General features: G+C 45.9%; 58 protein-coding genes (1 of these 58 running past the window's edge). 22 read left to right on the plus strand and 36 right to left on the minus strand.

The annotated features are described in order from the left end of the window. Positions 1 to 325 precede the first annotated feature (325 nt). From KI655_RS14685 to KI655_RS14695, 3 genes are all read right to left on the minus strand, one after another. Entirely contained in the window at positions 326 to 1459 is a 1134-nt protein-coding gene (locus KI655_RS14685) for a flagellin (protein WP_285406394.1), read from the minus strand. Between the two features lie 137 nt (positions 1460 to 1596). Beyond that, positions 1597 to 2520, minus strand: a complete 924-nt coding sequence (locus KI655_RS14690; RefSeq protein WP_285406396.1) for a Dyp-type peroxidase — start codon at positions 2518 to 2520, stop codon at positions 1597 to 1599. Between the two features lie 66 nt (positions 2521 to 2586). Then, complete coding sequence (locus tag KI655_RS14695) at positions 2587 to 3048, minus strand: DUF2919 domain-containing protein (protein WP_285406397.1); 462 nt, start codon at positions 3046 to 3048, stop codon at positions 2587 to 2589. Positions 3049 to 3156: 108 nt separating this feature from the next. Between KI655_RS14695 and KI655_RS14700 the strand changes: the two genes are divergently transcribed. Both KI655_RS14700 and KI655_RS14705 read left to right on the plus strand, forming a co-directional pair. Beyond that, positions 3157 to 3498 carry a DUF2956 domain-containing protein gene (locus tag KI655_RS14700; protein WP_285406398.1) on the plus strand — a complete coding sequence of 114 codons (342 nt, stop codon included), beginning with the start codon at positions 3157 to 3159 and terminating at the stop codon, positions 3496 to 3498. 9 nt (positions 3499 to 3507) lie between these two features. Further along, positions 3508 to 3846: a DUF4156 domain-containing protein gene (locus tag KI655_RS14705; RefSeq protein WP_285406400.1), complete on the plus strand. Its 339-nt coding sequence runs from the start codon at positions 3508 to 3510 to the stop codon at positions 3844 to 3846. Positions 3847 to 3897: 51 nt separating this feature from the next. Here KI655_RS14705 and KI655_RS14710 read toward each other — a convergent pair whose 3' ends face one another. After that, positions 3898 to 4185, minus strand: a complete 288-nt coding sequence (locus KI655_RS14710; RefSeq protein WP_285406402.1) for a helix-turn-helix domain-containing protein — start codon at positions 4183 to 4185, stop codon at positions 3898 to 3900. 205 nt (positions 4186 to 4390) lie between these two features. Between KI655_RS14710 and KI655_RS14715 the strand changes: the two genes are divergently transcribed. From KI655_RS14715 to KI655_RS14730, 4 genes are all read left to right on the plus strand, one after another. Then, positions 4391 to 4738, plus strand: a complete 348-nt coding sequence (locus KI655_RS14715; RefSeq protein WP_285406404.1) for an ArsC family reductase — start codon at positions 4391 to 4393, stop codon at positions 4736 to 4738. 110 nt (positions 4739 to 4848) lie between these two features. Further along, positions 4849 to 5988 (plus strand): succinyl-diaminopimelate desuccinylase, encoded by a 1140-nt coding sequence (dapE, locus tag KI655_RS14720; protein WP_285406406.1) that lies wholly within the window; start codon positions 4849 to 4851, stop codon positions 5986 to 5988. Between the two features lie 48 nt (positions 5989 to 6036). After that, a complete protein-coding gene (locus tag KI655_RS14725) occupies positions 6037 to 6711 on the plus strand; it encodes a M15 family metallopeptidase (protein ID WP_285406408.1) in 675 nt (224 codons plus the stop codon). Positions 6712 to 6719: 8 nt separating this feature from the next. After that, the gene (locus tag KI655_RS14730) at positions 6720 to 6911 is read left to right on the plus strand and encodes a DUF2897 family protein (RefSeq protein ID WP_150869099.1); all 192 of its coding nucleotides are present in this window, start codon (positions 6720 to 6722) and stop codon (positions 6909 to 6911) included. A gap of 99 nt (positions 6912 to 7010) precedes the next feature. On the opposite strand, the gene bamC is transcribed toward KI655_RS14730, so the two are convergent. Beyond that, positions 7011 to 8048, minus strand: coding sequence for an outer membrane protein assembly factor BamC (bamC, locus tag KI655_RS14735; RefSeq protein WP_285406412.1), 1038 nt, complete (start codon positions 8046 to 8048; stop codon positions 7011 to 7013). A gap of 47 nt (positions 8049 to 8095) precedes the next feature. Continuing rightward, positions 8096 to 8974, minus strand: a complete 879-nt coding sequence (dapA, locus tag KI655_RS14740; RefSeq protein WP_285406415.1) for a 4-hydroxy-tetrahydrodipicolinate synthase — start codon at positions 8972 to 8974, stop codon at positions 8096 to 8098. 371 nt (positions 8975 to 9345) lie between these two features. On the opposite strand from dapA, the gene KI655_RS14745 reads away from it, so the two are divergent. Next, positions 9346 to 9888 carry a glycine cleavage system protein R gene (locus KI655_RS14745; RefSeq protein WP_285406417.1) on the plus strand — a complete coding sequence of 181 codons (543 nt, stop codon included), beginning with the start codon at positions 9346 to 9348 and terminating at the stop codon, positions 9886 to 9888. 12 nt (positions 9889 to 9900) lie between these two features. Next, entirely contained in the window at positions 9901 to 10371 is a 471-nt protein-coding gene (gene bcp / locus KI655_RS14750) for a thioredoxin-dependent thiol peroxidase (protein ID WP_285406420.1), read from the plus strand. Positions 10372 to 10466: 95 nt separating this feature from the next. Here bcp and KI655_RS14755 read toward each other — a convergent pair whose 3' ends face one another. Further along, positions 10467 to 11540, minus strand: a complete 1074-nt coding sequence (locus KI655_RS14755) for an AI-2E family transporter (RefSeq protein WP_285406422.1) — start codon at positions 11538 to 11540, stop codon at positions 10467 to 10469. After that, a complete protein-coding gene (locus KI655_RS14760) occupies positions 11533 to 11772 on the minus strand; it encodes a sulfurtransferase TusA family protein (protein WP_285406426.1) in 240 nt (79 codons plus the stop codon). The genes KI655_RS14755 and KI655_RS14760 overlap by 8 nt, the downstream gene beginning before the upstream one ends. 179 nt (positions 11773 to 11951) lie before the next feature. Between KI655_RS14760 and KI655_RS14765 the strand changes: the two genes are divergently transcribed. The 4 genes from KI655_RS14765 (at position 11952) to KI655_RS14780 (ending at position 14882) form a co-directional block, all read left to right on the plus strand. Continuing rightward, entirely contained in the window at positions 11952 to 13406 is a 1455-nt protein-coding gene (locus KI655_RS14765) for a M48 family metallopeptidase (protein WP_285406429.1), read from the plus strand. Positions 13407 to 13497: 91 nt separating this feature from the next. After that, on the plus strand, positions 13498 to 13848 hold the full coding sequence (gene arsC, locus KI655_RS14770) for an arsenate reductase (glutaredoxin) (protein ID WP_285406431.1): 351 nt from the start codon (positions 13498 to 13500) through the stop codon (positions 13846 to 13848). A 6-nt stretch (positions 13849 to 13854) separates the two neighbouring features. Beyond that, positions 13855 to 14448, plus strand: coding sequence for an NAD(P)H:quinone oxidoreductase (wrbA, locus tag KI655_RS14775; RefSeq protein WP_285406434.1), 594 nt, complete (start codon positions 13855 to 13857; stop codon positions 14446 to 14448). Beyond that, positions 14445 to 14882 carry a DUF2069 domain-containing protein gene (locus tag KI655_RS14780; protein ID WP_285406437.1) on the plus strand — a complete coding sequence of 146 codons (438 nt, stop codon included), beginning with the start codon at positions 14445 to 14447 and terminating at the stop codon, positions 14880 to 14882. The genes wrbA and KI655_RS14780 overlap by 4 nt, the downstream gene beginning before the upstream one ends. 110 nt (positions 14883 to 14992) lie before the next feature. On the opposite strand, the gene KI655_RS14785 is transcribed toward KI655_RS14780, so the two are convergent. Next, positions 14993 to 16252, minus strand: coding sequence for a DUF2066 domain-containing protein (locus tag KI655_RS14785; RefSeq protein ID WP_285406440.1), 1260 nt, complete (start codon positions 16250 to 16252; stop codon positions 14993 to 14995). Between the two features lie 268 nt (positions 16253 to 16520). Here KI655_RS14785 and KI655_RS14790 point away from each other — a divergent pair, with 268 nt between their 5' ends. After that, positions 16521 to 17759, plus strand: coding sequence for a uracil-xanthine permease family protein (locus KI655_RS14790; RefSeq protein WP_285406442.1), 1239 nt, complete (start codon positions 16521 to 16523; stop codon positions 17757 to 17759). 91 nt (positions 17760 to 17850) lie between these two features. On the opposite strand, the gene upp is transcribed toward KI655_RS14790, so the two are convergent. Further along, entirely contained in the window at positions 17851 to 18477 is a 627-nt protein-coding gene (upp, locus tag KI655_RS14795) for a uracil phosphoribosyltransferase (RefSeq protein ID WP_255230131.1), read from the minus strand. A gap of 167 nt (positions 18478 to 18644) precedes the next feature. On the opposite strand from upp, the gene purM reads away from it, so the two are divergent. Both purM and purN read left to right on the plus strand, forming a co-directional pair. Next, positions 18645 to 19685, plus strand: coding sequence for a phosphoribosylformylglycinamidine cyclo-ligase (purM, locus tag KI655_RS14800; RefSeq protein ID WP_285406445.1), 1041 nt, complete (start codon positions 18645 to 18647; stop codon positions 19683 to 19685). Between the two features lie 130 nt (positions 19686 to 19815). Beyond that, positions 19816 to 20472 (plus strand): phosphoribosylglycinamide formyltransferase, encoded by a 657-nt coding sequence (gene purN, locus KI655_RS14805; RefSeq protein WP_285406447.1) that lies wholly within the window; start codon positions 19816 to 19818, stop codon positions 20470 to 20472. Between the two features lie 125 nt (positions 20473 to 20597). Here the strand turns inward: purN and KI655_RS14810 are convergent, their stop codons facing one another. Both KI655_RS14810 and lpcA read right to left on the minus strand, forming a co-directional pair. After that, positions 20598 to 21443 carry a class II glutamine amidotransferase gene (locus tag KI655_RS14810; RefSeq protein ID WP_285406448.1) on the minus strand — a complete coding sequence of 282 codons (846 nt, stop codon included), beginning with the start codon at positions 21441 to 21443 and terminating at the stop codon, positions 20598 to 20600. 70 nt (positions 21444 to 21513) lie between these two features. Next, the gene (lpcA, locus tag KI655_RS14815; RefSeq protein WP_285406450.1) at positions 21514 to 22089 is read right to left on the minus strand and encodes a D-sedoheptulose 7-phosphate isomerase; all 576 of its coding nucleotides are present in this window, start codon (positions 22087 to 22089) and stop codon (positions 21514 to 21516) included. Positions 22090 to 22415: 326 nt separating this feature from the next. Here lpcA and fadE point away from each other — a divergent pair, with 326 nt between their 5' ends. Beyond that, positions 22416 to 24866, plus strand: coding sequence for an acyl-CoA dehydrogenase FadE (gene fadE, locus KI655_RS14820; protein ID WP_285406451.1), 2451 nt, complete (start codon positions 22416 to 22418; stop codon positions 24864 to 24866). A 246-nt stretch (positions 24867 to 25112) separates the two neighbouring features. Here fadE and KI655_RS14825 read toward each other — a convergent pair whose 3' ends face one another. Together KI655_RS14825 and dnaQ are read right to left on the minus strand one after the other, a co-directional pair. Further along, on the minus strand, positions 25113 to 26363 hold the full coding sequence (locus KI655_RS14825) for a TIGR03503 family protein (RefSeq protein ID WP_285406452.1): 1251 nt from the start codon (positions 26361 to 26363) through the stop codon (positions 25113 to 25115). Between the two features lie 9 nt (positions 26364 to 26372). Next, positions 26373 to 27125 carry a DNA polymerase III subunit epsilon gene (gene dnaQ, locus KI655_RS14830; RefSeq protein WP_285406454.1) on the minus strand — a complete coding sequence of 251 codons (753 nt, stop codon included), beginning with the start codon at positions 27123 to 27125 and terminating at the stop codon, positions 26373 to 26375. Between the two features lie 56 nt (positions 27126 to 27181). Between dnaQ and rnhA the strand changes: the two genes are divergently transcribed. Beyond that, positions 27182 to 27646: a ribonuclease HI gene (rnhA, locus tag KI655_RS14835; RefSeq protein ID WP_285406455.1), complete on the plus strand. Its 465-nt coding sequence runs from the start codon at positions 27182 to 27184 to the stop codon at positions 27644 to 27646. A gap of 48 nt (positions 27647 to 27694) precedes the next feature. On the opposite strand, the gene KI655_RS14840 is transcribed toward rnhA, so the two are convergent. Further along, complete coding sequence (locus KI655_RS14840; RefSeq protein WP_285406456.1) at positions 27695 to 28474, minus strand: methyltransferase domain-containing protein; 780 nt, start codon at positions 28472 to 28474, stop codon at positions 27695 to 27697. A gap of 39 nt (positions 28475 to 28513) precedes the next feature. Between KI655_RS14840 and gloB the strand changes: the two genes are divergently transcribed. The 3 genes from gloB (at position 28514) to KI655_RS14855 (ending at position 31600) form a co-directional block, all read left to right on the plus strand. Further along, positions 28514 to 29272 carry a hydroxyacylglutathione hydrolase gene (gloB, locus tag KI655_RS14845; RefSeq protein ID WP_285406458.1) on the plus strand — a complete coding sequence of 253 codons (759 nt, stop codon included), beginning with the start codon at positions 28514 to 28516 and terminating at the stop codon, positions 29270 to 29272. Between the two features lie 70 nt (positions 29273 to 29342). Continuing rightward, on the plus strand, positions 29343 to 30917 hold the full coding sequence (locus KI655_RS14850) for a LysM peptidoglycan-binding domain-containing protein (protein ID WP_285406460.1): 1575 nt from the start codon (positions 29343 to 29345) through the stop codon (positions 30915 to 30917). Beyond that, positions 30914 to 31600 carry a YIP1 family protein gene (locus tag KI655_RS14855; RefSeq protein WP_285406462.1) on the plus strand — a complete coding sequence of 229 codons (687 nt, stop codon included), beginning with the start codon at positions 30914 to 30916 and terminating at the stop codon, positions 31598 to 31600. The genes KI655_RS14850 and KI655_RS14855 overlap by 4 nt, the downstream gene beginning before the upstream one ends. Here the strand turns inward: KI655_RS14855 and KI655_RS14860 are convergent. From KI655_RS14860 to rpsB, 21 genes are all read right to left on the minus strand, one after another. After that, positions 31597 to 32475: an endonuclease/exonuclease/phosphatase family protein gene (locus KI655_RS14860; RefSeq protein WP_285406464.1), complete on the minus strand. Its 879-nt coding sequence runs from the start codon at positions 32473 to 32475 to the stop codon at positions 31597 to 31599. The genes KI655_RS14855 and KI655_RS14860 overlap by 4 nt on opposite strands. A gap of 61 nt (positions 32476 to 32536) precedes the next feature. Further along, positions 32537 to 32875, minus strand: coding sequence for a nitrogen regulatory protein P-II (glnB, locus tag KI655_RS14865; protein ID WP_004738609.1), 339 nt, complete (start codon positions 32873 to 32875; stop codon positions 32537 to 32539). A gap of 112 nt (positions 32876 to 32987) precedes the next feature. Further along, positions 32988 to 33299, minus strand: coding sequence for a cytochrome c (locus tag KI655_RS14870; protein ID WP_285406533.1), 312 nt, complete (start codon positions 33297 to 33299; stop codon positions 32988 to 32990). A 59-nt stretch (positions 33300 to 33358) separates the two neighbouring features. Next, positions 33359 to 34693 (minus strand): tRNA lysidine(34) synthetase TilS, encoded by a 1335-nt coding sequence (tilS, locus tag KI655_RS14875; RefSeq protein ID WP_285406536.1) that lies wholly within the window; start codon positions 34691 to 34693, stop codon positions 33359 to 33361. Positions 34694 to 34809: 116 nt separating this feature from the next. Next, complete coding sequence (gene accA / locus KI655_RS14880; RefSeq protein WP_150869120.1) at positions 34810 to 35769, minus strand: acetyl-CoA carboxylase carboxyl transferase subunit alpha; 960 nt, start codon at positions 35767 to 35769, stop codon at positions 34810 to 34812. Between the two features lie 45 nt (positions 35770 to 35814). Further along, positions 35815 to 39294 carry a DNA polymerase III subunit alpha gene (gene dnaE, locus KI655_RS14885; protein ID WP_285406543.1) on the minus strand — a complete coding sequence of 1160 codons (3480 nt, stop codon included), beginning with the start codon at positions 39292 to 39294 and terminating at the stop codon, positions 35815 to 35817. An 82-nt stretch (positions 39295 to 39376) separates the two neighbouring features. Then, entirely contained in the window at positions 39377 to 40051 is a 675-nt protein-coding gene (gene rnhB / locus KI655_RS14890) for a ribonuclease HII (protein ID WP_285406546.1), read from the minus strand. Next, entirely contained in the window at positions 40026 to 41222 is a 1197-nt protein-coding gene (gene lpxB, locus KI655_RS14895) for a lipid-A-disaccharide synthase (protein ID WP_285406549.1), read from the minus strand. The genes rnhB and lpxB overlap by 26 nt, the downstream gene beginning before the upstream one ends. Before the next feature lie 123 nt (positions 41223 to 41345). Then, a complete protein-coding gene (lpxA, locus tag KI655_RS14900; protein ID WP_032551710.1) occupies positions 41346 to 42134 on the minus strand; it encodes an acyl-ACP--UDP-N-acetylglucosamine O-acyltransferase in 789 nt (262 codons plus the stop codon). Between the two features lies 1 nt (position 42135). After that, on the minus strand, positions 42136 to 42588 hold the full coding sequence (gene fabZ / locus KI655_RS14905; protein ID WP_032551709.1) for a 3-hydroxyacyl-ACP dehydratase FabZ: 453 nt from the start codon (positions 42586 to 42588) through the stop codon (positions 42136 to 42138). Between the two features lie 94 nt (positions 42589 to 42682). Beyond that, on the minus strand, positions 42683 to 43714 hold the full coding sequence (lpxD, locus tag KI655_RS14910) for a UDP-3-O-(3-hydroxymyristoyl)glucosamine N-acyltransferase (RefSeq protein ID WP_285406555.1): 1032 nt from the start codon (positions 43712 to 43714) through the stop codon (positions 42683 to 42685). Positions 43715 to 43719: 5 nt separating this feature from the next. Next, positions 43720 to 44220: an OmpH family outer membrane protein gene (locus KI655_RS14915; RefSeq protein WP_032551707.1), complete on the minus strand. Its 501-nt coding sequence runs from the start codon at positions 44218 to 44220 to the stop codon at positions 43720 to 43722. Between the two features lie 27 nt (positions 44221 to 44247). After that, a complete protein-coding gene (bamA, locus tag KI655_RS14920) occupies positions 44248 to 46653 on the minus strand; it encodes an outer membrane protein assembly factor BamA (protein WP_285406558.1) in 2406 nt (801 codons plus the stop codon). A gap of 48 nt (positions 46654 to 46701) precedes the next feature. Further along, the gene (gene rseP / locus KI655_RS14925) at positions 46702 to 48060 is read right to left on the minus strand and encodes a sigma E protease regulator RseP (protein ID WP_285406560.1); all 1359 of its coding nucleotides are present in this window, start codon (positions 48058 to 48060) and stop codon (positions 46702 to 46704) included. Further along, positions 48057 to 49265 carry a 1-deoxy-D-xylulose-5-phosphate reductoisomerase gene (gene ispC / locus KI655_RS14930; protein ID WP_285406563.1) on the minus strand — a complete coding sequence of 403 codons (1209 nt, stop codon included), beginning with the start codon at positions 49263 to 49265 and terminating at the stop codon, positions 48057 to 48059. Before ispC ends, rseP begins: the two co-directional genes overlap by 4 nt. A gap of 53 nt (positions 49266 to 49318) precedes the next feature. Continuing rightward, positions 49319 to 50161 (minus strand): phosphatidate cytidylyltransferase, encoded by an 843-nt coding sequence (locus KI655_RS14935; RefSeq protein ID WP_285406566.1) that lies wholly within the window; start codon positions 50159 to 50161, stop codon positions 49319 to 49321. 15 nt (positions 50162 to 50176) lie between these two features. Beyond that, entirely contained in the window at positions 50177 to 50929 is a 753-nt protein-coding gene (locus KI655_RS14940; protein ID WP_285406569.1) for an isoprenyl transferase, read from the minus strand. A 97-nt stretch (positions 50930 to 51026) separates the two neighbouring features. After that, on the minus strand, positions 51027 to 51584 hold the full coding sequence (gene frr, locus KI655_RS14945) for a ribosome recycling factor (RefSeq protein ID WP_032551765.1): 558 nt from the start codon (positions 51582 to 51584) through the stop codon (positions 51027 to 51029). A 90-nt stretch (positions 51585 to 51674) separates the two neighbouring features. Further along, positions 51675 to 52406, minus strand: a complete 732-nt coding sequence (gene pyrH, locus KI655_RS14950; RefSeq protein WP_032551701.1) for a UMP kinase — start codon at positions 52404 to 52406, stop codon at positions 51675 to 51677. Positions 52407 to 52561: 155 nt separating this feature from the next. Then, a complete protein-coding gene (gene tsf, locus KI655_RS14955; protein ID WP_004738584.1) occupies positions 52562 to 53407 on the minus strand; it encodes a translation elongation factor Ts in 846 nt (281 codons plus the stop codon). A 140-nt stretch (positions 53408 to 53547) separates the two neighbouring features. Then, complete coding sequence (gene rpsB, locus KI655_RS14960) at positions 53548 to 54279, minus strand: 30S ribosomal protein S2 (protein ID WP_032551700.1); 732 nt, start codon at positions 54277 to 54279, stop codon at positions 53548 to 53550. A 435-nt stretch (positions 54280 to 54714) separates the two neighbouring features. On the opposite strand from rpsB, the gene map reads away from it, so the two are divergent. Then, positions 54715 to 55593 (plus strand): type I methionyl aminopeptidase, encoded by an 879-nt coding sequence (map, locus tag KI655_RS14965; protein WP_285406581.1) that lies wholly within the window; start codon positions 54715 to 54717, stop codon positions 55591 to 55593. 172 nt (positions 55594 to 55765) lie between these two features. Continuing rightward, positions 55766 to 57671: the 5' portion of a bifunctional uridylyltransferase/uridylyl-removing protein GlnD gene (gene glnD, locus KI655_RS14970; RefSeq protein ID WP_285406583.1), read on the plus strand. Its footprint extends 716 nt past the window's final position; the window shows 1906 of its 2622 coding nt (coding positions 1–1906); the start codon lies at positions 55766 to 55768; its stop codon lies beyond the right edge, outside the window.

The raw sequence follows: 57671 nt of genomic DNA on the forward strand, positions 1-57671 counted from the left end.
TCCATAGAAGTCTGTTGAGCGCTGTTTGCGTTGTTTAGGTAACGTTGCGCAGTCATCGCTGAAACGTTGGTATTTACATTCACTGCCATGGTGATTTCTCCAATTGATTTTCCGGTGTTGCGGTTTCCGACGTCTCGGAAAACCAAGTAGTTCTCTCAAAGTTACTTTTAATAACGGCGCTAAATCTGAAACCTTTAGAGAAAAAATGAGAAAATTCAGAAATAAATTCGGTTGAATGAAAAAACGTGATTAGAGGGGTAAATATAAGAAAAAAGAAGAAAAAAACACTAAAGTTGTCAGAAGTGTTGCCGAGAGACGTGGCAATTTACCCCAGCAGAGTTAACGCCAAATTAGGCGCCTGTTTGGCTTGAGCAAGAATAGTTGTGCTCACCTGCTGCAGGATTTGCTGCTTGATCATCTGCGTGGTCTCTTTGGCATAGTCGGTATCTTTAATACGACTGTTTGAGGTCGCCAAGTTCTCATGTACGTTTTGTAGGTTATTAATCGCGTGATCAAATCGGTTCTGCATCGCACCCAGTTCTGAGCGATGGCTGTCCACGTACTTCATCGCAGTATCTAAGATTGAAACAGCGCGCTGCGCCCCACCCGCTGACGTCACATCGATATCATTGACCGATTCATAGCGACCAGACGACATCGATAACTCATCAGCCAGAGAGCCTGAAAATGATATCGTTCCTGACGTTTGTTCGCCCGCCATGTAGATTTGTAGCTGCCCATCTTCATTGACCGATGCAGATACTTGGTCTGTTTGGCCGTTAATATAGGTCGCAAGCTGCTCAATATCATCACCCGCCTTGGCATTGATAGAGATAGATTGAGATTGCCCAAAACGATCGGTAAACGACATATTGAACTCAGTATTACCCGAACTCACCGCCCAACTCTTATCAGCCATACCATTAGCAACATAGCTAAAGCCGCCCATGTCGATACCATCTGTTCGCATACTTTTTAGGCCGACTTGTACCGCCTCACCAGAGCTACTTCCTATTTGGAAAGCGGTATTCCCAAAACTGCCATTCAATAGCTTCTTACCACCAAATGAGGTGGTTTCGGCAATTCGGTTCAGCTCGTCATTAAGAGCAGTAATCTCTTCCTGAATAGCAATTCGCTCTGATTTACTGTTCGAACCATTCGCTGACTGCAAAGAAAGGTCACGCATGCGTTGCATGATATTGGTGGTCTCATTCATCGCACCCTCTGCGGTCTGCATAATAGAGATACCGTCGTTAGCGTTTCTAACCGCAACGTCAATACCGCTCATTTGCGCTTCAAGTCGATTTGATATTTGTAGACCGGCAGCATCATCCTTAGCACTATTAATACGGTTACCGGAAGCGAGTCGCTCCAAAGATTGGTTCAGCATATTGCTGGCATTAGAGAGATTTCTCTGTGCCACCAGCGCTGAAACATTCGTATTTACCGTAATAGCCATAGATGTTCGCTTATCCGTTGGGAGGTAATAAAGTCAATCGTTGCTTCTATATCGACCACCTTTGCTAGTTCTTTAATCAAAAAAGGAGCACAAGGCCCCTTTTTAAATTCAATGTATCTGTATCTAAATAGTTAGAGCTATTTAATCGACAGTTCAGCCAGCATTTGCTGAGATGGTGCAAAGTAGTATGCACCGGTCACGGCATGTGTAAAGCGCAGTAATTGGTCCGTTTTACCATCGGTAACGCCGTACATGCTCTCAAGCATGGCATCAAAGTTATGGCGTGCATTACAGTAAGCAATAAATAACAGGCCGTGGTCACCCGTCGCGCTACCATAAGGCAGGCTGTGACGAACAATCTTTAGACCCTTGCCTTCTTCTTTGATATCAACACGGCCAACGTGAGATGCCGCTGGCACATCGTCTAACTCAATAGAGTCTGGCTTAGTGCGACCCACCACCTTCTCTTGTGCTTTCACATTCAAGCGATTCCAAGCCGGTAGGTTATGGATAAAGCGCTGAACCATTACGTAGCTGCCGCCCGCAAATTCACCTTCAGGAATCAACGCAACTTCTGCACGCTGAGCATCTTTAGGGTTCTCTGTGCCATCAACGAAGTCTGTCATGTCACGCGAGTCTAGGTAACGATAGCCGTATGTCTCATCAACCACTTCAACGTCTTCAGCAACCTGCTCTAGCAACTTACGAATCACGTAGAAATGTAAATCATGGCGGTTCGAGTGGCAGTGAAGCAGCACATCTGAATCTGTGCTTGGCGCAGTGATATCACCCTCACCAAGCTCTGGGAATGCGATCAAATCAGCCGGTGCGGCTTGTTCAAATTTATCCCAGAATGTCTTAGAGAAAGCCAGTGAAAGAGTCAGGTTAGACTCTGGTTGTGTTTGATTCAATTCAGCGACCAAAGAAGGCAGCTGTTTCAATTGTTCTAACACTTTTGGTGCATTGTTTACGACTTTTAGCTGCACATACAGAGCGAAAGGCCCAGCTTCAGGTAAAATAGCACCTTGTGCTTGAGGCTGCTCATTTGAAGAGTTAAGCATAGTTCGATCCTTTCATTTTTAGCTTCTAAGTATAAATATGAATGTATTAATTATTTTTGATTATTGTCAGTCTTCCGCTTCAACGACGGCAAAACAGTCACGCACGGTGTCACTCTTTACGATATAGATAAACAGCCATAGTAGAAGCATCAGAGTCACACCATTTGACCAATGAAACCAGCCATTATCCAAGTAAACCAGATACACAGTGTGGGCGAACTGACTGAATACGGCAACGAGGGTGACCCATCGTCCCCAAGAAACGATAAAATTAATCCGTGGTCGCTCTGGTGATCTCAGACCAAACAACCACATCAGTAAAACGCTCGGTAAGCTGAGGGCGATCCCCACATAAAACATCTGATGATCGGGATAGACTATCTCTAGTATTTTAGTACCTGATTCTCTGCTCGCCCCTGCGACAACAAACACAACCAACGCCTTAGCTAAAAATAACCAACCCAACCACAACAAAATCGGCGCTTTGAGAAAGCCATGTTTATCATATTGTTCTAAAGAATACCGCACAGATCCCACTTCAGCTTATTAGAAAACACACACTTTAACGCAAATCATTCATACTTCTCTAGGTTTACGTTATCTTATCCACTCATTGGTATTTACGATTAGCTCAGTATGAAGAAAAAGACTCCAACACCCTCTGTTGAATCTCAGCAAGAGGCACTAAAAATTGCGAAAGCGACACAGAAGCCAGGTCAAACCAAGGAGCAAACTAAATTAATTGCTCAGGGGATTGAGAAAGGCATCGCACAATATAAGAAACAGCAAAAAGAGCGTAATCGTCAGGCAGACAAAGCCAAGAAAAAACAACAAAAAGAGAAGCAACAACAGGCTGCTCAGGTTCAAGAAACAACAACCGAGACAGATATCGCACCATCACAGAAACCAAACATGCTTCCGTGGGTACTATTATTAGTTAGCTGGCTTGGATTCGCGGCCTACATTACTCAATCGTGAGATGATGAAATGAAACGACGAGCATTAGGATTACTGACTCTTGGTTTGCTTGCGGGTTGCACCACGCCCACTCAGATGCCACATGAGAAAGCGCATCAGGTACAATTGGATTACCATGGTGTTTTAGATGTCAGTCAGTGCCATTACAAAGGTGAAGTCACTGGCAGTGAGGGGCATTGGTATAGCTACCTGTTCTTCCCGAATGACACGCTAGTACAAGGCGCGATCAACCAGCTGAAGTCTAATGCCATCGCATTAAAAGCCAATACGGTGTTATTCACTCTACCACAAGACTTTGCTACGTCAGTAACGCTTCTAGGCACAGCCTACCACTGCTCACAACAGTAAACTTAACCGCATAACCTAAAAAGAAAGAGAAAAAAGCCAGCTTTCGCTGGCTTATGCACTAAATCCAAGACTGGACGCTATATCACTCTTACGTTCCAGAACCCATTGACTGTCAAATGGTCCCCAATCAGATAACTGATAGTAACCATCGTTATGACGTCGCCCATCTTGAATAAACATGAGTTCGATACCGATCCCCGGTAACGCCTTAAGTACATCTTGAATAGTACGACGAGGCCAACCCGTTTTTTCGATGAGTTTAGGCACATTCGGCCTATCAAGGCTTTCGACGAGTAACGCTAAATATAGCCGCCTTGCAAAAACAGGACTCAACTCCATTGACACCTCCTATATCTGTGCTGGTTAATTATTTCTTTTTTCTCATCCGACATGTTGAGGTTGATCAATAAGTCTCCATTCGTGACATTTTCTTACTGTTTTTTTTCGTTCTTTGAAATATTCCTCACTCTGTTTTGTCTGAATTCCGAGTTCCTGATAGGATTCCACACATAACAATGAAAGAAGATCACCAAAAGGAAGAATAATGACTATCACAATGTTTGGTATCCCGAACTGCGACACAATCAAAAAAGCGAAGAAATGGCTGCAAGCTGAAGAGATCAGCTTCGAATTTCACGATTACCGCAAACAAGGTGTTGATGAAACACTAGTACGTAGCTTCTGTGCTGAGCTTGGTTGGGAGCAAGTACTGAACAAACGCGGCACGACTTACCGTCAGCTAACTCAAGAGCAAAAAGATGGCCTAAATGAAGAGAATGCTATCGCTCTTTTGGTTGAACAGCCTGCAATGATCAAGCGACCAATTCTAAAAGTGGAAGATAAGCTGCATATTGGCTTCAAAGCTGACCAATATTCCGCTATTTTTGCTTAATCCACTTTTGCACTAGGCAAATACAACATAGGAAGCGTTAACAACTGATCGTCAACGCTTCTAAACACAACAAGATTAATAACAGTACAAGTACAACAAGGAATTCAAGGATGACAGACAGCCCAACTTTGGCTCTGGCAAAAGACCTTATTAGCCGCCAATCAGTAACGCCGGAAGACGCTGGCTGCCAAGAAGTAATGATCGACCGCCTGAAAGCACTAGGCTTCGAGATTGAAGTGATGGTGTTTGAGGATACTACTAACTTTTGGGCTCGCCGCGGTACAGAAGCACCACTGTTTGCCTTTGCTGGTCATACCGATGTGGTTCCTTCTGGCCCAGCTGAACTTTGGGATACCCCACCGTTCGAACCAACTATTGTTGATGGCTATCTGCACGGCCGTGGTGCAGCAGATATGAAAGGCTCACTGGCTTCAATGATCGTTGCCGTTGAGCAATTCATTGCAAACAACCCAGACCATAAAGGCTCTATCGGTTTTCTTATCACGTCTGACGAAGAAGGCCCATTCATCAACGGCACCGTCCGTGTGGTAGAAACCTTGATGGCACGTGGTGAGAACATCGACATGTGTATTGTGGGTGAACCATCAAGCACAGAATTCGTCGGTGATGTGGTGAAGAACGGCCGCCGAGGCTCAATCACAGGCGATCTTACTGTCAAAGGGACACAAGGTCATGTTGCCTACCCTCACCTAGCGAACAACCCTGTACACAGCTCTTTGCTTGCTATTCATGAGCTTGCAACCACAGAGTGGGATAAGGGTAACGACTACTTCCCACCAACAAGCTTCCAGATCCCGAATGTAAGCGCGGGTACCGGTGCATCGAACGTGATCCCTGGTGAGTTCAACGTTCAGTTTAACCTTCGTTTTAGTACTGAACTGAGCAACGACATCATCGTTGAACGCATCACGAACACCTTAGATAAATACGACTTTGAATATGATCTTAAATGGACATTCAATGGCGACCCGTTCCTAACAGACACAGGTGATCTATTGGATGCGATTGTTGATGCGGTTGACCACGTAAACGACGTTAAGCCTGCACTGCTTACCACTGGTGGTACATCTGACGGTCGCTTCATTGCACGCATGGAAGGCCAAGTTGTTGAGCTAGGCCCTGTAAACGCGACGATTCACAAGGTGAACGAGTGCGTAAAAGTCGCTGATCTAGAGAAGCTGACGGATATGTACGAGCGCACGCTTGTGAACCTATTAGCGAACCCCTAATCACTTAAACGTGACCGCCAATTCATAAACACTAAGCTGAGCAGCCTCATGACACCTGAAGAGTTAACGGGACAAATCGAATCTCATTTAACCGAGACCTTGATTGGGAGTAAAACCTTCTTGGTGCATCATGAGGTCGGCCAAGATCTCTGCCGTTTAGTAGCTGCCGCGCAACAAGCGGGATTTAAGATGGAAATTGCCAGTGGCTTTCGTGACTATCAACGCCAGTCGTTAATTTGGAATCGAAAGTACTCCGGTGAGACAGCGCTCCTCGACAGCGATAGTCAGCCATTAGACACCAGCTTGCTAAGCGATGAGGATAAGCTTTGGGCGATCCTACGCTGGTCTGCCCTTCCCGGCGCCAGCCGCCATCACTGGGGAACGGATTTCGATGTATTCGCCCGCAACCACTTGCCTGATAACACTCAGTTGCAGCTCGAGCCTTGGGAGTACTTCGAAGGCCACCAGCAAGAATTTTATCAATGGCTAGAATCTAACGCTGATGAGTTTGGGTTTTTCTTTCCATATCGTAAGGACTTAGGCGGCGTGGCAGTTGAACCGTGGCACATTAGCCATAAACGCACTGCGCAGCTTTGTCTATCACAGTTATCATCGACTCTGCTTGGCAAACAACTCCAGTCTGAGCCAATATTAGGGTATGAGGTGGTTATGGAGCAGCTAGAATCCATCTATGATCGTTTCATAACCAATATCAGCAACTAGGAGTTTATATGCTTGAATGGCTAACCAACCCTTGGGTCATTATTTTCATCGTCGTCAGTGTTGTCGTGGGTAATATCGCCGCGCTCAAGTACACGGCGAACATGAATGTCGGCAAGGCAGATAAACTGAAAAAAGAGAGCGACCTAGATAAGCTCAACCGTTTAGATAAACTCAACCGAGAAAACCTGGACGATAAATAGTGAATGAACTGGAACGAAAACATCCAAGAGTACGTTTTTCAGACACAAAAAAGAGGACATGACGTCCTCTTTTTCTTTAGCGCTTGTTAATGGCGAACATTACTTCGCAGGCGCATCTTTCGTTTGGTCAGCTACGTGAGCCAAGATAGGAACCAGAGACTTCAACAGCTCTTCTTCCACTGGCTTACCCGACGCATCTGTCACGTTGATAGACGTACGGTTACCCAAATCACCGAATAGGAAGGTGTAAGTACCTGGGCTTAGGTCGATAGGCTTAAGACCAATCGTATCCCAGAACTCATCATCTGGTGATGCGTATTTAGCTTTCACTGTACCTTGTGACTGGTTACGTTCTTCAAGCTCAAAGCCCATTTCAGGAAGAAGCTTAGGCAGACGCTGCCACAATACGTTGTAAGGCGTACGAGCGATGATCACAGGGAAACCACTGCGGTCAGAGCCCATAGAGATAGGGATTCTCTTAACCAGCTCTTGTGCTTTCAGTGCCGCTTCAGCACGCAAGTTTTCGTCGTATTTTGCCATCACTAAGTTGGTCATGAAGGCGTTGTAACGCTCTTTATTGGTCGCAGAAACAGACTTCTCTTCAGAGCCTTCACGCCAATCGATCAAGTTAATCTTAAAGCCGTGACGATTATTCGCCTCAAAGCGAGAGATAGTGTAACGACTGCCGATCTCAACTTCTTCGTCTTCAGAGACCCAAGTAACCCAATCGGTCTCAATCTCTCTATCAGACTGCTCACGAATACCGATGTTACGCTCTGTTAGCATGTCCACGGCGGTTTGCCACACACGGTCAGCTTCTTCAGCACGCAGTAACCAAAGAGTGACTTCACCGTTTTGACGCTCAGCACGCGCACCTGGGATAAGCTCCAACACCTGTTGTGGTGGGCGAATATCAACATCGCGACCAATACCACCAGCAAACTCTCCCTTAGGGATATCGTAGTTTGGGTAGAATTGAGGGGTAGCGTCTTCAGGCAGTTGCCATTGAGTCAACGCTGGGGTTTCTAAGTATTCGAAGTCATCCTTGGCTTGACGACGTTGAGTCGGGCTGCCAGAGCATGCTGTAAGAACGAAAACAGCCAGTGAGCCGATCACTAGCTGGTGAGAATACTTCATTTATACTCCTAAATGCCGAAGATGAGCTTCGGCACTGTTTCAAACATTTAGTAAATACACGCTTCTGTCATTGCTTGAGCAACGATAGGCTGAGCTGTTTCTGACAGTTCTGTCAGCGGTAGTCTTAGACTGCCTTCAGTAATCAAGCCCATTTTATGAACCGCCCATTTTACTGGAATTGGATTAGATTCAATGAACAAATGTTTGTGAAGTGGCATTAAACGTTCGTTAATGATCTCTGCCTCTTCGAATTTGCCCTCTTTCGCCAGCTTAAACATGGTCGCCATGTCAGCCGCTGCAACGTTATTCGTTACTGAGATCACACCATCACCGCCACGTTTTACGAATTCTAGGCCTGTGAGGTCATCACCACTTAGTAAGATAAAATCTTCGCCACAAAGTTCACGATGAATTGCAATTCTGTCTAGATCACCCGTCGCATCTTTTAGTGCAACGATGTTTTCAATCTTTGAAAGACGAGCCACAGTCTCTGGCAGTAGGTCTACTGCGGTGCGGCCTGGTACATTATATAAGATTTGAGGAACGTCACTTACTTCAGCGATCGCTTTATAGTGCTGGTACAAACCTTCTTGTGTTGGTTTGTTGTAGTAAGGTGTCACGCTTAGGCAACCCGCGATACCAGAACCATTGAGCAAACGACTGAACAGGACAGACTCATGCGTTGCATTTGCACCCGTACCTGCAATCACAGGAATACGGCCATCAGCAAACTCAACCATCTTAGTAACGACTTTGACATGCTCTTCAATAGTCAGTGTAGAAGATTCACCCGTAGTACCTACGGCTACTAGACCATCACTACCTGCAGCAATGTGGTGCTCGACCAATTTTTTAAGGCTTTCGAAATCCACTTCACCGTCAGAATTGAATGGTGTAACCAGTGCAACGATACTTCCTGAAAACATGTCTATCTCCCTTAATTTGTTCTTTTTGCATGTTACTGTAAGCCGATTGACAAACACAAGCGAATAAAGTCGCTTACCGGCCACAACTGTATGAAATATTGTCGTATGTTAGAGGTCAAACGACTTATAAGCAGGTTCAATGCTAGAAATGATTTGCTTACACCTAATTTAACCGATTTAACACCTAACTTGTCAGGGCTCGGTTAGTGGTCATGTTTAATCAAACGACGCTGCATTGTTACGTTTTTCTCACCTGAAATTCTGTCTACAGATCGTCCAATCAAGCATAAAAACACACCTACCTTCACTCATTAGTCACGGTATCTGTGCTAACATGCTCTCATCAATGGAATATAAAGAGACGTGATTTTATGACTCAACATCTAGTAATCACTGCAGTGGGCACAGATCGCCCGGGTATTTGTAACCAAGTGGTTCAGTTAGTCACCCAATCAGGCTGTAATATTATCGATAGTCGCATCGCGATGTTTGGTGAAGAATTTACCCTCATCATGCTGCTGTCTGGCAAAGCCAATAATGTTACTCGAGTGGAGACAACCCTACCCTTGCTTGGTCAGGAGCATGACCTGATTACTATCATGAAACGTACGTCCCCTCATGATCATATCGAGAACTCATACACGCTTGAGGTCTTCATCGAATCTGATGACAAGATTGGGCTAACAGAAAAGTTCACCCAATTCTTTGCAGACAGAGAGATCGGTTTAGACTCGCTCAGCGCTCAAACCATCAATAAATCGAAAGTGCAGCTCGATAATGACCAGTTCCATATCTCTATTACCGCTTCTGTCCAATCAGAATGTAACCTGATGCAGCTACAAGAAGAATTTAACGCGCTGTGTCAGAGCCTATCAGTCCAAGGCTCGCTCAACTTTATCAAAAACAGTCTTTAAAAAGGAAATGTCATGAATACGCTGACAGCTGGTACTCCAGCACCTGCATTCTCTCTTCCGGATCAAGATGGCAATATCGTTTCTCTTGGTGATTTCAAAGGTAAGAAGGTTCTTTTTTACTTCTACCCGAAAGCGATGACTCCAGGTTGTATTGTTCAAGCAGAAGGCCTACGCGATATCAAAGCTGAGCTAGATGCGCTCAACGTTGTGGTTCTTGGTGTGAGTATTGACCCTGTAAAACGTCTGCCAAACTTCATTACTAAAAAATCTCTTAACTTCTCACTGCTTTCAGATGAAGACCACGCGGTTGCTGAACAGTTTGGAGTATGGGGCGAGAAGAAGTTCATGGGCAAAGTCTACGACGGCCTGCACCGCATCAGCTTCTTGATCAATGAAGAGGGTGTGATTGAGCACGTGTTCAACAAGTTCAAGACCAAGACTCACCATGAAGTGGTTTTAGACTACTTCAATCAACAAGACTAATCAGGCGCATTAAACTGCTACTGAGTTAAAAATCAAAAGGCCGAATATCTGAGATATTCGGCCTTTCTTTATTCGATGGTTTTAACGCAAATTAGCTAAGCTTGTTCGACTTCATCTTCGAGCGCATGGCTTGGCAATGCATTCCATACCGCTTTCACTAAAGTCGCCAGAGGAATCGCAAAGAAAACGCCCCAGAAACCCCACAGGCCACCAAACACCAGCACGGCAACGATGATAGCCACAGGGTGAAGGTTTACCGCCTCAGAGAACAACACTGGCACCAATACGTTGCCGTCGAGCGCTTGAATAATACCGTAAGCCAGTAGCAGCCAGTAGAACGGTGGCGCAAGTCCCCATTGGAACAGGCCAACGATCGCCACAGGCACAGTGACGGCGGCAGCGCCGATATAAGGAATCAACACCGAGAAGCCGACAGCAACGGCAAGCAGCGCAGAGTAACGCAAGTCTAGGATTGCAAACGTCACATAACTCACGCCACCAACAATTAAGATTTCTAGTACCTTACCGCGAATGTAGTTTGAGATTTGCTGGTTCATCTCAACCCATACCTTTGTTGCCAAACGGCGGTTTTGCGGCAACAGACCACTCGCCATTCTGATCATCTCTTCTTTGTCTTTCAGCAAGAAGAAAATAAGCAGAGGAACCAAAATCAGGTACACCGCAAGTGTCGCAATGCTCACCAGTGACGCTAATGACCCTTTCACCACACTTTCACCCATACCAAGTACTTTGTTTTTGGCGTTCGACATCACTGACTCTACGATCTGTAGGTTTGCTAGCTCTGGGTAACGCTCAGGTATGGTTGAGATAAAGTTTTGCAGCCCAATATACATGTTTGGAATATCGTTAAGCAGGTTACCCACTTGATTCCAAATCGTCGGTACTAAGCCAAACAGAGCAATCAACATCAAACTAAAGAACATCAAAATGACCAACATCACCGATGGCGTTCTTGGTAAACCGAGTCGTTGAAGCTGTGTCACTGGCCATTCAAGAAGATAAGCAAGCACAATCGCCACCAGCAAAGGCGCGATCAAATGACCGAAAAAATAGATGGTGATAAAACCAAATAAAATGATGGCCACCAAACTGACTGCATGTGGATCAGAAAAACGTCGCTTGTACCAACGATTCATCATTTCAAGCATTTGATTGCAATTCCTTTTTTGTAACTTGGATTTGGTGATGACCAGAACAAGGCTCTACTTCAACGGTAAAAGCTTGCTTGGATAAAAAGCTTACAATATCGGTCATTGAGCTCTGATCAGCAATATGTATCAGCAAGGACTGACCATTTTCTAACTTAACACTGTGACGCTTGGCTAATAATAACGCCATTGGGCAGCGCTCTTGGCGTAAATCTAGAATATTTGGTTTCATTATCTAGCTCGATGCTTATTATAAGGGTCGTATTGTAATCTGTTTTTGAAAACGTGCCATCTTTCATTCCGCAACCTTTAGTTTAACGCACGTACTTAAACAAAGGTGAGATCAGATAAAGAACCATTTCGTGTTGCTCTTGTCTTACTGTCAGAAGAAACGGAGTATTACTGACTAATATGTTTAAACGCGCTCGCTCAATCGCTTGCTTATGCATCGCTACAACACTAGGCACCCCATTACTGGCTCAAGCGAACAGCTTAGACCTGCCTGATATTGGAACGGCTGCCGGCGGAACCCTGACCATAGACCAAGAGTTGATCTATGGTGATGCCTATATGCGCATCATTCGTAGCAGTCAGCCTGTGGTCAATGACCCCGTATTAAATCAATACATCGATAGCTTAGGCCATCGCCTCGTCGCCAATGCCAACGACGTAAAAACGCCGTTTCACTTTTTCATGATCCGCGACAGAAACATTAACGCATTTGCTTTCTTCGGCGGCTATGTTGCTCTCCACTCAGGGCTATTTCTGCACGCACAATCCGAAAGTGAACTGGCTTCGGTCATTGCTCACGAAATCGCGCACGTCACTCAGCGCCACCTAGCTCGAAGCATGGAAGACCAAGCACGCCGCTCACCAGCAACCATTGCGGCACTTGCGGCGTCGGTATTGCTAGCGATTGCTGCTCCAGAAGCTGGGATAGCAGCGCTTACCGCGACAACTGCGGGTAACATGCAGAGCCAAATCAACTACACCCGCGCCAACGAAAAAGAAGCGGACCGTTTCGGTATCAACACTATGGTGAAAGCTGGCTTCGACGCAAACGCGATGCCACGCTTCTTTGGTCGTCTTGCCGATGAGTACCGCTACGCAAGTACGCCACCACCAATGCTGTTAACTCACCCATTGCCAGAAGATCGTATTACCGACTCTCGTGCCCGTGCTCGCAGCTACCCACCGCTCAAGTTAGCGCCTTCACTCGATTACCATTTGGCACGCTCTCGTATCGTCGCGCGCTATGCGGGTATCGATGGAGATGCGGCCCTAGATTGGTTTGAACGTAAATTAAAGAGAGCACCAAAGTCACTGGTTCCATCTCTGGAGTATGGCCAAGCACTGGTGTATTTGGATTCGAAGAAACTCGACAAAGCAGAGCCGATTCTGACTAAGTTGATCAGCAATGACCCAACCAACCTTTTCTATCTCGATGCCATTTCAGATCTGCACATCGAGCAAGATAACCCGAAAGTGGCGATCAAAGAGTTAAAAGCCGCGTTGGTTCGTCAGCCAAACAACTCCGTTCTAACCATCAACTACGCCAATGCGCTGCTTGAGAACGAAGAGCCACAAGAAGCGGTGCGTGTTCTGCAACGTTACACCCACGATAACCCAAATGACACCAACGGCTGGCATTTACTGTCTAAGGCAAACATCGATTTGGGTAACAGTGATGAAGACTTGGCGGCACGAGCTGAGATTCTAGCGTTACAAGCTAATTGGAATAAAGCCATCCAATACTACACGCAAGCCAGCCAAATTGCGGAGTTGGGTAGCCTAAAACAAGCTCGTTATGACGCACGCATTGACCAGTTAATGATTCAGCGCGAACGCTTCTTAGCACTACAATAACCAATCACTTTGTAAAAGACTCAACCAATGAGAGCACGTTAACGCGCTGCTCTCATAAAAAACTACTTAAAAATAATAACGAGGAAGAACCATGTCTGTCGTAATTTATCATAACCCTCGCTGCTCAAAGAGCCGCCAAACTTTAGCGCTGCTTGAAGAAAATGGTGTTCAACCAGAAGTCGTCAAATACTTAGAGACGCCACTGTCTGTTGAACAGCTTAAAGTACTGTTTTCTCAGCTTGGTTTCGAAAGCGTGCGTGAAATGATGCGCACCAAAGAAGCAGATTACAAAGAAGCGAATCTGGGCGACAGCGCTGTGACAAACGAGCAACTATTCTCTGCGATGGCAGACAACCCAAAACTGTTTGAGCGCCCAGTCGTTGTTGCTAATAACCGAGCTAAGATTGGCCGCCCACCAGAACAAGTTCTAGAGATCCTGTAAGCCAATATGAGCGTTTCAATCCTGGTCTTATACTACAGTCGCCACGGCAACACCCTTGCACTCGCTCGTCAAATTGCTCGAGGGGTTGAGTCTGTCGCTGGTTGTGAAGCCATGCTGAGAACGGTACAGGAGATCCACACTGCTGATTCCCCTTCCCGTCCTCATCACGAGCCAAGCGATCCTTGTGCAAGCCTTGAAGACTTAAAAAGGTGTGATGGCCTAGCACTCGGCAGCCCGGTGTGGTTTGGTAACATGGCAGGGCCAATGAAGCACTTTTGGGACAGCACCACATCACTGTGGATCAATGGCGATCTCATTGATAAGCCAGCCTGTGTGTTTACCTCCTCGTCATCGCTGCATGGCGGACAAGAGACCACACAACAGAGCATGATGCTCCCGCTGCTCCATCACGGCATGCTACTGGTGGGCATTCCCTACTCTGAGCCTGCGCTGCACACTACGCAAACTGGCGGCACACCTTATGGAGCCAGCAGCAGTGGGGAAAGCGCGTCATTAAGCAAAGAAGAAATTGAACTCGCCCAAAACCTAGGTAAGCGCCTCGCTCGTATTGCGATAAACCAGAAAGGAATCTCTCAATGATGTATATGTCAGAGAAGCCAATGTCACCCAAAACCCGGTTATTCCGCTACGTTGCCTTGGTGGGCAACTTAGCGCTGTTAGGCTGGGTGGTAGCATGGCAAATGACGCTTTCACCACACCCTCATCTAGACAATGTCACATTGGCGATTGTATGGGCAATACCGCTACTGTTGCCGTTACCCGGCATTTTAATCGGTAAGCCTTATACTCATGCTTGGGCTAACTTTGTCTTAATGCTCTACTTCCTACATGCGTTAACCATTTTGTATGTCGATGGTGGAGAGCGCATGTTGGCCGCGGTCGAACTTTTGCTAACGACAATTGGTTTCGCGGGCAATATCTTGTTTACTCGATTCCGCGCCAAAGAGTTGGGGATAAAACTGAAACGCCTCTCTGAAGTAGAAAAGAAAGAGAAAGCCAAGTTCGAACAATAAACTTTTCAACACTAGGCTTTACCTTATGCCTTCGACTGTTGAAGTAGAAAAAGTTCAGATACAAAAAAGCCCTGCGTCAATGCAGGGCTTTGTTTATCCGTTCGAGTCGACTAGCGAATCCACTCATAAACTAGGCTAGGTTTCACCACTACAGGCTCAGCCTTAACTTCCACCATCATCTCATCGTTTACGGTCTCGTCACCAGACACCTCTGTTACTGGTGTTTCTGCTTCTGAAGATGGGTTGCTAGGTGTCTCGACCTGCTGCGTGCTATCAGATTCTGGTAGCGTCTGAGCTTCTGGTAGAGCCTGGGATTCACCCACGGACAATGTGTTGTCTTGCACTTCGAATTCTGGCGTTTGCTCGGGCTCTAGATAAGAGGCCTCGACTTTCGCTACAGAACGTAGACTCTCGACTTCTTTCTCAAACTCATCTTGAGTTGATAACAAGTGAATTCTAAACGTCACTTCGTGATTCTGGATCTTAAGGATATCTAGGCTAGCTACTGAGTTAAGTGCTTTTAAGGCATTCTCAAGCTGGAAAAAGTCTTGTGCATTATTCAAACTAATGAACTGTGCCAGAATAGACTCTGACGACTCACTTGCAACCGTCACAGCACTCTTAGTCGCGTAGTAGTTACTGATCTCATTCACTAGAGACTGAGACGCCGACGCACCGCTATCTGAAATAGAACCCGTCACCGGTGATTTAGGAGCACTTGTTAACTGATTAGGTTGTTGATCGTAAAGCGTCCAACGCAAACCTGACGACTGAGCACGAACAACCAACACGGCATCAACCGGATAACGTTGGCTTGCTTGGCTAATTGGTGACACAAAACCACCCCACAAATCAGACGTCGCAATACCGGTAATGTCGTCGAAGTCGCCTACTGGTAGCGTGATCGGCAAGCCACGCAGTTTCGCATTTTGCTGAATACCGGCCGCTAGTTCCGAGTTGGAGTGCTCCCACACGATATTCTTATCGTAGTTCTGCTCTTCGACCAACCACACCAATACGTTTGAGCGAGTGTCAGGCCAGTAAGGTAGCTGAGCTTGAGTTAATAGGTTACGAATCTGTGCACCGTTAAAACGCATACGCAAAGTAGTTTGCTCGCTGGCTTCACCAAAGCTCATTTGCGATAAGTACTGAGCACTTTGACGCATCGCCTTCTTTACGGTTTCGTTAGCGGCCACATCGGTCTGGCCCGTCGCACGAACCAACACTTGCTGCATGCCTTCATTTCTTGCCGCTCTTTCAGGCTCTTTCTGTTCTGAGTTGATAGCCACTTCGGCACTAAAAATGTCCACCTGAGTTAATGCATAACTCGGCGCGGCCAACAGTCCCATCAACAATGCTAAATAGCGCATATCGATCCTAATCTTAAAATCTTGTGCCCTGATGATAAGCAACTATGGGTAACTGGGCAAGGTTGATGGAAGATACAAGCTTGAATATCCAAGAATTATCGAACAAGGGCATATCAACTTAATAAAAACAATGGACACTTAAGTGATAACACACATATTTACGACAAATAGGACATAAATTTGACCTAGCCTATATAGCAATCGATTGCTAGGTGATAAAATCCCGCGAATTTTATTTTTTGTTTCACGATCAGCTCAAGGACCTATCATGAAAAATGCTTTGCAAGGTGCACAAATGCTCTTTGTCGCCTTTGGTGCACTTGTATTAGTTCCCTTACTTACCGGCTTAGACCCCAACGTTGCTCTGTTTGGTGCCGGTATCGGTACTCTTATCTTCCAAGTCATTACCCGCCGTTCGGTTCCCATTTTCCTCGCTTCCTCTTTCGCGTTTATCGCACCGATCATGTTTGGCGTTCAGACTTGGGGTATCGGCGCGACCATGGGTGGCTTAATGGCTGCAGGTGTGGTCTACGTAATGATGGGCGGCCTTATTAAGGTGCGCGGCGTTGGCTTTATCCATAAACTGCTACCACCAGTGGTTGTTGGCCCTGTGATCATGGTGATCGGTCTAGGCTTGGCTCCTGTTGCAGTAAATATGGCACTAGGTAAAACAGGCGATGGTGCAGTTCAATTAGTCGACGCAGACGCAGCACTTTGGATCTCAGCGATTTCACTGATTGTCACCATTGTTATCAGTGTATTTGCCAAAGGCTTCCTAAAACTGTTGCCTATTTTTGGCGGTATCGTTGCTGGTTACATCACTAGCTTGGTTTACGGTGCGGTTGACTTTAGCCCTGTCGCGCAAGCCTCTTGGTTGGCTTTACCTAACTTTGTGGCACCAGAGTTCAACATCAATGCTATCTTCTTCATGGTATTTGTTGCTATCGCACCTGCCGTTGAACACGTTGGCGACATGTTGGCAATTTCGAACGTGACGGGTAAAGACTACCTTAAAAAGCCAGGTCTACACCGTACCATTACCGGTGACGGCGTGGCGACCATTGCAGCTTCTATGCTGGGCGCGCCACCAAATACGACCTACAGTGAGGTAACGGGTGCGGTGATGCTGACCAAAGCCTTCAACCCTGTGATCATGACATGGGCGGCAGTAACGGCTATCGTTCTTGCTCTGGTTGGTAAACTGGGTGCACTACTGCAAACCATTCCGGTTCCAGTTATGGGTGGCATCATGATTCTACTATTCGGCTCTATTGCAACGGTTGGCCTAAATACACTCATCAAAAACCAAGTAGACCTACACAAATCACGCAACCTAGTGATCGTCGGTGTAACACTGGTATTTGGTATCGGCGGCATGGCCTTTGGCATCGGTGACTTCAGTCTTCAAGGTGTGAGCCTGTGTGGTATCGTAGCCATCCTACTGAACCTTGTTCTTCCAGATGAACTCGGCGAAAACCAGTCGGTTGATACGGCTCAAATCAAATAAGCCATAATCGAATACAAACAAAAAGGGAGCGTATCCAATGATACGCTCCCTTTTTTATTCATTCGTTGTCACGAGTATCGCTATAACCGAATTACTTAGTACCGAAGATCTTGTCGCCAGCATCACCTAGACCAGGAACAATGTAGCCCTTGTCGTTTAGCTTCTCATCGATTGCCGCAGTGTAAAGCTCAACATCTGGGTGTGCTTTTTCAAGAGCTGCAATACCTTCTGGAGCAGCAACAAGAACAAGAATCTTAAAGTGCTTACAACCTTTCTCTTTCATAAGATCGATAGTTGCAATCATTGAACCACCTGTCGCTAGCATTGGGTCAACAACAAGAGCAATACGCTCTTCGATGTTAGACGCTAGCTTGTTGAAGTATGGTACAGGCTCAAGTGTTTCTTCATCACGGTAGATACCAACAACACTGATACGTGCGCTTGGGATGTGCTCTAGTACACCATCCATCATACCAAGACCTGCACGCAGGATTGGCACAACCGTTACTTTCTTACCTTTAATTTGGTCAACTTCTACTGGACCATTCCAGCCGTTGATCTCTACACGCTCAGTTTCGAAATCTGCTGTCGCTTCATATGTTAGAAGGCTACCCACCTCTGTTGCTAGTTCACGAAAACGCTTCGTGCTGATTTCGCCTTCACGCATCAGGCCAATCTTGTGCTTAACTAGCGGGTGTTTTACTTCAACAACTTTCATTTCCAACTCCGGCAATATTTAAATAAACCCACAGATTATACATCGTTTTCATCACATTTTCAGTATGTTTATTTGGTAAAAAATCCACGCAAACGTTTGCTCTTCTTTGGTAAGCCCTGTTAGAATAGCGCCGTTTTCACATCCAACTTAAGACCGAGGACTATCCCGTGAGCGGTAATAATTCTTCTCTAAGCTACAAAGACGCTGGTGTTGATATCGATGCAGGTAACGCACTAGTAGATCGTATTAAAGGTGCTGTAAAACGCACTCGTCGCCCAGAAGTAATGGGTGGCATTGGTGGCTTTGGCGCCCTATGTGAACTACCAACTAAATACAAAGAGCCTGTACTGGTTTCAGGTACAGATGGTGTAGGTACTAAACTCCGCCTTGCTTTGGATATGAAAAAACACGACACCATAGGTATCGACCTAGTGGCAATGTGTGTGAACGACCTAATCGTTCAAGGTGCAGAACCTCTATTCTTCCTAGACTACTACGCAACAGGCAAGCTAGACGTTGATACAGCTGCTGACGTAGTTTCAGGCATTGCTGAAGGTTGTGTTCAATCTGGCTGTGCACTTATCGGTGGTGAAACTGCTGAAATGCCGGGCATGTACGAAGGCGAAGACTACGACGTAGCGGGTTTCTGTGTTGGCGTTGTAGAAAAAGCGGACATCATCGACGGTACTAAAGTTGCGGCTGGTGATGCACTGATCGCTGTTGGCTCAAGTGGCCCACACTCAAATGGTTACTCTCTAATTCGTAAAGTACTAGAAGTATCTGGTGCTGATAAGAGCGAAGAGCTAGAAGGTCGCACAATTGGCGAACACCTACTAGAACCAACTAAGATCTACATCAAATCAGCACTTAAGATGATCGCAGAGCACGACATTCATGCTATCTCGCACATCACGGGTGGTGGTTTCTGGGAAAACATCCCTCGCGTACTTCCAGAAGGTACTAAAGCCGTTATCGATGGTAACAGCTGGGAATGGCCTGCAATCTTTAACTGGTTGCAAGAGAAAGGCAACGTAGAAACATTTGAAATGTACCGTACTTTCAACTGTGGTGTTGGCCTAGTCGTTGCGCTACCAAAAGATCAAGCAGATGCTGCTGTTGAACTATTGAAAGCGGAAGGCGAGAACGCTTGGGTGATTGGTGAAATCGCACAAGCTGCTGAAGGCGAAGAGCAAGTTGAAATCAACTAAGCTAATTTGCTAACTCGCACGATTAAGAATGAGGACTATAGGTCCTCATTCTGCTATTTACGCCCCAGAAAACCTTAAAATATGTAGGTAAATTGTATATTTACTTTCACTCATCGCGTTTGATACCTCTATGAAAAAGAATGCCCCTCAGAAAAACATCGTTGTTTTAGTCTCCGGCAGCGGAAGCAACCTACAAGCGATCATTGATGCTTGTCAGAACCAACACATCCATGCCTCTGTTAAAGCGGTTTTCTCAAACAAAGCAGAGGCATTTGGCCTTGAACGTGCACGCGCTGTCGATATTCCAGCACACTCAATCAATCCGAAAGAGTTCGAATCACGAGAAGCGTTTGATAGTGAACTGATGAATCAGATCGACGCCTACCAACCAGACCTGATTGTGTTAGCGGGCTACATGCGCATTCTGAGCGCTGAATTTGTTCGTCACTACTTAGGTCGAATGGTCAACATCCATCCTTCTCTTCTGCCTAAATATCCAGGGTTACACACCCACCAGCGAGCAATTGATGCTCAAGATAAAGAGCACGGCACCAGTGTGCATTTCGTGACCGAAGAGCTAGACGGTGGGCCAGTGATTCTTCAAGCTAAAGTACCCGTGTTTGCCGAAGATGACGCTGATATACTAGCAAGCCGAGTGCTCACACAAGAGCACCAGATCTACCCATTGGTGTGTAAGTGGTTCAGTGAAGACCGACTGGCGATGAAAGATGGGCAGGCTTACCTTGACGACAAAGCACTGGGTAAGCACGGTTACGCTGAGGACTAAACGAACACGATTCGGAATTAGAGTTCGAAATAGACATATTCACCAAACACAAAAATGGCCGCTTACTTGAAGCGGCCATTTTATTTCATAGTATCTAGCCAAATTAATGCCTTAACTAATAGGTACTATACTAGAGGCTTTGTCGGTGCTTGGCTTGCCACTTTCTTTGGCGCATAAGCCACGTCGGCCAAATCTTGGTGGTTTGACTCAATAAGCTCACCAAAATGGAACAGCGCAAACTCACCCGGCTTCATTCGAGCCCAAGCTTCGTTGTCTGTCAGTGGCTGAGTTGCAACCACACTCACCACATCGTTCGGTGTCGTCTCTTCCTGAAAGTTAATCTCAACGTCTTCGTCAATCAGGCTTGCTTTACCAAACGGTGCGCGGCGAGTTATCCAATACAGATGGTTGGTGCAGTAGGTCATCACATACTCGCCGTCACTCAGCAGCATGTTAAAAACGCCCTTCTCACGCAGCTTGTCACAACACTCAGCAACGAAACGGAACATACCCGTCATATCTTGAGGCGGCTCTGGGAATCGCTCTTCTAACTGCTTCAGCAACCAACAGAAAGAGAGTTCGCTGTCCGTTTGCCCAACAGGGCGAAAACGACCGCTATGCAAATCGTCGTAATCGGTAAGCTGACCATTGTGGGCAAACGTCCAATATTTACCCCATAACTCGCGCGTAAAAGGGTGGGTATTCTCTAAGTTTACACCACCACGATTTGCTTGTCGGATATGACTTACCACGGCACAACTCTTGATCGGATAGTTTTGAACCAGCTCAGCAATCTTAGACTCACAGCTTGGATTAGGATCCTTAAAGGTGCGAAAGCCTTTCCCTTCATAAAAGGTAATACCCCAACCGTCTCGGTGCGGGCCCGTTTTACCGCCGCGTTGCATCAAGCCAGTAAAACTAAAACAAATATCCGTTGGCACATTGGCGCTCATGCCGAGCAATTCACACATGGTTAAACCTACTCCCTCTTCAACCAAACATGGAGCTCAATTTACAGAGCCCCAATCTGTTATTACGTTTTTATTCCATCTCTTTTTCAACAAGCTGAATGACGATGTGAATGATCTTAATATGAATTTCTTGGATACGATCGGCATAACCGAAGTGCGGAACGCGGATTTCAATGTCGGCACAACCTGCCATTTTACCGCCATCTTTACCGGTTAGGGCAATCGTCTTCATGCCTTTTGCTTGTGCAGCTTCAATCGCCTTCAGAATGTTGCCCGAATTGCCAGACGTTGATAGGCCAAACAATACATCACCCTTACGACCAACCGCTTCTACGTAGCGAGAGAAAACAAAATCGTAACCGAAATCGTTACTTACACAAGATAGGTGGCTAGGATCAGAAATAGCAATACCAGCATAGCCTGGGCGGTTTTCGCGGTAACGACCCGTTAACTCTTCCGCGAAGTGCATTGCATCACAGTGTGAACCACCGTTACCACAAGACAGCACTTTACCCTCTTGTTTAAAAGAGTCAGCAATCATCTTAGCAGCTGCTTCAATTTGCGCGATGTTATGATCATCACTTAAAAACTTGTTCAGAACCTCAGCAGCTTCGTTTAATTCACTTTTGATTAGGTCTTGGTACATAAGGCTTATCTCTTATATGTTTTTGCGTCACTTGAGCATACGCGAAATGAGAATGGAGGTTGTTTCCCCCTTTTACTTGAGTTTACCCACAAACATTTAAGAGTGTCGACAGTTAAGCCGAAAGATTGCCACCTTTATTGTTGTTCTGGTTTCAATTCGCACATTTATTCACCACACACCTCTCACAATTAGAACTTTAACTCTACAGAGATCACTTTTTGCTCAAATTAGAGTTTTACAAATATTTAATACTTTGTTTACACTTAACTGGTTAGACCTCTTACCTAAACCATAACAATAAGTGATCTCTGAAAAGGAAATCGATCATGAACATATTGCTCTCCCTACTGTGCATGACCTTAGTATTAAGTGTCTGCCTATACCATCGAGTCACCCTTGTGCGTGCACTCGTTGCCTTAACCGCTGCTATGGTCGCCCTAACGCTTGCTGCCGATGTTGGCATGACTGGCTGGCTAACCTATATACTCGCTGTCGCTATTTTTGCTGTCCCAGCAATCAGACAAACACTCATTAGCCAAAAAGCACTGACTGTATTTAAAAAAGTGCTACCTGCTATGTCTCAGACAGAAAAAGAGGCGCTAGAAGCCGGTACGGTATGGTGGGAAGCTGAGTTGTTCAAAGGCAAGCCTGATTGGAACAAACTGCAAAGTATCGCTGATCCTAAATTATCAGCAGAAGAGCAAGCTTTCTTAGATGGACCAGTGAATACCGTTTGTGAAATGGTCAGTGATTACCAAGTCACCCATGAACTGGCCGATCTACCACCGGAAGTTTGGCAATATCTGAAAGATGAAAAGTTCTTCGCGATGATCATCAAGAAGAAATACGGTGGCCTTGAGTTTTCTGCTTACGCACAGTCATTAGTGCTACAAAAGCTTACCGGGGTATCTAGCGTACTCTCATCAACCGTTGGTGTTCCAAACTCTTTGGGTCCAGGTGAACTGCTGCAACACTACGGTACTGAAGACCAAAAGAATCACTACTTGCCTCGCCTAGCTGAAGGTAAAGAGATCCCATGTTTTGCACTAACAAGCCCAGAAGCAGGCTCTGACGCTGGCTCTATTCCAGATTACGGCATCGTATGTAGAGGCGAATGGCAAGGTGAAGAAGTGCTAGGTATGCGCCTAACATGGAACAAGCGATACATCACTCTAGCACCTGTGGCTACAGTTCTTGGCTTGGCATTCAAACTGCGCGACCCTGACGGCTTACTCGGAGACACACAAGATCTAGGCATTACATGTGCACTTATCCCAACCGATCTTCCGGGTGTTGAGATTGGAAACCGTCACTTCCCATTGAATGTACCATTCCAAAATGGTCCAACTAAAGCACAAGACTTGTTCGTTCCAATGGACTTCATCATTGGCGGACAGAAAATGGCAGGCCAAGGCTGGCGTATGCTGGTTGAGTGTCTTTCGGTGGGACGTGGTATCACACTACCGTCAAACTCAACAGGTGGCCTGAAAACGGCAGCTCTCGCAACCGGTGCTTATGCACGTATCCGTCGCCAATTCAAACAGCCTATCGGTCGTATGGAAGGTGTCGAAGAGCCGTTGGCACGCTTGGCGGGTAACGCTTACGTCATGGATGCGGCAAGCAATCTAACCGTTGCTGGTATCGACCTAGGTGAAAAGCCTTCGGTTATCTCAGCTATCGTTAAGTATCACTGTACTCACCGTGGCCAACGCAGCATCATTGATGCAATGGACATCGTAGGCGGTAAAGGCATCTGCTTAGGCCCATCGAACTTCTTAGCACGTGGTTACCAAGGTTCACCAATTGCGATCACCGTAGAAGGTGCCAACATCCTAACTCGCTCTATGATCATTTATGGTCAAGGTGCGATTCGTTGTCATCCTTACGTACTGGAAGAGATGAATGCTGCCTACTCTGAAAGCAGTGATGCACTCGATAAGTTCGATAGCGCACTCGCAGGGCATGTTAGCTTCACCATGAGTAACCTAGTACGCAGCCTATGGTTTGGTTTGACTGATGGTCGTGGTTCAAGCACACCAGCAGATAAAGATACTAAACGTTACTACCAGCAACTGAATCGCTACAGTGCCAACTTAGCACTTCTGTCTGATATCTCGATGGCGGTACTGGGTGGTTCACTGAAACGTAGAGAGCGTTTATCTGCTCGTCTAGGTGACATTTTGAGTCAGCTATACCTTGGCTCAGCGACTCTAAAACGCTTTGAAAGTGAAGGAAGCAATAAAGAAGATCTGGCGTTGGTTCACTGGGGTATGCAAGATAGTCTTCGTCAAACTGAAGTTGCTATTGATGAGTTCCTAGCGAATTTCCCTAACCCAGTTGTCGGTCGTCTACTGCGCGTTATCTTGTTGCCATTTGGCCGTATTCGCCGTGCTCCAAGTGACAAGCTAGATAGCCAAGTGGCTCAAATCATCCAAACTCCAAGCGCAACTCGCTCTCGCCTTGGTCGCGGACAGTTCCTTGCACCAACTGAACACAACGCGGTCGGTAAGATTGAGCGTGCGCTAGAAGTGATTCTAGAGGCTGAGCCTTTATTTGATAAGGTGTGTAAAGAAACGAGTCAACGACGTCCATTCCTACGCTTAGACCTAGTAGCTGAGATTGGTTTAGACAAAGGTATCTTGACTAACGAAGAGGCGGCTCTACTGAAGAGTGCTGAAGAACATCGTCTGTACACCATTAACGTTGACGACTTCGCTCCTCAGGAACTAGCAGCAAAGCCTCAATACCCAGAGACATCGATTGATAACGTCGCGTAGGGTTAATGTTGCCTAGTTATAACAGTTGATATTAGAAGCAAAACGGGACTCATTGAGTCCCGTTTTTTTATACTTAATTTTGGCAAATTGAAGAGCTATCAGAGGAGGTAATAATCAGCGTTGAATCCCCCACCAGCTCAACTGGTTTGAGCGCTAACAAACAGTAACCACCCAATAGCGGCAATCAAAAGATCACTACGCTATCTTGCAGTAATAACATCAAAGACAGCTTTAAGCTTGTAACGACTAAGACTTAGGTACCGATAACTGCATCTCTGGCTGTGCTTGCTTCTTGGCTCTAATTTTACGAACGACAAACCAAATCAATAGACCAAGCAGAATGGCAACAAGGTTACCAACACCGATGATGATCAAACTGCGTTGTCTATCTTCTTCACGTTGCTTAAGTAATTGCTGCTCTGCGGCAATTCGTTTTTGCTCGGCAAGTGCCTCTTCTTGTAAACGGCGAGACTCAGCGAGATCGATATCTTCAACCACACTATAGGTCTGCTCTTGGATTGGGAACATCAATGGACGTTGACTTGAAGCATCGGTCGCAAAAACGCGTCCAGCCCAAGAGTAAATGCCCAGCTCACCAACATAAGGCACTTCCATCGAGACCTTCATACCTTCATCTGCAGCTTGCCCTTGTTGATAAGAGACATACTCATCAGGCGCTGTGTGTTCCACATGTGTCGCCAAAGAGCTTGGCGCAATCATTCCCTGTTCGCCAGACACTACAATCGTATGAGGTTGCCCCTCTTTACGAGATTGAATAAAGGTGGTCGAAATTGGAGATGGATAAACCAGAACCTGCTGCTCTTGGGCACGTAGGAAGACCCCATTGCCTGATGTAATTCGAGCGCGATACTTACCCGGCTCGATATCAATCGGTAGTGCCACGGTGAAGATACCATCCCCAGCTACTTCATCGAGATCTTCGCCGTTATCGGCAAATTCACCCATAATCACAGGAACAGGTCGCGCTTCACGGACTAAGGCGTCTTCATTTTCAATGTATTTGGTAAAGGTGATCTTGAGATTGACTCTATCTAGGAAGTCTCGCAGCACTAAAGGCTTGCCGTCTGAGGTGAGACGGGCCGTAAACTTAAGCACTTCGGTTTGATAGAGCTTATCAGGGAACTGTTTCGCATCTAAGACTAGATGCGAGAGCAGCTTAATATTGTTCTTTGGTGATACCTTACCCACGGCTTGCCAAGGCCCCGGCATCGGGTGGTCAATCGAGACGATGTCCATCGAAGACTCTTGGTACCAGCGAACGTTATCTGCGTTACGCCACGAATAGTATTTTTTACCATCCGGGCGAACCAAAACCACAGGTTGAGAATTGTCGGCTCGATAAATAACAAACGTAATCTGTTCAATGCTTGGATCCACTCTAAAGCGGTTATCCAACAGTCGCATTGAAGACTCCGTTGCAGCCTGCACACCGATACTAACAAGTAACAAGCAACTCCAAGCCAATGCCTTAAACATACTCTCTCCCTACTGACGCCAGAGGCAGCTTCCACTCTCCTCGACGAGATCTAAACGATTTTTATGCGCTTTTAATTCATCGGCCGTTGCACGCAAAACCTTTAGCGATTTTCGACCACTTTCGACACGGCGGATCCCTTCAGCTGCACCATCTTGCTGACCAGCGTTAAATTGCAACGACGTTTGGCCACCCGTCATCAGTAGGTAGACGTCGGCTAGGATCTCCGCATCGAGCAAAGCCCCGTGGAGTGTTCGGTGAGAGTTATCTATCCCATAACGTTCACAAAGGATATCAAGGTTGTTCCGCTTGCCCGGGAAGATTTTCTTCGCCATGGCAAGGGTATCAGTCACTTTACAGTAGTCGTCAGTCTTGCCGATACTTGGGTCAAGCTTCTCAAACTCGTAGTCCATAAAGCCGGTATCGAAGGGAGCGTTGTGCGCGACCAGTTCTGCATCTTTAATGAACTCAAGGAACTCTTTATGAACGTCTTGATATTCTGGCTTATCGACTAGGAACTCATCGGTAATACCGTGAACGCCAATCGCCTCTTCTTGAATAGTGCGATCCGGCTTGATATAGACGTGAAAGTGGCGCCCAGTGAGTTTACGGTTGATGATCTCTACCGCACCGATTTCGATAATGCGATGCCCGAGATAATGCGGACCGCTCTCGGTGTTCATACCCGTCGTTTCGGTATCGAGTACAACAATGCGTTTATTTTCAGCGCTTGAACGCTGTTCAGAATTGTTACTGGTATTCATAAGGATAACTGTGTCAGACTATGCCGATAATGTGCTTGAGGTAATAGTATCAAATCATGGCGAAACAAGTTGAAATTTTCACTGATGGTTCGTGTCTGGGTAATCCCGGTCCGGGCGGCTACGGGATCGTACTTCGCTATAAAACAACTGAAAAGACGCTCGCTAAGGGCTATTCATTAACCACGAATAACCGCATGGAGATGATGGCAGCTGTAGTTGCGCTACAAACACTCAAAGAGCCTTGTAACGTGATTCTGACTACCGATAGCCAATACGTTCGCCAAGGCATTACTCAGTGGATTCACAACTGGAAAAAACGGGGGTGGAAAACCGCCGACAAGAAGCCGGTCAAAAACGCCGACCTTTGGCAGCTACTCGATAAAGAGACAGGTCGCCACCAAGTTGATTGGCGCTGGGTTAAGGGCCACGCAGGGCATCGCGAAAACGAAATGTGTGATGAACTGGCACGTACCGCAGCGGAAAACCCAACGGAAGAGGATACTGGCTACCAACCTAGCTAGATCACGTAGTGTCTATTACTAAAATGCAGAACAAGAGAAAGCCGACCGTCAGTCGGCTTTTTTATTAACGTTAGATAACGTAGAAGACTCGATAGAAGTGCTGCGCACGCCTGCTCTAAAGCTGGCTCCAACCGGTGAAAAACGTCGTTTAAGGTGCCAATGTGGTTTAATTGGCTTAATCGGATACGTTCGCTTACGCGCGACAATAAAGTACTGACTGCCCGCCACTGACGCGTAGCTACCTAAGCTATTTTCAAGCCAAGTCCACATCGCTCGATAGCGGCTCATCGGAAACAAAGCATAAGTATCGCAATGAATCACCTGATAATTGAGTACACCCAACCAGTCTTTTACTCGGCTCGGGGTATACATCCTGCCACTCCAAGGTAAACTGTTTTTTCGCCAAGGCAGTAAGCTCGCAAGCCCAGTTAAACTAAACGGGTTAAACCCTGTGACAATCAGATAGCCATCATCCATCATCACCCTATCGACTTCACGCAACATACGGTGAGGGTCATTGCTATAATCTAACTGATGACTGAGGACGACAACATCGAAGCTCTTCTCTAAAAAGGGCAAATTATAGTCATCTGCAATCACATTATGTAAAGGGTTCTGGATATCTAGATTTACTTGATGTTGAATATTGCATGTGCAGCTAGATATCTCGCAACTGAGACCACCAAGCTTGAGCATGTGATAACCAAATAACTTAGGGCACCATTCATCTAAACGAGTTTGAATGGACTCGCGTAGCCAAGGGCCATTGTGCAATTGTTCCCAGGTATAAGGGCGCTCAAATTTCTTACGGCTGCGTGCTGGCTTCATCAATAATCTGCCTCACTTAAAGTGACTGGAGAACCAATAATGTTACATATCAAAAGCATACCTGCATTCAATGATAATTACATCTGGCTGATTGAAAATAGCGATCGTCGTTGTGCTGTTGTCGATCCTGGTGATGCGGCTCCAGTGCTTGAGTACTTAGAGCGCCATGAGCTAACTTTAGATGCAATCTTAATTACACACCACCACAACGATCACATCGGTGGCGTTCCAGAGCTAGTGAGACAATTCCCGACTATTGATGTTGTTGGTCCAAAGAACGAACCGATTCCAACATTGACTCACCCTGTCGATGACGGCGACCAACTTGAACTGTTCGATGAAGTATTTTTGGTACTCGGCTTAAGCGGCCATACAGCTGGCCACATTGGTTATGTTGGCGATGGCAAGCTATTCTGTGGTGACGTGTTATTCTCTGCAGGCTGCGGTCGAATCATGGAAGGGACGCCGCAACAGATGTTTGATGCGCTTAACAAGATCACAGCCTTGCCACAAGAAACTGAGGTCTACTGTGCACATGAATACACTGCAGCCAACATCGCATTTGCTCTCGCCGTTGAACCAGACAATATGCAACTTCAGCAGTACCGAGACGATGTAAATCGTTTGCGAGCTCAGAATAAGTCGACAATTCCAACAAATTTACGTTTAGAGAAGTGGATCAACCCATTTCTCCGTTACAGTGAACCAAGTGTAATTAAATCAGTATCTAACCGAACTGAGCACACCGATGCGCTCTCAGTGTTTACAGCGCTACGTGCGTGGAAGAACGAATTTTAACAATTAGAGACTTGTCACTCATAGGGGGTGGCAAGTATTATCAGCAGCCGTTTAAAAAAAAGGCTGTAACATGCGAGTTAAGTACAGCTGGGCTTTGGTATTACTACTTTCTGGTTGCCAATTAACTCAGCCAGATAATCAAGACCAAGCTTCCGAGCAAACCAACACTCCCCCTGCTAAAGAAGTTTCTCAACCGGAATCATCTGTAACAAAAGCAGAAAAAGAACAACCCAAAGTTGAAGCGCCTGTCGTTACACCACAAACACAGCAAGATGTTTGGAAACGTATTGCGATGCAACTGGAGCTTGAAGTACCAAACCACAAAACGGTGGACTACTACCGCACTTGGTACCTAAAGCACCCTAGCCACCTAAGAACAGTCTCTCAACGTGCCCAACCGTTTCTCTATTTGATCACTGAAAAGATCGAAGAGAAAGGTCTGCCACTAGAGTTGGCCCTACTGCCTGTTGTAGAGAGCTCATTTGACGCTTTTGCCTACTCCCATGGTAGCGCAGCAGGGCTATGGCAATTTATTCCGGGTACAGGCAAATATTACGGTCTGGAGCAAAACTTTTGGTATGACGGCCGCCGCGACGTCGCTGCCTCAACCGATGCAGCACTTGAGTACCTAGAGTCACTAAACAAACGCTTTGATGGCGACTGGAGCCATGCTATCGCGGCATACAACAGTGGTGGTGGTCGAGTTAACAGCGCGATCCGCAAGAACAAGAAGCTTGGTAAACCTATCGACTTCTTCTCTCTTGACCTTCCGAAAGAGACCAGCGGTTACGTACCAAAGCTACTGGCACTGGCTGACATCATCGCCAATCAAGAGAAGTACGGCATTGATATTCCACCGATTGCCAACAAACCAGTTTTAACTCTGGTCAACCCGCAAGAGCAGCTCGATTTAGCGATCGCAGCTAACTATGCCGGTATTCCAGTGAAAGAGCTGCAAGGCTACAACCCAGCCTACAATCAGTGGGCGACCGCACCAGAAAAGCATCAACAACTGCTTATTCCTATCAGCTCGGTTGAAAAGTTTAATAGCGAAGTCGCTGCCAATAAAGGCAAAGGCATGAAGCTAGTACGTTACAAGGTGAAATCTGGCGATAGCATCAGTGTATTAGCTCAACGCTACAATACCACTAGCAAGGTGATTCGCAGTGCCAATGGCATGAGCAATAACAACATTCGCGTTGGTCAGCACCTGCTTATCCCTTCTTCAACCAAAGACGATAAAGTATATGCACTGAGCGCTTCAAACCGCTTAGCGAATACCCAGTCAAAGAGCCGTGGTCAGTATAAGCTCACTCATACAGTAAAAAGTGGCGATAGCCTATGGACGATTGCGCGTGCCAATAAAGTCTCTCATCAATCTCTTGCTAAATGGAATGGCATGGGGCCGCGAGACACACTTAGAATTGGCCAAAATTTGGTTATCTGGAAGAACAGTTCTGATGGTGCAATCATTAGAACAGTCTTCTACAGCGTAAAATCTGGTGACACAGTCAGCGGTATTGCATCAAAGTTCAAAGTAAAAACTTCCGATGTTGTAAAATGGAACACTTTGCAAAACAAGAAGTACTTACAGCCTGGGCAAAAGCTTAAGCTGTACGTTGATGTAACTAAGGTAAGTGTATGAACCCGTCAAGTAACCCACTCGTAATGCTGTTGGATATTTTCCGCTCTCCAACTGCGTGTTTCCTAGCGCTGTATCAGCGAGGAGCCTGGGGGTGGCAACCCTACGTTGTCTTAATGCTCAGCCCATTCCTATTTTGGGGTGCGTATTTTTCTAACGTAGATTTCACTTGGTTGAGCGCAGAGTTGACTCGCCAGCTCTCGCAAACCAATCCAGAACAATTGGAGTTACTTGATAGCAACACACTGCTTGCCAGTGAAATCATTAGCGATGTATTTGGACGCACGCTAACCATTGCGATGCTAGCCTTCTGGTTCAACCTAGCAACCAAACCAAGTCAACACCAGCACGGCTATTGGAAGTGGTTTGCCGCGTCAGCTGTGATCACCTTCCCTGCAGTACTGGGTGATATTGCGAGCTACGCAAGCCTGCTGCTGAAACATGGTCAGGTGATGAACTATGCCGCAGATCTAAACAGCATCAATGGCCTAATTAAGCTGCCACTGACCAATGACTGGTCACAGTTTGCTAGTTCATTCCCACTGTTGCTGCCTTGGTACATCGTATTAGGTTACGCTGCAGTGCTCACTTGGACTGAGTTTGAACGAGGCCAAGCACTGGTTATCTCGGCTTTACCATGGGTTGGCTACTACCTAATCTGGGCCATCTATATCTTGGTCTCTTAATTCAGTAGTAATTCTGCATCTTGCTCGCGATTGTCATTCAAATCAAAGGTAACCAGCATTGGATTATGATCAGAAGCGTCCGTTTCGGGCGCTTTTGCGTTTCTGACCGTTAACCCTCGGTAGAAGATATGATCAAGTACCAGCCCTGTGACAAATTGGGTGCGGTTATCTGGCGTAAACGCTACTTCCGCCAAACCAACCTCGCCAAGAGCCTTCTGTAGCACCTCAAAACGCGCTTCGCTCCAACTATTAAAATCCCCTGCAAAAATGACTGGCCCTCGATACTCTCTTAGGGCCGATGTTAGTGCTGACAACTGTTGTAAGTAATCTTCAGTACCAAAAGTGAAATTAACCGCGTGAATGTTCACAACCGCGAGCTGCTGTCCGTTACTCAATTGATAACGTGACCACAATGCAGACTTTGGCAGCTGTAGCCATGGCTCTTCGTGAGTATAGGCACATGCTTCAATGGGCAGGTGAGTAGCTAAGTTTAAGACCCCTGCACTCTCGTTGAGCGCTTCAAAGGCATTAACTCTATTGCTGCCCCATAAGCCGCTACGGATCCATTTCCGCATATCCTCACTCATGCTCGCCTCTTGGAGCAGCACCAACTGGCTCTCATTGGTCAGAGAGTTAAGTGTAGTGCGCCAGTTCTCACGATTCTGCTTATAGATATTCCATACAGTGACTTTCAACCCCGAAGAGACATCTATCGCGTGTGGTTTGGGGTTTTGATAGCAACTATAAACATCATTACTGATGCTCGGCGAGCTCGTGACAAGATTGGGCTGAACTGGGATCTTAAAAATCAGTTTAAAGCTCGCAACAATAATCGCAGAGCCGACAACAAAACCAATGAGTACTTTCTTCAACATAAACCAAGCCCTAGAAAATGAAAAAGGAGCGATAATCGCTCCTTTTAGGGTAAATGTTTTTTTAAACGGCGTCTTCGTCTTCTTCGCCAGTGCGGATACGAACCACACGCTCAACGTCGGTAATGAATATCTTACCGTCGCCGATTTTACCGGTCTGTGCTGTCTCGATGATGGTATCAACACATTGATCCGCCACTTCGTCAGTCACTACGATTTCTAGTTTTACTTTTGGAAGAAAATCAACCATGTACTCTGCACCACGGTAAAGTTCAGTGTGGCCTTTTTGACGTCCAAAGCCTTTTACTTCAGATACCGTCATGCCCGTAATACCCACTTCAGCCAGTGCTTCACGTACATCATCAAGTTTGAATGGCTTGATAATGGCTTCAATTTTTTTCATGTTCATCCCTTAAACTCTACGAATGGCCCATTATCGAATAGGTGTCATAAACATTCAATGAAAAAAGCCAGCGCTGGCAAGCACTGGCTTAGAAATCACATTCGTATGTAAACTATTTTAGGCTTGCATAGTAAGCTGCAAGGTTGGCTATATCTGCGTCACTGAGCATCGATGCTTGAGCTTGCATCACCGCGGCTAGACCACCATTTCGTTGTTTAGTTTTGTAAGCATTCATTGACGTCACAAGGTACTGCTCATTTTGACCTTTTAGGTTTGGGTAACCAGGGATCACAGCGATACCATCAGCACCATGACACGCTGCGCACACTGCTGCTTTTGCTTGGCCAGCAGCGACATCACCCGCTAGCGCATGACCACTTAATAGTCCCAGTCCAAGGACAAATCCTACTGCTATTTTCTTCATTGCGTATTCCATTGATTATTATTGATATAAGTGCCTTTAAATTGTGCCACAAAGTTCTATTACTTGCTCCAGACAGCTTCACAATCTTGGCCTTGGTAGCGCCTATCAACAAAAAGTCCCATCACCGCTACTACATGCTCTCCATCCATGAGTATCGGTGTTCTTCTGCGTAGCCAACTCGGTACCTTATATTCTTGGAACAGTTTTTTCATTTTTCGGCTATGCCCTCGCCCCACAGGGTGAGCCACTAAACCTTCAGGATTAAATATCACTTTTAATGGGCCAGAAGCATTGGACAATGAGAAATTGAGCGCGCCTTTTGTCTCTTTCGAGTACTCGTTGCCGATGACGCTTAATGATAGGGAGCCTAGACTATCGGGTAATTTCAGAGACTGGCCCACTTGTAACTCAGCTTGCCAAGATTCTAATGAAGATCGAGATTCGATAATAAACAGCTTGTTGTCAAAGCGTCGCACTTCGGCATGACCTAACACCAAAACTGGATTTGCATCTTGCTGTGCACAAGCGACCTCACTCCACAACAGTTCTAATTGCTTCTGACTTGGCATAACTAGACCATTGTCAGCTAGCCACATTCTTAGTAGCCGTGCGCGCATCAAGCTTGAACACTCTGACAAGCTTTCAATTTTCAAACTATGATAATGGCCAAGTGCTTGGTTCAATTTGGGAACCAGCAATTCATCGAGCAGTAATTCTTGCTCAGCACATAATTGCGCACTGCGAGTAACCGAGTCAGGGAAAGAGGGCCAGCGCGCCACCAGCTTAGGTGTCACCTCATGACGAATGAAGTTTCGGTCAAAGCGCTGATCTCGATTACTTTCATCTTCGACCCATTCAAGCCCGCTTTGACTAGCAAACGCTTCTATCTCTTGGCGAGAAACACCAAGCAAGGGGCGAATCAAAAAGGCTTCATCAATCGGCATCACTTTTGCCATTGAAGATAGACCTTTAGGTCCACTGCCTCGCTTTAACGCAAGCAAAAACGTCTCTAGCTGATCATCTTGATGCTGCCCGGTAAGCAAAATATCGCCCTTACGTAGGTGTGCTTTTAGCACCCCATAACGTGCATCTCGAGCAAGCTTTTCTAGGCTTTCACTGCTTGATGTATCTAGAGAGACTCGCTCGACATAAAGCTTAACAGCTGACTCTAAACACCATTGCTGGCATTGTTCTACCCAAACATCGGCGTTGGTGCTCAAGCCATGATGAACATGAACGGCAATGCACTCAATGCCTTGCTCTTTACCATAACGAGCAGTCAACTCTAACAACACTCGTGAATCAACACCGCCACTGAATGCGATAACAATTCGATTGATAGAAGATGAATGAATTTCGAGTGCAGATGAGAACGCTTGATATAGCTGAGACATTAGAGTTTGGCGGTTGAGAGTAATGCAATAATAATAAAAAAGGGTTGGCACTGAGTCCAACCCTTTCATTCAAACGTTTAGAGCCTGCTTTATTACAGGCAATACACAATTAGCAATTAGCAGTAACCGTAGCTCATTAGACGCTGGTAACGACGCTCTAGTAGCGTATCGTTATCAAATTGCTCTAGCTCTTCAAGCTGCTTAACTAGCGTCTCTTTCATGTTCTCAGCCATTTGGATAGGATCGCGATGTGCACCACCTAGTGGCTCAGGAATAATCTCATCAATCAACTCAAGCTCTTTTAGACGAGGAGCAATTAGGCCCATCGCTTCTGCAGCTTGTGGTGCTTTGTCTGAGTCACGCCACAGGATTGATGCACAACCTTCTGGAGAAATTACTGAGTATGTTGAGTACTGAAGCATGTTCACGTAATCACCCACACCGATAGCGAGTGCACCACCTGAACCGCCTTCACCAACAACGTTACAGATAACTGGAACCGTTAGACCTGCCATCACTTTCAGGTTCTTTGCGATCGCTTCAGATTGGCCACGCTCTTCAGCACCAACACCTGGGTATGCACCCGCAGTGTCGATGAAAGTAATGATTGGCATGTTGAAACGCTCAGCGGTTTCCATTAAGCGCAACGCCTTACGGTAACCTTCTGGTTTTGGCATACCGAAGTTACGGATCACTTTCTCTTTAGTCTCACGACCTTTTTGGTGACCAATAACCATAACTGGACGGCCGTTCAGACGAGCCATACCACCAACGATCGCTTTGTCGTCTGCATAAGCACGGTCACCCGCTAGCTCTTCAAATTCAGTGAATACGTTCTCTAGGTAATCTAGCGTGTAAGGACGCTGTGGGTGACGAGCAAGTTGAGCCACTTGCCATGCACCTAAGTCACTAAAGATTTTCTGTTTAAGCTCTAAGCTTTTTTTCTCTAGTTGTTCAATTTCTTTGTCTAGATCTACCGCAGCATCACCACCGTGACGAGAAACGTCACGTAGCGCTTCAATTTTTGCTTCAAGTTCAGCGATAGGCTTTTCAAATTCTAGAAAGTTCAGGCTCATCTATGAATCCTTGTTGACTCAGCTCCCATTAGCAAGAGCTGAATTTTAGTTAAATTCGAGTTCTACTTGGCTATTTCCAAGTAGCTGTTTTAATTCATCTATCAATGTATCACTTGGCGTTACGCGCCATTCTGTGCCCAATGTTAACCGCGCTCTAGCGTCGGCACGCTGGTAGTATACATTGACTGGGACCGTTCCGGCTCTATATGGTTCTAAGATTTGGCTAAAACGCTCAAAAAATTGACCATTAATTTGTGATTGATCGATAGAAATCGATAATCCGCGAGCATATTTTTCTCGGGCGCTTCCTAAGTCCATGACCTCGCGCGCGGACATTTTAAGCCCACCATTGAAGTCATCAAAGCTGACCTGTCCAGAAACGACCACAATTTTGTCTTTTTCGAGCAATTCTGCGTAGCGTTCGAGCGCATCTGAGAACAACATCACTTCCATTCGACCAGATCGATCGTCGATCGTCATCAAGCCGATTCGTGTACCACGTTTAGTGGTCATCACTCGAGCCGCAATCACTAAGCCGGCAATCGTCAGTGACTGATCGCGACGAGTCGGTGTCGCATCTTTTAGGCGGCAACTAGTGTATTTGGCAAGCTCTTTAATATACGCATTAACCGGGTGACCTGTTAGGTATAGGCCTAGAGTTTCTCTTTCCCCTTCTAACCATACCTTCTCTGGCCATTTAGGTACCTGAGTATATTTCTGTTCGACCTCTTCTGGCGCATCAGTCAACACACCAAACATATCCGATTGACCGAACGATTCAGCGTGGTGATGTTGGCTCGCCGCTTTCACCGCATCGTTAAGCGAAGCCATCATTGCCGCTCGGTGTGGACCTAAACGATCGAGTGCACCCGACATAATGAGCTTTTCAATAACACGCTTATTGACTTTCTTGAGGTCGATACGAGCACAGAAATCAAACAGGTCTTTAAAATACCCGCCCTTGTTTCTGGCTTCGATGATCGCTTCAATCGGGCCTTCACCTACCCCTTTAATCGCGCCAATGCCGTAAACAATCGCCCCGTCTTCATCTACATTGAAGCGGTATAAGCCAGAGTTGATATCTGGCGGCAGCAGCTTCAACTTCATACGGAAACACTCATCCACAAGGCCGATGACCTTCTCAGTGTTATCCATATCCGCTGTCATTACCGCAGCCATAAATTCAGCAGGATAGTGCGTTTTCAGCCATAGAGTTTGATAAGAAACCAGAGCATAAGCAGCAGAGTGAGATTTGTTAAAACCGTAGCCTGCAAACTTCTCTACCAAGTCGAAGATTTTCATGGCCAGTTCGCCATCTACTCCGTTGGCTTCTGCACCCTCTTTAAAGGTACCGCGCTGCTTCGCCATCTCTTCTGGCTTTTTCTTACCCATCGCACGACGCAACATATCTGCGCCACCTAGCGTATAACCCGCGAGGATTTGGGCAATCTGCATTACCTGCTCTTGATACAAGATAATGCCGTAGGTTGGCTCAAGCGTCTCTTTTAACGATTCGTGCTGCCATGTTTCATCTGGGTATGAAATAGCTTCTCGGCCGTGCTTACGGTCGATAAAGTTATCTACCATGCCCGATTGCAGTGGCCCCGGACGAAACAGCGCTACCAATGCGATAATATCTTCGAAACAGTCAGGTTGAAGACGTTTGATTAGATCTTTCATACCACGAGATTCCAGCTGGAATACCGCAGTAGTTTCTGAATTTTGTAACAGGTTGAACGACGCTTGGTCATCTAACGGAATCGATTCGATACGAACTGGATCTTTGCCTTCGCGCTCAAGTCTTGGGTTTACTAACCCTAACGCCCAGTCAATGATTGTCAGAGTACGCAGACCCAAGAAGTCAAACTTAACCAGACCTGCAGTTTCTACGTCGTTCTTATCAAACTGAGTTACCGGGAAGTTACCCTCGGCATCAGCATAGATAGGTGCAAAGTCCGTGATGGTGGTTGGTGAGATTACAACACCACCCGCGTGCTTACCGGCGTTACGAGTACAACCTTCAAGGATACGACATTTGTCGATCAGCTCACGCACCTCTTCATCACCATCATACAGCTCTGGCAATGCTGGCTCAGCTTTAAAGGCTTTGTCGAGAGTCATTCCCGGATCAGGCGGGACGAGTTTGGAGATTCGATCAACGAAGCCAAACGGGTGACCAAGTACACGCCCCACGTCGCGAATTACCGCTTTTGCCGCCATGGTACCGAACGTGATGATCTGAGATACCGCATCACGACCATACATTTCTGCTACGTGGTCAATAACCTGGTCACGCTTATCCATACAGAAGTCGATATCGAAATCGGGCATTGAGACACGTTCTGGGTTCAAGAAACGTTCGAAGAGGAGATCGTATTCAAGTGGATCAAGATCGGTGATATCCAACGCGTAGGCTACCAGTGAGCCCGCACCCGAACCACGACCAGGACCTACAGGTACATCGTTATCTTTAGACCACTGGATGAACTCCATTACGATCAAGAAGTAACCAGGGAAACCCATGTTATTAATTACTTCAAGTTCGATTTTCAAACGATCGTCATACTCTGGTCTGCGCTCGGCACGTACTTGTTCATCAGGGAAAAGAAACGCAAGACGGCGCTCTAAGCCCTCTTCAGACTTCTTAATCAAGAAGTCTTCAATTGCCAGACCTTCTGTCGGAAAGTTTGGTAGGAAGTACTCACCTAAACGAACCGTAACGTTACAACGCTTAGCAATCTCAACACTGTTTTCTAGAGCTTCTGGAATGTCAGCAAAGAGCTCGCACATCTCTTCTTCACTACGAAGATATTGCTGCTCACTGTAGTTTTTAGGGCGTCGAGGGTCTTCTAAAGTGTACCCATCATGAATCGCGACTCGAATCTCGTGCGCTTCGAACAAGTCTTCTGAGATAAAGACTACTTCGTTGGTCGCAACCACTGGCAGTTCTACTCGTTCTGCAAGATCCAGAGCAAAGTGCAGGTAAGACTCTTCATCAGGACGACCAGTACGAATCAATTCAAGATAAAAGCGATCAGAAAAATGTTCTTTGTAGAAAGCAACACAGCTATCGACAAGAGCTTGATTGCCCTTCAATAGTGCTTTACCAATCTCGCCGTCTTTCGCACCAGATAGAATAATTAAGCCTTCCGCATTCTCAATCAGCCACTCCTTATCAATAACAGGGTGGTGTTGAACATGCCCACGAAGATAGGCCTTCGATATCAACAGAGTTAGGTTGTTGTAACCCTTGTTGTCCGTCGCTAGCACGGTTAAACGCGTAAGTTCTTCACCAAACTCTGGAGACTGCATCAGGAAGTCTGCACCAATGATAGGCTTTACACCACAGCCATGAGCTGTGCCATAAAACTTCACCAGACCACATAAGTTGGTAAAGTCGGTGAGCGCCATCGCAGGCATGCCCATCTCAGCAACTTTTTTCACCAACGGCGGTACTTTGGAGAGTCCATCGACCATTGAAAAGTCACTATGAACACGAAGGTGGACGAATTTAGGATCTGACATTCTTCTTCCTGATTTCTAGGCTAAGCCTAGGGGGTAACAACGTTTTATTAATTCTATGAGTTTCTGTTGGCCAACGCGACTGCTAATCAAGCCCTAAAATGCGTTTTACAGGCTTAAAGCTCTTACGATAATGCTCAGTCACACCATGTTTTTCAATAGCTTCAAAGTGTGCTTTGGTTGGATAGCCTTTATGTTTCGCAAAACCAAATTCTGGATGTAGCTTGTCCAACTCTTCCATCTCTTGGTCTCTCACCACCTTGGCAATGATGGAAGCTGCACTGATTTCTGCAACTCGAAGGTCGCCTTTGACAACGGCTTGACCTGCCATTGGTAAATCAGGCACTCGGTTACCATCAATCAATGCCATATCAGGTTGTACACTTAAACCAGCGATTGCGCGCTGCATCGCAACCATGGTCGCTTGCAGGATATTTAACTCATCGATCTCTTGAGGCGAGCAGCGTCCTACAGACCACGCTAGCGCTTTCTCTTTGATCTCAGGTAATAGGGCTAGGCGTTTCTTTTCTGATAGCTTCTTCGAGTCGTTAAGCCCTTCAATCGGATTATTTGGGTCAAGAATTACCGCTGCGGTTACCACATCACCGACCAAAGGCCCACGACCAACTTCATCAACGCCTGCAAACAGCTGGTAGCCTGCAGGATACTCGAAAGGAGGGAGTTCTTTTTTATCTTTTACAGCCATAGTGTTCTCTTGGGCATTTAGTAATCTGTTATTTGTCTTGCGTTGACCAGCCAATCAGCTTCAACACTTGGTTCGCCGCTTGTTTATCAGCATCTTTACGAATCCAGTGGTGCATCTCGGTAAAGCGCTCGATTAAAGCAGAGTTATCACGAGAAAGCATGGCGTCTACCGACGGGAATAAGAAGTCAGGGTGGCACTCTTCAAGGATGTGCTCCTTAACGATCTCTTCGCCCGCAAGAATGTTAGGCAAAGAAACAAACTCGGTAATCGCTAGCTTCTTAACAATGTAGCCAGTCAGTTTATTTACCTTGTAACCAACCACCATAGGGCGTTTCAGTAGCATACATTCCAGCGCAACCGTACCAGAAGCGAGTAGTACTGAGTCGGCAGCGGTAATTACATTACGCGCAGTATCTTGCACAATAACAAAATCCAGCTCTGGTGCCGTTGCCTTCCAGATCTCGGTAAACTGCTGTTTGCGGGTCTCATTCACGGCTGCGACAACAAAGCCGATATCCGGGTACTTTTCATGAATGCGTTGGCAAGTTTCGATAAATGGTTGAGCAATCAGCTTCATTTCACCGCCACGGCTACCAGGAAGCACGGCTAACCATTTCTTGTCTTGCTCTAAACCGAGCAATTCACGCGCTTCTGCCTGATTTGGTTCTAATGGAATCGCATCAGCTAACGTATGCCCAACGAACTCACAAGCAACGTTATATTTGTCGTAAAACGCTTTTTCGAATGGAAGGAATGCCAATACTAAGTCGGTCGCTTTATCGATTTTGAAGATACGTTTAGGACGCCATGCCCACACAGATGGACTTACATAGTGAACCGTTTTAATGCCTGCATTTTTTAGGTCTAACTCAAGACGTAAATTGAAATCTGGCGCATCAATGCCAATAAAAACGTCAGGTGGGTTACTTGTGAAATACTTCACCAACTCCGCCTTAACTTTCAGCAATCGTGGCAGTCTTCCAAGCACTTCCACTAAGCCCATTACAGCAAGCTCTTCCATTTCGAATAGAGACTCACAACCCAAGGCTTTCATTTTTGGACCACCAATACCAACAAACTCTGCATTAGGATACTGCTCTTGAATCGCTTTCATGAAGCCTTCACCTAGGGTATCACCAGAGAGTTCACCAACAACAATACCCACTCTTAATGGGCGTTCAGAAGGTGCTTGATTATGGTTTGATTGCATCGTTTCTACTGACATAAACCTTTCCTGATTCCTTACGGCTTAAAACAAAAAAGATCGCTTATGTGGGAGCGATCTTTTTGTTAATGGGTAAATGAAACTGTGAATACACACATAAACACCATTTACCCTGTCATTTTACTATCGGATAATTCCGCGCTCTGAGCTTTCAAGCATCTCAAGCATTGGGTTGATCGATGGGAATTCATTCGCCATCTCTACCAATGTCTCTTTTGCTTCGTCTAGCGTTTTACCTGAACGGTAGATTTCTTTATACGCTTTTTGTAGCGCACGAATCTCAGGCTTCTCGAAACCATTACGCTTCAGACCAACAAGGTTCAAGCCAAATGGTGCCGCATGGTTACCTTGAGCAAGAACATATGGAAGTACATCTTGTACAACTGCAGAACAGCCGCCAATGTAAGCATAAGCACCGATAGAGCAGAATGGATGGATAGCAGATAACGCCATAACACCGGCGTAATCACCAACCGTTACGTGACCACCCAAGATAGCATTGTTGCCAATGTGGGTGTGGTTACCAACAATAACGTCATGCGCTACGTGAGCGTTAACACAAAGCAGGTTGTCATCACCAATTACTGTAGTCGCTTTATCTTGAACCGTACCACGGTGGATTTGAACCGCTTCACGAATCACGTTGCGATCACCGATAACGACAGTCGTATCCTCACCACCATACTTTTTATCTTGGTTCTCTTCACCAATAACAGCATGCGGGAAGATTCGGTTATCTTTACCGATTGTCGTGTGACCTTTAATCACAACATGCGACATAACTTCAGTGCCTTCACCAATAGTTACGTTGCCAGAAATGTAAGTGAATGGCCCCACAGATACGTTTGCACCAATGGTCACCTCACCTTCTATTACCGCTGCTGGGTGAATGTTTGCTGTTTCATGGATCATATTAAAACTCTCTACGAGCGCATTTTAGTTCAGCTGAACATACTACTTCACCGTCCACTTTTGCTACACCATTGAATGATGCGATGCCACGACGTTCTTTAAGGAATTCCACTTCAATAACAAGCTGGTCACCAGGGACTACTGGCTTGCGGAACTTAGCTTTATCAACACTCGCAAAGTAGTACAACTCATTCTCTGATGGCGCACCAAAAGATTTAAATGCAAGCAGACCTGTTGCTTGAGCCATAGCTTCAAGAATCAACACACCTGGGAATACAGGAAGTTGTGGGAAGTGGCCAGTAAACTGAGGCTCGTTCACAGAGACATTCTTAATCGCTGTCAGTGTTTTCTCTTCTTCAAAGTGAGTAACACGGTCGATCATTAGGAATGGGTAGCGATGAGGTAGTAGTTCCTGAATTTCAGTAATGTTCATCGTTTTCTGTTCAGTAGTCAAAGTCGTATTCCTATTTGTATTCTTTAGTCAATTAAAGGGATTATAAACGAAAAAGACCCGCATGACGCGAGCCTTTTAATTAGAAATGCTGGAATTATGATTCCGAGCCCTTCTCGATAAGTTTTTCAACAGTTTTCAGACGCTTGTTCATCTCATCAATACGGTGAACGCGCGTTGCCGTTTTACGCCACTCTTTATTTGGCTGTAAAGGAATACCTGAAGAGTACATACCTTTCTCAGTGATGCTACGCATAACCATACCCATACCGGTAATCGTTACGCCATCAGCGATCTCAATATGACCATTGATAACGCTACCACCACCAATGATACAGTACTTACCTATCGTTGTGCTGCCAGCGACGATAGTACCACCCGCCAACGCTGAACCATATCCGATGTGAACGTTATGAGCAATTTGCATCTGGTTATCAATGATTACGTTATCTTCAATAACAGTATCATCTAGCGCACCGCGGTCAATCGTCGTACATGCACCGATCTCAACACGATTACCAATGCGAACAGTACCGACTTGAGGAATCTTAATCCACTCGCCTTTCTCATTCGCGTAACCAAAGCCATCAGAGCCAATCACTGTGCTTGATTGAACTAAACATGCTTCACCTAGCACAACTTCATGGTAAATGCTCACATTCGCCCACAGCTTAGTGCCTGAGCCAATTTTCGCATTTTTACCGATGAAACAGCCGGCACCAATTACTACGTTATCACTCAGCTCAACACCAGATTCAATCACCGCATTCGCACCGATAGATACGTTCGCGCCTAAAACCGCTGACTCAGCAATCACTGCAGAATCTGCGATAGCCGAAGCCGGTTCAGGAGTAGTATCAAGAGCTTGTGCTACTTTCGCAAACGCAACGTATGGGTCATTAACCACAATAACATGAGTTGTACACAGTTCACGTTCACTCTCTTTTACCATCACAGCAGACGCTTTACATTCAGGTAAGTGTTTACTGTATTTTGCATTCGAAAGGAAAGTAATATCCCCCTCTTTTGCCTTGTCCATTGGAGCTACAGCTGAGACAACAACGCTGCCTTCACCATGTAACTCACCCCCGGTAATTTCTGCCAATTCGGCTAAAGTCAGATTCTTCATAGAGCTTATTTCAGTGATTTAATTACTTTCTCAGAGATATTGTATTCAGGTTTCGCGTATTGAAGCGTAGAGATGTCTACGATCATGTCGTAGCCCTCTTTCTCAGCCACTTTTTCTACTGCTTCTTGAATCACTTTAAATAGCTTCTGTTTCTCTTGAGCTTCACGGCGTTGGCTCGCTTTCTCTAGAGCTTGCGCTTTGATCTTGTACTTGCTGTCTAGTTGACCCACTTCGATACGCAGTTTTTCAACTTCTTCTGGACCAAGAAGCTCGCCATCACGCTTTAGCTTTTCAATTTTAGTTTGCGCTTCTGCTTGAATGCTCTGCAGTTCAGCTGCTTTATCTTTGAACTCTTCCTGCATTTTTTGAAGAACAACTTCACGCTGAGGTAGAGCTTGGAATACTTGTGCAGTGTTCACGTAGCCAATTTTCTGTGCCGCTTCTGCAGCTGTTGCAAAGAAAGAAGAGCTAAGAACGATTAGGCCTAGACCTGCTGCTTTCATCATATTTTTCAAAATATTGTCCTTTAAGTATTAGAAAGTTCTACCAATGGTGAATGTGAAGAACTCTTCATCATCACCTTCGTAAATTTTAATTGGTTTAGCTAGAGAGAAAACCAGTGGTCCCATTGGCGACATCCACTGTAGGGCTGCACCGTATGAAGAGCGATAATGTGTTGGGTCAGAGTAATCGTAGTAGTACTGAGAGCCGTTACTTGGTGCTCCACGGTCAACAAACTCTGTATCCCATACACTTGCCATATCAAAGAACACACTAGTTCGGATCTGGCTGCGAGCCTCATCTGAAGCAAATGGCGTCGGTACAATTAACTCTAAGCTTGCAAGTGCGATTGCGTTACCACCAATTGAGTCATCAGTTGCTGTATCGTAAGTCGGGTTGTTACCCGTGCTGTTTGAGTAAACAGCCTTTGGACCAGCAGAGTTAGAGCCGAATCCACGCAACGTTGTGAAGCCACCAGCGTAGTAGTTCTCGTAGAATGGGAACAAGTTATCGTTCCCATCCGTCTGACCATAGCCATTACCATAGCCTAAACGACCACGCATCAGTAGGGTAAATTCATGCTTTTTAGTCAGTGGGATGTAATGTTTCACATCATATTGGGCTTTAAAGTACTTAACATCTGAACCCGGTACCGTCATTTTGTAGAAAGCACGCTGATGGTTACCTTGCGTTGGGAAGAAACCGCGGTTCAAGTTGTTGCGAGTCCAAGAAATATTAACGTCAAAGTCATCAGTCAAAAGATGCTCATCACCGTATTGGTTGATACTACGCGCAAACTGCTCAACCTGAACATAACCCGGAACATTACCAATCTTGTTGTGTGTATAACCCACACCAAACTCTATACGATTCAGTTCGTCTACAGGGAAACCCCACGTCAGGCTGGTACCATAACTTTGGTTGGTATAGTCAACAATACCCGCTTCCGATGCTTCAAATTCGTTGTAGAAGATCTTACCACCCAAGCTAACGCCATCCAGGTTCCAGTATGGGTCGCGGTAGTCCAAGCTCACGTTCTTTTGGTAATCGTTCATCATGGCACTGATGCCAACACGGTTGCCTGAGCCCGCAAAGTTATCTTGTTGAAGACCCACTTGGAAGCTCACACCTGATTCAGTACCGTAGCCGACACCGAAGTTAATGCTACCCGAGTTCGCTTCTTTTACGTTGTAGACCAAATCGACTTGGTCTTCGCTGCCCGGAACACGAACCGTTTGTACATCTACAGTTTCGAAGAAGCCTAAACGGTTAAGACGACTCTTACCTGTGTCGATAGATTTCGAGTTGAGCCAGCTGCCTTCCATTTGACGCATTTCACGACGCAGTACTTCATCTTTGGTTGAATTATTGCCGGTAAAACGAATGTCACGCACGTAGATACGGCTACCTGCTTCCACGTTGATCACCAATGACACTTCTTGAGTCTCATCATCGAATTCAGGAATGGTGCGAACTTGTGGGTATGCGTACCCCGACTCACCCAAGATTCGTTTAACGTTCTCTTCCAGTGATGTGACAGCAGAACCGTTATAGGTCTCGCCTTCTTCAAACGGCACTAAGGCTTCAAAATCAGCTTCACGGCCTATCAATTCACCACGGAACTTCACGTCTTTAACAGAATAAGGTTGGCCCTCATCAAGACCAAGAGTGATGTAGACACCTTTCTTATCTGGAGATATAGATACTTGAGTAGAATCAACTTGGAACTTCAAGTAACCACGATCAAGGTAGTAAGACTTCAGTGCTTCAATATCACCCGCAAGTACCTGCTTCTGGTATTTTTCATCCGCTAAGAAGTTCCACCATGCCACATCCACATTTAAGTTGAAGCGGCTCAGTAACTCTTCGTCACTGTAAACTTCATTACCAATGAAGTTGATCTGTTGGATCTTCGCTGACACACCTTCAGTAAACACAAACTTAAGATCAGAACGGTTACGTGGCAGAGGTGTCACAACCGCTTTTACTGTCGCATTGTATTTACCAACACTGTAGTAAAAGTCTTCGAGACCTTTCTCAATATTGCTCAGCGTTGTGCGGTCTAACGCTTCGCCTTCACGCACACCGGACGCATCAAGGTTTTGTTGAAGCTGTTCTTCCTTAATTGCTTTGTTGCCAGAGAAAGAGATGTTAGCGATTGTTGGACGCTCTTGCACCTGCACGATCAGTACGCCTTCGTCACGTAATACTTTTACGTCTTCAAAGTTACCGGATGCATAAAGCGCTCGAATAATTTCAGATACATCGCCTTCACTCACTTGATCGCCAATACGCACTGGCATTTTCAAGAGAGCAGCACCAAGCGCCACACGCTGTAGACCTTCAATTTTTATATCTTGAACTACGAAGTTTTCTGCCCCATTCGCCGCCACGCTAGTGGCTAATAGACTTGCGAACAGAATTTGCTTAATCGCCATACTTATTCTAATTATTCCTTGCTACTACCAAAGTCTGTGATGAACCATTCACAGACGAGTAAAGTCGTTAAATATTGCTAGAGCCATCAGTGAGAATATAATCGCACTGCCCACTCGGTAACCCATCTCTTGTACCTTTTCGGGTACAGGTTTACGTGTAATGGCCTCAATAGCGAAAAAGAGCAAATGCCCGCCATCTAACATAGGCAGCGGTACTAAATTAATAATGCCTAAGTTCACACTGATTAGAGCTAAGAAACCTAGGAAGTAAACCAATCCATAATCTGCTGTGGTGCCTGCACCTTTAGCAATGGAGATAGGTCCGCTTAGGTTGTTTAACCCTACATCACCCACGATAAGCTTCTTGAGCATCGTCAGTGTCAGGTCAATGATCTGACCTGTTTTATCAATCGCTTTTCCTACAGCTTCAAATACACCAAATTGCAGTTCAAAGCGATAGTCTTCAGGCCATTCTGCGACTTCTGGAGCAATACCAGCATAACCGATTGAACTGCCATCAGATAACTCGCGAGATTTAGGTGTTAGCGTCAGCTCAGTCTGATAACCATTTCTATCGACAATAACACTTAGTTCTTGGCCTGGGTTTGAGCGAATAGCTTCAACCACCATCGGCCAATCATTAATCGCCGTACCACTGATATTGACGATCTGATCACCCGCCTCAAAGCCCGCAGCATAAGCGGCACCATCTTCGATAACCTGAGCCAGTACTGTAGAAATCTCAGGTGAGAAAGGCTTAAAGCCCAACGTTGACATCGCTGATTCTGTCTCTGGGTCAAAAGACCATTGCGTCAGGTCGAGAGTCAGTTGCTGCTCATTACCAATGTTGCCCTCTGAGGCTACGGTCACCGTCATGCTCTCATCACCAATATGTGAGATCAGACCAATGTTCACAGATTCCCAATCAGCGGTTTTGATTCCTGAAATAGATTTAAGTTCCATCCCAGATTCAATTCCTGCTTGAGCAGCAATAGATTGCGGAGCTACCTCACCAATTACGGGCTTAACGGCTGGCACACCAATCAGAAATACCAGCCAATACGCGAAAATAGCAAACAAAAAGTTAAACGCAGGCCCGGCACCGACAATCGCTGTTCGTTTCCACAGAGGCTTCTTGTCAAATGCGTACTGTTGTTGCTCTTCGGAGATATCATCAACTCGGCCATCGAGCATTTTGACGTAACCGCCCAAAGGGATAACCGATAAGCTGTATTCGGTGCCGTCTTTGCCGGCTTTGCTCCAGATAGATTTACCAAAACCAATCGAGAATTTTTCGACTTTTACACCACAACGACGTGCAACCCAAAAATGTCCAAACTCATGAACCGCGACTAATATCCCTAATGCAACGATGAAGGACACGAAGTTCCATAGAATTCCACTCATAATAACTGCTCTTCAATAAACTGAACGGCAAGATTGCGTGACATAGTATCTAGCTCTAGCAAGCTTTCCAAGCTATCTAGACTTTCAGACGTGTGTTGTTCACAGACTTTGTTCATAACGTGTTCGTTAATCAAGGCAATGTCGGTAAATTTCACCTTCTCATTCAAGAAAGCGTCGACCGCGACTTCATTCGCCGCATTAATTGCCGTTGTCGCGTGCTGCCCAAGGTAACAAGCTTCGATGGCCAGTTTTAAACATGGGTAGCGTGCGTAGTCTGGTTCTAAAAACGTCAGCTCGCCTACTTTGGTAAAATCAAGAGGCTTCACACCCGCATCAATACGGTCTGGGTAAGACATGGTCAATGCAATAGGTGTCGCCATATCAGGCTCACCCATTTGAGCCAACACCGAGCCGTCCTTGTATTGCACCATAGAGTGAATCACGGACTGCGGATGAATAATCACCTTAAGTTGCTCTTGAGAGGCATTAAACAGCCATTTGGCTTCAATATACTCAAGACCTTTGTTCATCATAGTCGCTGAATCTACTGAAATCTTTGGCCCCATAGACCAGTTAGGGTGCGCGATCGCTTTTTGTGGAGTCACCGATTCTAGTTCAGAGACGTCTGTATAACGGAATGGACCGCCAGAACCAGTCAAAAGGATATGGTTGATGCCGCTTTCGGCAAGATCACAGCGCCCAAGCTGAGTTTGAACGCGTTCTGGAAGACACTGAAAAATCGCGTTATGTTCGCTATCAACGGGCAGGAGCTCTGCACCATACTTTTCAACGGCATCGATAAACAGCTGACCCGACATAACCAAAGCTTCTTTATTGGCAAGCAAGATACGCTTACCAGCCTTTACCGCAGACATGGTCGGCAACAGACCTGCCGCACCAACGATAGCCGCCATCACGGTATCAACCTTGTCTAAAGCTGCAACCTGACACATGCCATCATTGCCACTTAACACTAGCGTTGAGACAGAGTCTTGTTGAAGTTGGCGCTCTAGTTCTGCAGCTGCTTGAGAGCACGCCATAGCCACATATTCAGGCTGCCACTTGTTCACCAGCTCTCGCATTTTATCTACATTAGAACCCGCAGCTAAAGCCACGACGTTGTATTGTTCTGGGTTCTGTTCAACAACTCTAAGGGTGCTTGCACCGATTGAGCCTGTTGCGCCAAGGATAGTTAGATTTCGCATCACAGTAAGACCGTAGGGATAAAACAAAGGGCAGATGACTCTGCCCTTCTAATTTAGAATGCTAAGTAAAGCAGGGCAAAGACAGGGAAAGCAGCCGTTAAGCTATCAATTCGGTCAAGGATTCCTCCATGACCCGGAATCAAGTTACTGCTGTCTTTGATACCAGAGACTCGCTTAAACATACTTTCAACGAGATCACCCAGCACAGAGATCACCACTGTTATAAGTGTAATCACGATCATCTGAATTGGACTGGTAAATTGAATATCAAACAGGCCAGCAAAAATCCAAGCAACGATGACAGCTGTGATAATGCCGCCAATCAGACCTTCGATGGTTTTATTTGGGCTTACGGCCGGCGCCATTTTGCGTTTACCAAAACTCTTGCCAGCAAAGTAAGCACCGCTGTCTGCTGCCCATACCAATAGGCAAACAAACATCACCAGCTTAGCGCCATGATAAGGGTCTTGATCAATACCGTTCGCTCGTAGAATCACCACACTCCAAAAAAACGGTAGCAGTGTCAAAATACCGAAACAATGTCTCAGTAGAGTAGAATCTTGCCAAGAAGACGTTGATTTGGGGTAACTAACAGCAAGAGCACTCGCGATTACCCACCATACAGAGCCAATTGCTAAAACAGCAAAGTGCGCTGTTGATAAGTGATTTAGGCTGAATGCGTCAAACGGAATAAGAAAAAAACTCGCCGCACTGATAGCAACCGTCGGCACCAAGGCTAAGTAGCGAGATTTACTCTCTACAAATTGAGTCCATTCCCAGTAACCTAAAAGGGTAATCACGGCCAGTGATAGGATGAATGTTGCTAGTGATAACTCAAAAATGCCAAGAATAACCAGAGGAGCTAAGATCAGCGCAGTTATAATTCGTTGTTTCAAACTAAAAAATCCTTATTAGCTGTCCATCATTGCTTTGATTTGCTCGCCAGTACAGCCAAATCGACGCTCTCGATTGACAAACCATGTCACCGCCTCAACTAAGCTATCTTCGTTGAAATCAGGCCAGTACTGTTCAGTGAAATACATTTCTGCGTAAGCAAGTTGCCACAGCATGAAGTTGCTGATTCGACATTCACCACTAGTGCGAATAAGCAGATCGACTTCTGGAATATCAGACATTGTGAGATGTGAAGTGATCAAAGGCTCATCGATGTCATCGACATTGAGCTCACCCTCTTTAACTTGAGCTGCAATCGATTTAACCGCTTGTTGAATATCCCATTTACCGCCGTAGTTCGCGGCAATGTTAACCACCATACCGGTGTTATTACTGGTCAAAGCTTCCGCTTCTTCGATTTTCTTTTGTAGTCGCTCATTGAAACGACTTTTATCACCAATAACACGCAGTTGTAGATTATTTTTATGGAGCTTTTTGACTTCGCTCGCTAGAACCGTGATAAACAGCTCCATCAGAACACCCACTTCCTCTTCTGGGCGACGCCAGTTCTCGCTACTAAACGCGAAGAGAGTCACAGCTTTAATGCCGAGTCTTGCAGAAGATGAGATGGTTTTGCGAACCGCTTGTACGCCGTTTTTATGACCAAAGACACGAGGCTTGCCCTGAGCTTTAGCCCAGCGGCCATTGCCATCCATGATGATTGCAATGTGTTTTGGGAGAGAGTCTGTGAACGCTTGAGAATTATGCATAAAAGAGTGAATCAAATTCTAATAGTCGGACAGAGTAGCATAAAAAAACGCTGAACGGTGAGAACAGCGTTTTTCCAACAGAGAAGAATGTGGAAAATTAAACTTCCATCAACTCTTTTTCTTTAGTTGCGAGTACTTCATCTACGTTCTTAACCGCAGCGTCAGTTAGCTTTTGAATTTCGTCTTGTGCTTTGCGATCTTCGTCTTCAGAGATTTCTTTGTCTTTAAGAAGCGCTTTTAGGTCGCTGTTTGCGTCACGACGGATGTTACGGATAGCAACACGGCCACCTTCAGCTTCGCCACGAACGATCTTAACTAGGTCTTTACGACGCTCTTCCGTTAGCGGTGGAAGTGGAACACGGATAACCGTACCCGCAGACATAGGGTTTAGACCTAGGTCAGAAGTCATGATCGCTTTTTCAACTAGTGGCGTTAGTGTTTTATCAAACACTGTGATTGCTAGAGTACGAGCATCTTCAGCGATAACGTTAGCAACTTGAGTCAGAGGTGTTGGTGCACCATAGTACTCTACAGAAATACCAGACAGTAGGCTTGGGTGTGCACGACCTGTACGGATTTTTTGAAGGCTATTTCTTAGTGCTTCAACACTTTTTTCCATGCGCTCTTGAGCGTCTTTTTTGATTTCGTTAATCACAATTTCACCTTGATTATGTTCTTTCTTCAAGAAAGCTTTTAGGAGTGATGAAAATAAACTCGCCAAGGCAATACCTTGGCGAGAGGGTCATTATTCAGTTTCGCTGATTAATGTACCTTCAGTCTCACCCATCACCACGCGACGTAGTGCGCCTGGCTTGTTCATGTTAAATACGCGGATTGGCATCTTGTGATCACGTGCTAGCGTAAATGCAGCCAAGTCCATTACTTTTAGCTCTTTCTCAAGAACTGTGTTGTAAGACAAAGTATCATACAGCTCTGCGTCTGGGTTTGCTACTGGGTCAGCGGTAAATACACCATCTACTTTAGTTGCTTTTAGCACAACATCCGCTTCAATCTCGATACCACGTAGACATGCAGCAGAATCTGTAGTGAAGAATGGGTTACCTGTACCCGCAGAGAAGATCACAACACGCCCCTGACGAAGTTGAGAAATCGCATCAGCCCAGTTGTAGTCGTCACACACACCTTTAAGAGGGATTGCAGACATTACACGTGCGTTTACGTAAGCACGGTGTAGAGCGTCACGCATAGCAAGGCCGTTCATTACTGTTGCTAGCATACCCATGTGGTCACCCACAACGCGGTTCATACCTGCTTCAGCAAGACCTGCGCCACGGAAAAGGTTACCGCCACCAATTACAACACCTACTTGAACACCTAGTTCAACCAATTCTTTTACTTCTTGAGCCATACGATCAAGGATCGTTGGGTCAATACCAAAACCTTCTTCGCCTTGTAGCGCTTCACCGCTAAGTTTTAACAGAATACGTTGATACGCTGGTTTAGGGTTCGTAGTCATGGAGTTTACCTTCCAAAGAGTTGATGATTAACAGTCATGAATAGACAAAAATGTGTTGAGATTCTTATCCATTCATCACGGTTAATTTTCCATGCGCTATTCATAAAAAGACCGTAGCATGGGCCACGGTCTTTTTTCGAACAATACGCTAAGGATTAACCTTTTTGTACCGCTGCAACTTCGTCAGCGAAGCTCATTTCAGCAGCTTTCTCGATACCTTCACCAACTTCTAGACGTACGAAGTTAGATACTGCAGCGCCTTTCTCTTTAAGGATTTCGCCAACAGTTTTCTTAGGTTCCATGATGAAAGCTTGACCTGTTAGAGAGATTTCGCCCGTGAATTTCTTCATACGGCCGATAACCATTTTCTCAGCGATCTCTTGAGGCTTGCCTTCGTTCATAGCGATTTCAACTTGAACAGCTTTCTCTTTAGCTACTACGTCTGCAGGTACGTCTTCTGGGTTAACGAACTCAGGACGAGATGCAGCAACGTGCATTGCAACGTGCTTAAGAGTTTCAGCTTCGCCTTCACCAGCTACAACAACACCGATTTTCTCACCGTGACGGTAAGAAGCAAGTGCAGCACCTTGTACGTATGCTACGCGACGGATGTTGATGTTTTCGCCGATTTTTGCAACTAGAGCAACGCGAGTTTCTTCGAACTTAGCTTGTAGCTCTTCTACAGAAGCTTGAGTAGCTACTGCGTCAGCTGCTACTTCTTCTGCGAATGCAGTGAAGCTAGCATCTTTTGCTACGAAGTCAGTTTGACAGTTAACTTCAAGAAGAGCAGCTACGCCGTTCTCTTCTTTGATGATGATTGCGCCTTCAGCAGCAACGTTACCAGCTTTCTTAGCTGCTTTCGCTGCGCCAGATTTACGCATGTTTTCAATTGCTAGTTCGATGTCAGCGTTTGCTTCTACAAGCGCTTTCTTACATTCCATCATGCCAGCGCCAGTGCGCTCGCGAAGTTCTTTAACTAGAGCAGCAGTTACAGTTGCCATTCTCTATTCCTCGGTTGATTCGAAAATAAGGTAAAAATCAGGGGCCAAAATGAGGCCCCCGATCTAACTATAACTTAGCTTACATTTAATAAAGATTTCAAAATCTAGATTAGTAAGCCAAGCGTGATTCAGAGCCGCTATTATTCAGCTTCTACAAAACCATCTTTTTCAGCAGCTACAGCAGCAACATCTTTGTTACGACCTTCTTTAACCGCATCTGCAGCAGCGTTTAGGTAAAGCTGTACTGCACGGATTGCATCGTCGTTACCTGGGATAACGAAGTCAACGCCGTCTGGGTTAGAGTTAGTATCAACTACAGCGTAAACTGGGATACCTAGGTTGTTTGCTTCTTTAACTGCGATGTGTTCGTGATCAGCATCGATTACGAATAGAGCGTCTGGTAGGCCGCCCATGTTCTTGATACCACCAAGAGACTTCTCTAGCTTCTCCATTTCACGAGTGCGCATTAGAGCTTCTTTCTTAGTTAGCTTGTCGAAAGTACCGTCTTGAGCTTGAGCTTCTAGGTCTTTTAGACGCTTGATAGACTGACGAACAGTTTTGTAGTTCGTTAGCATACCGCCTAACCAGCGGTTGTTAACGTAGAACTGGTTGCTGTTTACAGCAGCTTCTTTAACAGCTTCAGATGCAGCGCGCTTAGTACCAACAAAAAGAACTTTACCTTTCTTCTCGCCAACTTTAGCTAGTTCAGCTAGAGCGTCGTTGAACATTGGTACAGTTTTTTCTAGGTTGATGATATGAACCTTGTTACGAGCACCAAAGATGAATGGCTTCATTTTTGGGTTCCAGTAACGAGTTTGGTGACCGAAGTGAACACCAGCTTTTAGCATATCGCGCATTGATACAGTTGCCATTTTAAAATCCTCTATGGGGTTAGGCCTCCACATCCCCCATGAATCCGACCCCTAACAACTAACGGCTTAAAGCAGCGGTTAATTTATGTTGTTGAAGCACCCCGGAACATGTGTCGGAATGTGTGTGATTTAAAGATATAGTAAGTGAACACAAAGGCTGTTTCGCCAAGAGGGAGAAAACAGTCCTGATGTCCGGCGCGCTTTATACCATATTTTGTCTATCTTTGGCTAGAAAAAATTCTGTTTTAAGGCTCAACAACAGCTACTGATAAAGTGCATTTTTACGTCGCTGTGATGGAATCATTTGTCGTCTTTCCACCAGCACTAAGAGTAACCACCCCTTTAGTATGGATATGGCAGTGTTGCGCTAAACTGCTGCACTGCTAGAATAGCCCCATACGCACACTTAGGTGCGACCTAATTAAGAGATATGCAATGGCTGTAAAAATTAAAACTGCTGAAGAAATCGAAAAAATGCGCGTCGCCGGTAAACTGGCTGCAGAAATCTTAGAGATGATCGAACCTCACATTCAAGTGGGTACGACAACGGAAGAGCTGAACCAGCTTTGCCACGAGTACGCTCTAGAGAAAGGCGCATATTCAGCTCCCCTTGATTACCATGGTTTCCCTAAGTCGATTTGTACTTCTATCAACCACATCGTTTGTCACGGTATCCCAGCAGAGCAAGACGAAGTGGGCAGCACTGGTCAGCACAAGCCAGCTGTACTTAAAGATGGTGACATCCTAAACGTAGACATCACGGTTATCATCCCTGATGACAAAGACGCAGACTTAAGCGTACGTCCTCAAGGTTACCACGGTGACACTTCTAAAATGTTCCTAGTTGGTGACGTATCACCTGCAAACAAACGTCTATGTATGGTTGCACAAGAAGCCCTATACGAAGGCATGCGCCAAGTTAAGCCAGGTGTTCAACTGGGTCAAATCGGTACTGCGATTGAGAAGTACATCAAGACCAACAACAAGAACAACCCTCGTGCTAAGTTCTCTATCGTAAAAGATTACTGTGGCCACGGCATCGGTTCTGAGTTCCACGAAGATCCACAAGTCGTACACTACAAAAACAATGACCGCACAGTACTGAAAGCGGGTATGTGTTTCACTATCGAGCCAATGATCAACGCAGGTAAGTTTGGCTGCCGTCTTGATGACGAAGACAGCTGGACTGTGTACACCGCAGACAGCAAAAACTCTGCGCAGTGGGAACACACGCTAGTTGTAACGGATACAGGTTGTGAAGTCCTAACCCTACGTAGCGATGACACCATTCCACGTATCATGAAGAACGCGTAGTCACCAGACTCTAGTAACCTTTGTTTATGAATATCCCCGCACTGTCGGGGATATTTTTTATCTGCCTATCCCAACCACTGCTTCGCAACCGTTTTCACAACCATTTCGATTTCTGCCTAACCTCTGGTAAATTATCTGTTAATCCTATTTTTGCTTGCACGGATAGCAGACTATGCCATACCAATGCCCTCTTACGTTCAAAGAAGAACAGATAGAAATCAGTGAACTCAAACAACAACTCGAACAGTTCACCGAGAATCAAAAAAACGAGTTTCTGAATCACCACCCAGTGACCGACCTTGTGCTCTCACGCTCTGAATACATGGATCGCCTACTCACCCGCTTATGGCAACACTTCGGTTTCAGCACACTACCTCACATCAGTCTTGTCGCGGTCGGCGGTTACGGTCGTGGTGAATTACACCCACTCTCAGACATCGATATTTTGGTGGTTTCTCAGAAAACCTTACCCCAAGCGCTTGGCGATAAAGTTAGTCAATTCATCACCCTACTGTGGGATTTGAGGCTTGAAGTCGGACACGCTGTTCGAACCGTGGCAGAGTGTTTGGATATTGGTAGTGCAGACTTAACCGTCGCCACCAACCTGCAAGAGTCTCGTTTACTATGCGGCAGTGAAGATACCTTCCAGCAACTGAAAATTAAAATCCATTCTGATTCATTCTGGCCAAGTGAGACCTTCTACAAAGCCAAGATCCAAGAACAAAAAGAACGCCACGCACGCTACCACGACACAACCTACAACCTAGAGCCGGATATCAAATCAACACCAGGCGGCCTGCGTGATATTCATACATTGAGCTGGGTAGCTCGTCGTCACTTTGGCGCCACCTCGCTGCTTGAAATGAGTAAATACGGCTTTCTGACTGATGCTGAATACCGCGAGCTGGTCGAGTGTCAGGATTTCTTATGGCGTGTACGTTTTGCCCTGCATATCGAATTGCGTCGCTACGACAACCGACTCACCTTTGCCCATCAAGCCCAAGTTGCTGAGCACCTAGGCTACTCTGGCGAAGGCAACCGCGGCGTTGAGATGATGATGAAGGAGTTCTACCGCACCCTGCGCCGTGTCGCTGAGCTCAATAAAATGCTACTCAAACTGTTTGACCAAGCGATCATCAATGGTGGCGAGACGCAAGAAGCGCAAATTCTGGATGACGACTTCCAAAGGCGTGGAGCATTGATTGAAGCGCGCAAGCCTGCCCTGTTCCAAGCTCGACCAGAAACGATTCTTGATATGTTTATCCATATCGCCAACGACTCCTCTATTGAGGGCGTGAGCCCACCGACACTGCGTCAGCTGCGTACTGCGCGTCGTAGACTTAATCGCTTCTTGCATACCATTCCAGAGGCGCGTGAGAAGTTTATGTCTCTGGTTCGTCACCCGAATGCTCTGCATAAGGCATTTAGCTTAATGCACAAACTTGGTGTTCTATCTGCGTACCTACCGCAATGGAGTCAGATTGTTGGTCAGATGCAGTTTGACCTATTCCATGTTTACACCGTGGATGAGCACAGTATTCGACTGCTCAAGCATATCAACCGCTTTAGCTACGCAACCAACCATGATAAGCACCCTATCTGTTGTGAGGTTTACCCACGTATTCAGAAAAAAGAGCTGTTGATTCTGGCAGCCATTTTCCATGATATCGGTAAAGGGCGCGGTGGTGATCACTCTGAGATCGGTGCCGTTGAGGCCTACTCTTTCTGTATTGAGCATGGCTTATCGAAGCCCGAAGCTAAGTTGGTTTCTTGGCTGGTTCAAAACCACCTACTGATGTCAGTAACGGCTCAACGTCGTGACATCTACGACCCAGATGTGATCACCGAATTTGCCAAGAAAGTTCGTGATGAAGAGTCACTAGAGTACCTTGTGTGCTTAACCGTCGCAGATATTTGTGCAACCAACCCAGAACTTTGGAACAGCTGGAAACGCACCCTATTGGCAGAGTTATTCCACTCAACCCAGCGCGCCCTGCGTCGTGGTTTGGAAAATCCGGTCGATGTGCGTGACCGCATTCGCCACAACCAACAAATGGCTTCTGCGCTGCTACGTAAAG

The sequence above is a fragment of the Vibrio sp. D404a genome, assembly GCF_030248535.1.
GTDB lineage: Bacteria > Pseudomonadota > Gammaproteobacteria > Enterobacterales > Vibrionaceae > Vibrio.

Excerpts from the sequence above, each read along its gene's own strand:
- KI655_RS14685 (WP_285406394.1), bottom strand. The coding sequence starts at position 1,459 with ATGGCTATTACGGTAAATACGAATGTTTCAGCGCTGGTGGCACAGAGA.
- KI655_RS14690 (WP_285406396.1), bottom strand. The coding sequence starts at position 2,520 with ATGCTTAACTCTTCAAATGAGCAGCCTCAAGCACAAGGTGCTATTTTA.
- KI655_RS14700 (WP_285406398.1), top strand. The coding sequence starts at position 3,157 with ATGAAGAAAAAGACTCCAACACCCTCTGTTGAATCTCAGCAAGAGGCA.
- KI655_RS14705 (WP_285406400.1), top strand. The coding sequence starts at position 3,508 with ATGAAACGACGAGCATTAGGATTACTGACTCTTGGTTTGCTTGCGGGT.
- KI655_RS14710 (WP_285406402.1), bottom strand. The coding sequence starts at position 4,185 with ATGGAGTTGAGTCCTGTTTTTGCAAGGCGGCTATATTTAGCGTTACTC.
- KI655_RS14715 (WP_285406404.1), top strand. The coding sequence starts at position 4,391 with ATGACTATCACAATGTTTGGTATCCCGAACTGCGACACAATCAAAAAA.
- dapE (WP_285406406.1), top strand. The coding sequence starts at position 4,849 with ATGACAGACAGCCCAACTTTGGCTCTGGCAAAAGACCTTATTAGCCGC.
- KI655_RS14725 (WP_285406408.1), top strand. The coding sequence starts at position 6,037 with ATGACACCTGAAGAGTTAACGGGACAAATCGAATCTCATTTAACCGAG.
- KI655_RS14730 (WP_150869099.1), top strand. The coding sequence starts at position 6,720 with ATGCTTGAATGGCTAACCAACCCTTGGGTCATTATTTTCATCGTCGTC.
- bamC (WP_285406412.1), bottom strand. The coding sequence starts at position 8,048 with ATGAAGTATTCTCACCAGCTAGTGATCGGCTCACTGGCTGTTTTCGTT.
- dapA (WP_285406415.1), bottom strand. The coding sequence starts at position 8,974 with ATGTTTTCAGGAAGTATCGTTGCACTGGTTACACCATTCAATTCTGAC.
- KI655_RS14745 (WP_285406417.1), top strand. The coding sequence starts at position 9,346 with ATGACTCAACATCTAGTAATCACTGCAGTGGGCACAGATCGCCCGGGT.
- bcp (WP_285406420.1), top strand. The coding sequence starts at position 9,901 with ATGAATACGCTGACAGCTGGTACTCCAGCACCTGCATTCTCTCTTCCG.
- KI655_RS14755 (WP_285406422.1), bottom strand. The coding sequence starts at position 11,540 with ATGCTTGAAATGATGAATCGTTGGTACAAGCGACGTTTTTCTGATCCA.
- KI655_RS14760 (WP_285406426.1), bottom strand. The coding sequence starts at position 11,772 with ATGAAACCAAATATTCTAGATTTACGCCAAGAGCGCTGCCCAATGGCG.
- KI655_RS14765 (WP_285406429.1), top strand. The coding sequence starts at position 11,952 with ATGTTTAAACGCGCTCGCTCAATCGCTTGCTTATGCATCGCTACAACA.
- arsC (WP_285406431.1), top strand. The coding sequence starts at position 13,498 with ATGTCTGTCGTAATTTATCATAACCCTCGCTGCTCAAAGAGCCGCCAA.
- wrbA (WP_285406434.1), top strand. The coding sequence starts at position 13,855 with ATGAGCGTTTCAATCCTGGTCTTATACTACAGTCGCCACGGCAACACC.
- KI655_RS14780 (WP_285406437.1), top strand. The coding sequence starts at position 14,445 with ATGATGTATATGTCAGAGAAGCCAATGTCACCCAAAACCCGGTTATTC.
- KI655_RS14785 (WP_285406440.1), bottom strand. The coding sequence starts at position 16,252 with ATGCGCTATTTAGCATTGTTGATGGGACTGTTGGCCGCGCCGAGTTAT.
- KI655_RS14790 (WP_285406442.1), top strand. The coding sequence starts at position 16,521 with ATGAAAAATGCTTTGCAAGGTGCACAAATGCTCTTTGTCGCCTTTGGT.
- upp (WP_255230131.1), bottom strand. The coding sequence starts at position 18,477 with ATGAAAGTTGTTGAAGTAAAACACCCGCTAGTTAAGCACAAGATTGGC.
- purN (WP_285406447.1), top strand. The coding sequence starts at position 19,816 with ATGAAAAAGAATGCCCCTCAGAAAAACATCGTTGTTTTAGTCTCCGGC.
- KI655_RS14810 (WP_285406448.1), bottom strand. The coding sequence starts at position 21,443 with ATGTGTGAATTGCTCGGCATGAGCGCCAATGTGCCAACGGATATTTGT.
- lpcA (WP_285406450.1), bottom strand. The coding sequence starts at position 22,089 with ATGTACCAAGACCTAATCAAAAGTGAATTAAACGAAGCTGCTGAGGTT.
- fadE (WP_285406451.1), top strand. The coding sequence starts at position 22,416 with ATGAACATATTGCTCTCCCTACTGTGCATGACCTTAGTATTAAGTGTC.
- KI655_RS14825 (WP_285406452.1), bottom strand. The coding sequence starts at position 26,363 with ATGTTTAAGGCATTGGCTTGGAGTTGCTTGTTACTTGTTAGTATCGGT.
- dnaQ (WP_285406454.1), bottom strand. The coding sequence starts at position 27,125 with ATGAATACCAGTAACAATTCTGAACAGCGTTCAAGCGCTGAAAATAAA.
- rnhA (WP_285406455.1), top strand. The coding sequence starts at position 27,182 with ATGGCGAAACAAGTTGAAATTTTCACTGATGGTTCGTGTCTGGGTAAT.
- KI655_RS14840 (WP_285406456.1), bottom strand. The coding sequence starts at position 28,474 with ATGAAGCCAGCACGCAGCCGTAAGAAATTTGAGCGCCCTTATACCTGG.
- gloB (WP_285406458.1), top strand. The coding sequence starts at position 28,514 with ATGTTACATATCAAAAGCATACCTGCATTCAATGATAATTACATCTGG.
- KI655_RS14850 (WP_285406460.1), top strand. The coding sequence starts at position 29,343 with ATGCGAGTTAAGTACAGCTGGGCTTTGGTATTACTACTTTCTGGTTGC.
- KI655_RS14855 (WP_285406462.1), top strand. The coding sequence starts at position 30,914 with ATGAACCCGTCAAGTAACCCACTCGTAATGCTGTTGGATATTTTCCGC.
- KI655_RS14860 (WP_285406464.1), bottom strand. The coding sequence starts at position 32,475 with ATGTTGAAGAAAGTACTCATTGGTTTTGTTGTCGGCTCTGCGATTATT.
- glnB (WP_004738609.1), bottom strand. The coding sequence starts at position 32,875 with ATGAAAAAAATTGAAGCCATTATCAAGCCATTCAAACTTGATGATGTA.
- KI655_RS14870 (WP_285406533.1), bottom strand. The coding sequence starts at position 33,299 with ATGAAGAAAATAGCAGTAGGATTTGTCCTTGGACTGGGACTATTAAGT.
- tilS (WP_285406536.1), bottom strand. The coding sequence starts at position 34,693 with ATGTCTCAGCTATATCAAGCGTTCTCATCTGCACTCGAAATTCATTCA.
- accA (WP_150869120.1), bottom strand. The coding sequence starts at position 35,769 with ATGAGCCTGAACTTTCTAGAATTTGAAAAGCCTATCGCTGAACTTGAA.
- dnaE (WP_285406543.1), bottom strand. The coding sequence starts at position 39,294 with ATGTCAGATCCTAAATTCGTCCACCTTCGTGTTCATAGTGACTTTTCA.
- lpxB (WP_285406549.1), bottom strand. The coding sequence starts at position 41,222 with ATGTCAGTAGAAACGATGCAATCAAACCATAATCAAGCACCTTCTGAA.
- lpxA (WP_032551710.1), bottom strand. The coding sequence starts at position 42,134 with ATGATCCATGAAACAGCAAACATTCACCCAGCAGCGGTAATAGAAGGT.
- lpxD (WP_285406555.1), bottom strand. The coding sequence starts at position 43,714 with ATGAAGAATCTGACTTTAGCCGAATTGGCAGAAATTACCGGGGGTGAG.
- KI655_RS14915 (WP_032551707.1), bottom strand. The coding sequence starts at position 44,220 with ATGATGAAAGCAGCAGGTCTAGGCCTAATCGTTCTTAGCTCTTCTTTC.
- bamA (WP_285406558.1), bottom strand. The coding sequence starts at position 46,653 with ATGGCGATTAAGCAAATTCTGTTCGCAAGTCTATTAGCCACTAGCGTG.
- rseP (WP_285406560.1), bottom strand. The coding sequence starts at position 48,060 with ATGAGTGGAATTCTATGGAACTTCGTGTCCTTCATCGTTGCATTAGGG.
- ispC (WP_285406563.1), bottom strand. The coding sequence starts at position 49,265 with ATGCGAAATCTAACTATCCTTGGCGCAACAGGCTCAATCGGTGCAAGC.
- KI655_RS14940 (WP_285406569.1), bottom strand. The coding sequence starts at position 50,929 with ATGCATAATTCTCAAGCGTTCACAGACTCTCTCCCAAAACACATTGCA.
- pyrH (WP_032551701.1), bottom strand. The coding sequence starts at position 52,406 with ATGACTACGAACCCTAAACCAGCGTATCAACGTATTCTGTTAAAACTT.
- tsf (WP_004738584.1), bottom strand. The coding sequence starts at position 53,407 with ATGGCAACTGTAACTGCTGCTCTAGTTAAAGAACTTCGCGAGCGCACT.
- rpsB (WP_032551700.1), bottom strand. The coding sequence starts at position 54,279 with ATGGCAACTGTATCAATGCGCGATATGCTAAAAGCTGGTGTTCACTTC.
- map (WP_285406581.1), top strand. The coding sequence starts at position 54,715 with ATGGCTGTAAAAATTAAAACTGCTGAAGAAATCGAAAAAATGCGCGTC.